Origin of the sequence: Dehalogenimonas formicexedens (assembly GCF_001953175.1) — a bacterium.
Classification (GTDB): domain Bacteria; phylum Chloroflexota; class Dehalococcoidia; order Dehalococcoidales; family Dehalococcoidaceae; genus Dehalogenimonas; species Dehalogenimonas formicexedens.
Genome location: NZ_CP018258.1, coordinates 1537070 through 1594740, shown reverse-complemented (window position 1 = coordinate 1594740; position 57671 = coordinate 1537070). Strand labels below are relative to the sequence as shown.

The following is a 57671-nucleotide window of genomic DNA, read 5'->3' as shown; positions in this document are numbered from 1 at the left end:
TCGTAGGCGATCCCCAAATCGATCAGCATGTCGGCGAAGCCCATGACCCCCAGGCCGATCTTGCGCGTCTGGCGGGTGCGCTCGGCGATCTGGGGCAAGGGGAACTTGTTGACGTCAATGACGTCGTCCAGGAAGCGGACTGCCGTGCGCACGGTGTAGCCCAGCTTGTCATAATCTATGGTCTTCTTGCCGTTGGACTTGACCATCTTGGACAGGTTGATCGAGCCCAGGTTGCAGGACTCGTAGGGCAGAAGCGGCTGCTCGCCGCAGGGGTTGGTGGACTCGATCTTGCCCAGCTGCGGCGTCGGGTTGCCGGCGTTGATGCGGTCGATGAACACCACACCGGGGTCGCCGGTCTTCCAGGCCAGGTTCACGATCTGGTCGAAGATGTCGCGGGCTTTCTTCTTCTCGACGACCTCGCCGTTGTGGGGATTTTTAAGTTCATATTCGCCGTTGTTGCGGACGGCTTCCATGAAGGCGTCGGTGACGGCGACTGAAAGATTGAAATTGGTCAGTACCCCGGCCGTCTGCTTGGCCTTGATGAAGCGCTCGATGTCCGGGTGGTCGACGGAGAGTATCGCCATGTTGGCGCCCCGGCGGGTGCCTCCCTGCTTGATGACGTCGGTGGCCACGTCGAAGGCGCGCATGAAGGACACCGGGCCGGAGGCGACGCCGCCGGTGGAGCCGACGCGGTCTTTTTCGGGGCGCAGGCGGGAGAAGGAGAAGCCGGTGCCGCCGCCGGACTTGTGGATCATCGCGGTGTGCTTCACGGCGTCGAAAATGCTCTCGATGGCGTCGTCGATCGGCAGCACGAAGCAGGCGGAAAGTTGTCCCAGCTCGCGGCCGGCGTTCATCAGGGTGGGGGAGTTGGGCAGGAACTCAAGGCGGGCCATCAGGCCGTAGAACTCGTCCTCGATGGACCGGACGTCGCACTTGGGGTCGTAGATTAGTTCGGCGGCGGCGATGGTCCGGGCGACGCGCCGTATCATGTCTTCCGGTTTCTCGATGGCCTTGCCAGCCTTGTCCTTTTTGAGATAGCGTTTCTCCAGCACCTGGAGGGCGTTATCCGAAAGCCCGATCTTCTCCGGGATGGGCTGTTTCTTCATTGCTTTGACGTTTTTGGTTTTGACTGCGATTACCACTTTATTCTCCTCTGTGACAGGTTTTGGTGTGTTGGCAACTGGCGCCGCTTGCAGCGGCGGCAACGGCGGCGTGGGCGGCTTTGGTATTTCATCTGTAGCTTCCGTTTGCCCTGCCCCGCCCCGATCGGAATCGTGGGAGCTTGTCGAAGGGTGAGCTTCGGCATCAGATTTCACCCCCTCGACCGCGTCCTTGACCATGTTCTCGATCTCGTTCTCAGTCACGGCTATCGGCAGCCTGGTCCCGGACGGCGGGGCAAAGGCCTCCATGCCGGGCAAAACGCTCGGCTTCTCCAGCTTCTCGATGATGCTTCTGGTCATCTCTTCGATCTTGCCGCGGTCGGCGATACCCATGGCGGACGCCTGGTTGAAGATGATCGAAGCGATGCGGTTTTTGTCTACCAGCGGTTTGCCGGATGGCTGTGGCGTCATAGGATATCCTTTACGTTATTGTGTCTTTGCGAGGGCCCGCGATGAAATCGGGGCCCGTGGCAATCTGATTGGAATTGTCCGCATTTCCGTAGGGGCGAGCGGCGCTTGCCCGCCCGTTCATCCCGTAGCGGCACGGTGTGCCGTGCCCGCCTACGTTGTTCCGTAAAGGCGACCGCCACGCCCAAACACTTCGTCTTTGTGAGGAGCGAAGCGACGCGGCAATCTGCGGTTGGCACCTTTCGTTCCCCCTTTACAAAAGGGGGACTGAGGGGGATTTCGGGGCAGTCCCTGATTCCGATCATCCCTTCACCTGCCCCTTCGCCGATACCAGGTGCCGCCCCGGCGTATTCCGTGCCTGTCCGTCGTTGTCTTCCAGGTCCAGCGGCAGTTGGGCCCGCATGTCGGGCTCACCGCGGTCGATAAGCTTGTCGATAATCTCCTTGAACTCGGTGACGTCGGTGAATTTGCGGTACACCGAGGCGAACCGTATATAGGCGATATTATCGACGCCCTTGAGCTTTTCCATCACCTTGTCGCCGATCAGGGCAGAAGCGATCTCGGCTTTGCCGGTCTCCACAAGTTCCGCTTCGATCTCGTCGGCCAGTCTGTCGACGGTACCCACCGGCAGGGGACGTTTCTCGCACGCCTTGTGCAATCCCCCCAGCAGCTTCTCCTTGTTGAACTCCTCGCGCCGGCCGTCGCGCTTGATGACGAACAGGGCGGCGGGCTGGATGCGCTCGTAAGTGGTGAAACGGAAGCCGCAGCCCAGGCATTCCCGGCGCCGGCGGATGCCGTCTTCGACCTCGCGCGAGTCGACGACTTTGAAATCAGTTTGATGGCAGTTTGGACAGTTCATGTTCTAATATCTACAACCTGTTGTGGGGCAGAAATAAGGTACCACTATGGGTAGTGCCTGTCAATAGAACGGAAGTAAGGGGTCAAAGCTAAAAACCGAGGCCTATGAAAATAATTCTTGTGATCTGACCATAGCATTAACGAATGTAATTTCTTCAAATCTACTTGGAGACTTCATCGTTTTTACATAAACCGGTGTTAGACTAGAATTAAGAAGTTGAGAGACTCTCTCGTCAAGGAGGACGGTATGTACTGGGGAATGCATGACTACGGATACGGAGGCTGGTTCTTTTTCATCATCGGGCTCATCATCATTGGCTTGCTGGTCTGAGGGATCATCGCCCTTACCCGGGGCGGCGGGCATCATATGGGGATGGGCATGGGAATGGGCCAGCCGAGGGGACAAGGTCCTCTCGATATCGCCAAAGAGCGTTACGCCAAAGGCGAGATCACTAAAGATCAATTCGAAGAGATCAAAAGAAACCTGCAGTAACACCCCTCGCCCGCGGCCTCGCGGGAGAGGGTAGGGTGAGGGCAAGATCAAGCATATTATCCGTTCGTGGTGAGCTAAGCCTGCCCTGAGTCTACCGAAGGGAATCCATGAACGGACTCCTTTCGTTTGTCATCCTGAACGAAGTGAAGGATCTCTATCTCCTTCCTCTCCCTCGATGGGAGAGGAAGTGAAGGAGAGGGTGAAAAGCCGCAAGACTTACTTACCGCACCATGCGAAGGCAGTTACCCCTTCGTCTTTGCGAGGAGCGCAGCGACGCGGCAATCTGCGGTTGGGTTTTAATCTCCTCGCCCGCGGCCTCGCGGGCGAGGGTAGGCTGAGGGCAGTTCAGTTTCGTTAATGAACTGACTGTCGAAGGACGGTGACTCCATTATCTTGTGAAAATCGCAGGGGCTACCCCCAGCTGTTGAGCCTCTGGAATGTAGCCTCGAAGTTCGCCTTCGACCCCTCCACCAGCCCTGACGCCTCACCGATAGGAATCTCGAACTTGTCTTCGGCGATGGCATTCAAAACTTCATCTGCCAATACCGCCGGATTCATACCACGCGCCGTTGCCGATTCTTGCCCTCCGAGTTCTGTCGCCACCATCGGCGGAATGATCTCGAAAACCAGTATCGGCGTGTTCCTGAACTGCCGCCTCTGGGACAGCGTGAAAGAGTGCAAGGCCGCCTTAGTGGCGCAGTAGATCGGCATGGATGCTATCGGGACAAATCCTAGCCCTGAAGTGACATTGATGATCGCCGCGGCATCTTTTTTCAGGAAACTCGGCGTGAACTGGGCAGACAGTTGTATCGGCGCCACGAGGTTTGTACCGATCTCGTTGACGTCGTGGGGTAAACCCTGCAATCCTTTTTTCAAATCGGCGAAACCCTGTACCCCGGCGTTATTAATAAGGATATTCAATCCAGGAAACTTGTCTTCAGTCCAGCGGAAAAGCGCCTGCCGGTCAGCTTTTTTGGTGACGTCGCAGGTGAAGGTGTGAACCCCACGCAGCTTGTTACGGGCGGCATCCAGCTTATTCTGCCGCCTCCCGCAGATGATGACCACATTGCCGGCTTTGAGAAAAGTCTCAGCCAGGGCAAATCCGATTCCCGTAGCGCCTCCGGTGATCAGGACGGTATTGCCTTTAATATTCATGGTTCTCCTTTTCTTGACCCTTCGGGCGGGCATCCGGCTTAATATGCTATTCCCTCTCCCACGGTTAGCAGTACGACCTAAGATAAGGGCAGGGTTAGGCCCCATACCCAAAATATTTCACCAAAAACGACACGAAGCGCTTGACACCCGTAACGTACACCAGTGCTATAATATCCTCCCTTGATATTAGCACATATGGCCAAAGAAAAATCACGGCTAGGTTGCCTGAAGCACGTTTTGGCCGTAGGGAGTCGTTTCAGTCGTTTTTAATGCACCCAGTCCAACTTCAACCCCGAATCTTATGGGACGCTCTAATATCATCCAGGGCACTTTCGGCGGCCACCGGCGCCTTAAGGTCAGCGACCGGCTCTTCGAGACTCTTGATTGCCGGGTCGAGGATCTCATTGAATGGGCTGGTGCCGCTGACCAAACCGGTCAGGAAATGGTGGGCTCCGTCGCGGAAGGGCAGTGATCCGCTGTTGCTGATCATGGCTTTAAGGACGGGCGTCAACGCCGGTTCGCCGATCTTGATTAGATTGTCGGCTGCGGTCCACCTGATGCCGTAATCGGCGTCGCCAAGGTGGCTGATAAGAGTCTGTATAGCATCGTGCCCGCCGATTGAGCCAAGGGCAGCGAGTGCCTCCCAGCGTTTCATGGGAAGTCCACTGGAGGCAGCGGCCGCAAGGGCGGGCACCGCTTCCTGCCCGATCTTGATCAACCGGCGACGGGCTTTACGGCATTGAATCGGGTCTTCGCAATCGAGAAGTGCCACCAGTTCGTCAACATTGTTTTTCTTTGTGCCTTCCATAATATGTCCTTTCACCGCATTATAGATTCATTATAAAAGGCTTTTCACTGAAGATATTAAAATATCATCTGAGCCGGCTGGTGGATTGGATTCGAAGGTGATCGAAGCAATCGCATCAACCGGACTTTTCTGGAGACTCCCTTGCATAATATACTGAGAGGGTTTTTCAAATCCCCGTTGAGACTGGATGAATACTTTGTGGATCTGGATCCAATTTGCGGCCTGTCTGGGGCTGATCATCCTGGCCGGCAGCCGGCTGGCCAAGTACGCGGACCTCTTCGGTGAACGAGCCGGTTTATCGAAGGTCTGGATAGGCGTCATCGCCCTTGCCACCGTGACCTCCCTGCCTGAATTGGCGACGGGCATAAGTTCCGTGACGATCATCGGTCAGCCCGATCTCACCTTCGGCGACATTTTCGGAGCCAACCTCATCAATCTTCTGGTCATCGCGGTAATAGACATCCTGTACCGGAAGGGTCATTTATTACCCTTATTGGGTTCAGGGGTGGTGTTGACCGCCGCCCTCGGCGTGACCATAACCGCGGCGGCCGCGGTCTTTATCTTCTTAGCTCAGGACAATATCGATTTAACCGTCTTCGGGCACGTAAGCTTGTATTCATTCTTGCTTCTGGGACTGTATATCCTGGCCCAGCTCATGATATTCCGGTATAAGCCTCCCGTTGGAGAGAACGCTGTCGATTTAAGGCCCGCGCCTCCCGCCCCCAGTATCTCGACCTCAAGGATCGTTGCATATTTCTTAGGCGCGGCCCTGGCAACAGTCATCGGCGGTATATGGCTGGGTTTTATCGGCAACCAGATAGTTGAAATAACGGGTCTCAGCAGTTCGTTGGTCGGTACTCTGTTTCTTGCCGTTTCTACTACGGCGCCGGAAATTGTCGTCTCGATTTCTGCGGTGCGGTTGTTTGCCCTGGATATGGCGGTGGGCAATCTGGTCGGCAGCGTCCTGTTCAATATTGGCGTGATTATATTTATCGACGACATATTCTACCGGGCCGGCTCAATATTGCAGCACGTCGACCCGATTCACGTTCTGACGGCTCTGTTTGCCATTCTGATGAGCACCATCGTCATTATCGGCATCTTATTTAAACCCCGCTTGTGGTTGAAGCCGTGGGCTGGACTGGACGTGGTGCTGCTGGCGGCGGTTTACATCGGCGCCATGCTTTCGCTATTCTTCCTGGCCAAACCTGCCTGAAGGGGTTTCGTTCAACTTCCTTTCCGCCACTTGCCTTTGGAAAAAAGGTCGGGGAAAAACTGTTTGCGAAGCTCTTCGATCACGAAGATGGACAGCCCTGCGCCCAGAATTATCAGCCAGTCCGTGAGCGAAGGCGGCGCGGTGTGAAAAGCCGCCTGCATGAATGGCAAATACACCGCCGCCAATTGGAGAAGAACGGCGATACCCAACGCCAACAAAAACCACCTGTTGGAAAAAAGACCGATCCTGAGGACCGGTTTATCATCGGTACGGGCAACAAAACCTTTGAAAAGTTCGAAGCTGACGATAGTGCAGAAAGCCAGCGTCCGGGCTTGTTCTATCGTCTCGTGTTGGAGCCCCCACCAGAAAATACCGAACACCGCCGTCCCCATGATCGCCGCGGTGTAACCGATACGCCAGGCCATGCCGGGATACAGCAGGCCGACATCGGGTGACCGGGGCGGCCCGTCGAGTTCGTCACCCCGTCGAGGTTCCAGGGCCAGGGGCACCGTCAGGGTGGCGTCGGTGACGACATTGACCCACAGGATCTGTACCGCAAGCAGCGGCGCCTCGCCGATGATGGCAATAGCCGCCGCCAGGGCCAGCAGTTCGCCGATATTAGACGCCAGCAGGTAATAAAATACCGAGCGCAGGCGGTTGAAAATACCGCGTCCTTCTTCGACTGCGGCAACTACTGAAGTGAAGTTGTCATCTGTCAGCACCATATCGGCGGCCTCGCGGGCGACATCGGTGCCGGATTTGCCCATGGCCACGCCGATGTCCGCCGCCTTGAGCGCGGGAGCGTCGTTGACGCCGTCGCCGGTGACCGCCACCACTTCGCCCCGGCTTTTCAAGGTTTTGACGATGCGCAATTTTTGAAGCGGCTCGATCCTGGCATAAACGGAGATTTTTTCGACAGAACGCGTGAAATCGGCTTCATCCATTGCCGAAAGCTCGGCTCCGGTAAGGGCTTGCTCCCCATCGATGCCAACCTGCTTGGCGATAGCTTTGGCCGTCGAGACATGGTCGCCGGTGATCATGATCACCCTGATGCCGGCTCCCTTTGCCAAAGCGACCGCATCTCTGGCCTCAGGCCGCGGTGGATCGGCAATCCCGACCAGTCCGATGAAAACCAGCCCGTCTTCGAATGAAAGGCCGCCAAAATCGGCGCCGGAATTATCCAGTTCCGCGGATGCCAGCGCCAGCACTCTCAGCCCGGAAGCTGCCATCGATTCGATTTCCTGAGTGACCTGGTTTCTGGCAGCAGCATCAAGTTTCACAGCCTTGCCGTCGCGCCAGATCAACTTGCACATGTCCAGGACTTTTTCCGCGGCGCCCTTCAGGTTTACCGTTCGGTGGTTATCGGCGCCGGCGTTGAGAGCGGCCATATACTGAAGTTCGGATGAAAAAGGCAGTTCGTCAAGGCGCGGCTCGGACTTTTCCAATTCGTTTTTTGTGATGCCGGCTTTGGCGGCGGCAACCAGCAAGGCCGCTTCGGTCGGGTCGCCAAAAATTTCGCAACACTCAGCTCCGGTAGTGATAGAGGCATCATTCGCTAGGACGCCCACGCGCAAGATCTTGATCAACGCTTCGTCTTTTGCTATCTCGACGGTTCTGCGGCCTTCTTTGAATTCCCCCTCGGGCCTGTAACCCTCGCCGGTGACTTCCAAAGAACGACCGTCCAAAAAAAGCTTCCGCAATGTCATCTGATTGATGGTAAGGGTGCCCGTTTTATCGGAGCAGATAACGGTGGCCGATCCCAGCGTCTCCACAGCGACAAGCCTCCGGATGATGGCATGCCGATTGGCCATGATCCTCATACCTATGGCAAGAACGACGGTGACCACCGCGGGCAGACCTTCCGGAATAGCGGACACAGCGGCGGCAACCGCGAACAGCACCATGTCGGTTAGCCCCAGTCCGCGGATCAAACCGGCGGCCAGGATCAAGGCGCAGACGCCGAGGAGAATGATTACCAGGGTGGTGGACAAACGGGCGATATTTTTCTGAAGCGGGGTCCTTTCCTGGGGGATTTCTTCCAGGCTGCCGGCAATCCGCCCGAGTTCTGTCGCCATGCCGGTGGCGACAACGACTGCTTCACCCTGGCCTTTGGTGACCGACGTTCCCTGGAAAATCAGGTTGGTGCGGTCGCCCAGAGTGGCGTCTGCGGAAAGTGGTGGCAGGCTTTTTTTCACCGTTTCGGACTCGCCGGTGAGGGCGGATTCATTGCTCTCCAGACCGTTCACCTGCATCAGCCGGGCGTCAGCCGGAACGCGGTCGCCAGCCGCAAGAATGATGATGTCACCCGGGACCAGTTCACGGGCTGGGATTACATGCAGACGCCCGTCACGCCTGACATTTGCCTGGGGCGCCGTCATTTCTTTGAGAGCGGCCATCGCCTTTTCAGCCCGGGTCTCCTGGATGTAACCGATTACGGCATTGACCAGGAGGACACCGAAGATGGTAAGCGTATCCACACCATGGCCGGTGAAAATCGAAATGGCGGCCGCGGCGAAAAGAACATAGACCAGGGGATTGGCGAACTGGGACAGGAAGACCAACCACAACGGTTTGCCCGGTTTTTCTGCGAGAGCATTCGGGCCGTATTGTTCCAGCCGTTTTTTCGCTTCAACCCTGCTCAAGCCGGAACTGGCGGTGTCCAGCTTTTTTAGGACTTCGTCGGGTGGGAGGGAATGCCAGTTGCTTTCAACCATGTTAATAGATTCTAGCATGAAGCTACCGAAAACCTTGAGCGGCAATCCAAAAACATATCGCTCCGCTGTCCCTGAAACGAAAGTACTATTTATTTTCGATTGCCACGAGGCTAATAATGTCGAGTATTCTCAAATAATGTCGATAACCAGATGAATTTGTTCTTCGATATCCATGTAATTCTGCCCCTTGCTGCTTTGGCCACCGGGGTGATCCTCTCGATCCAGGTTTGGAAATCCCGAAGGAAACCTTTGGTTACCAACTTTCTTATCCTGATGGCTTCGCTGATCGCCTGGTCATTTGCAGCCATCATGGAACAGGCGACACCGGATCTTGCGGGCAAGACCTTCTGGATATATTTTTCATATTTCGGAATTGTGCCGCTACCCATTGCCTGGTTATGTTTTTGTTTAAGGTACGCCAGCAAAGAAAAATGGATCACGCCTCGAAACATCGTGGCTATCAGCGTCTTGCCTGTTGTAACGTTGATCTTGGTCTGGACCAACAGCGCCCACCATCTTATGTGGAAAGATATCTGGCTCAATACCAGTGGAAACCACCCGGTCGATGAGGTAACCCACGGCGCCTGGTTCTGGGTGTTTGCCTCGTATTCTTATGTTCTGCTGGCGACGGGAACCTGGAACCTTTTCAATCTGATGCGGCATTCTACCGGGATCTACCGCAACCAGATCATGGTGATGTTCCTGGGCACGTTCGTACCCTGGCTTGGCAACGCTCTTTTTCTGATGGCTCCTTCAATGTTTTCCTCCGTGGATCCGACCCCCCTGGCGTTCGCCATCACCGGGGTGGTGTTTTACTTCGGACTTTCGAGGTTTCACCTGGTGGAAGTTGCTCCGGTGGCCCGGGACGCTATTTTTAACAGCATTCTCGACGGCGTCATTGTCCTCGATACCGCGAGGCTGGTGATCGACCTGAATTCCGCCGCCCGGGCAATGCTGGTGCCCGACCACGCCGACATCATAGGCAAGCCACTGGCCTCAATCTTGCCGCAATTGATGTACATCAATTTTGAAAAGTTGCCGGCAGGCGGGCAGCGGACCAGCGCTGTGACCACCCGGGCTGGCGAGCAGCGCATTCAAGACGTACTCATCACCGGGATCAAGACCCACAAGAGAGTGAGCGGTTATCTGGTCATTCTTCACGACAATACCGAGAGCTACAAGGCCGAAATAGCCCGGCGCGAAAAAATCGTCCTGGAAACGGAATTGGTAGAGCGGAAAAAAGCCGCCGAAATTGTGCAATACCGCTTGTACCTGGAGCAGACAATCGCCGGTATCTCTTCCCGCTTCGCGACCACCGCCGACCTTAACACCGCCATCGACGAATCGCTCTCCGATATCGGGTACTTGAGCGGCGCCAGCCGCGCCTACCTTTATCGGGCTTCGGAAGACGGAAGGTCGATGTCCAATACGAACGAATGGTGCGCCAGGGATGTCGATTCCCTGAAACATAATCTGCAGAACCTCCCGATTTCGAAGTTCTCCTGGTGGATTGAAAAACTGAATTCAGGCGAAACCATACTTGTGCGTGACGTCTCCCAGCTTCCCCCGGAAGCCGCCGCCGAAAAATCGCTCATGGACAACCAATCTATATCCTCGACTGTCGCCATGCCGCTCAGAGGTAAGGGAAAACTGCTCGGGTTCATGGGTATCGATAATATTTCCAATAGCAGCAGCTGGACTGAAAAAGACCTTTCGGTCTTGCGCGTATCCGCGGAAATCATAGGCAGCGCCATCGAACGCCATGACGCTGCTCTGGAGCTGACGAAGCTGAATAGGGCTTTGTTCAGGATGAATGCCCAGTTAGAAGCCAGGGTCGAGGAGCGCACACGGCAACTCGAGGAAACCGCGATCGAAGCCAATGCCGCGAATCAGGCCAAGAGTGATTTCCTCGCCAGCATGTCTCATGAACTCCGGACGCCGCTCAACGCCGTCATAGGATTCTCGCAGGTTCTGGAGGAGCAGATCTTCGGGTCGTTGAATGAAAAGCAAGCTGAGTACGTGACCAACATTTTGGGCAGCGGCCAGCACCTGCTCTGCCTGATTAACGATATCCTGGATCTTTCAAAAATCGAAGCCGGCAAAAGCCATTTGGAGCTTTCGGATATCAGTATCGGACCGCTCATCCAGGAGAGCCTCCTGATGATAAAGGAAAAAGCGGCTAAGAAACATGTCAAGTTGAAGACCAGTCTCAACCCCGGCGCCGCCGCCGATGAACTCCAGGCAGACGCGCGAAAGATAAAACAGGTCTTATTTAACCTGCTTTCGAACGCTATCAAGTTCACCCCTGATGACGGGAGGATAACAATTGAGGCCAATCGTATTGACGGTCATCTTCGGGTGAGTGTGTCAGACACCGGCATAGGGATACCGTCGGAGTCTCAAGGCAAAATGTTTACCGATTTCTATCAGGTGCAGGGCGGCCTTTTGTCCAAAACCCCGGGCACCGGGCTTGGGCTCGCCATCAGTAAACGGCTTGTGGAAATGCACGGCGGCAGTATCTGGGTGCAAAGTGAAGGCAGTAACAAAGGGGCAACATTTACCTTTGAAATACCGGTGCAACAAAAAGGAGCGGAAAATTGAAAACCATTCTGGCAGTCGACGACGATCCGATGGCGACCACTTTGATCAGGGATGTCCTGACCGCGGCCGGTTACCAGGTAGTGACGGCATCCAACGGCAAATCGGGAATTGAGTCGGCGGTAGCCAAAAAACCGAACTTGATCCTTTTAGACGTAATGATGCCAAAAATCGATGGCTACATGACGCTGTCCGAGCTTAAGAAAAACGAGGCTACCAAGCGGATACCGGTGGTCATGGTGACCGCCGTGGGTTATGAAATGAACAAGCACTTGGCGTTGAACATGGGCGCGGTGGATTATCTAACCAAGCCGGTGGATATCCGGGACCTGCGGACAATAGTAGCCCAATACGCCGGCACCTAGCTCTAAACCGGATACTTGCTACCATAGCCGGTTATTTTTGGACAGTCCGGGCTGCCGGTTTAACGTTGCCCGGACTGTATTCCCCCGGCTTAGGGTATAGTGCCTATCCGACCAGATAGCCACCATCGGCTACCACGACGCTGCCGGTAATATAATCCGCGGCGTCAGAAGCCAGGAATAGTGCCACCCGCCCTATATCGTCCGGAGTGCCCTGCCGGCCCATGGGTATGGTCGCCAGGAACGCCTTGGTGACCGCGTCGATCTGCTCCTGGCTCATTCCGGCAAGGCCGCCGGAAGCACCTGGGGTGACGATGGCGCCGGGAGCGATGGCGTTAACGTTGATCCCCTTCGGCGCCAGGTCCTTGGCCAGGGCTTTGGTAAGCATGATAACGCCGCCTTTGGAGGCATCATACGAAAGCAGGTTGCCGGTGGGGTGCAAGCCGTCCACCGAAGCGATGTTGACGATCTTGCCGCCGTGACCTTTGGCAGCCATAGCCCTGACAGCGGCCTGAGAGAAAAACATCAAACCCTTCAAATTGATGTTAAGGGTCTTGTCCCATGTGGCTTCGGTCATCGTTTCGGTTGAGGCAAACGGGTAAACTCCGGCGTTGTTCACCAGGATGTGCAGGTCTCCGAAATGTTTGACGGTCTCCTGTACGGTCCTTTCCGCCTCGGCTACCTTGCTGATGTCGGATTGCACCGCCACGGCTTTATAGCCCATTTTTTTCATCTCGCCGACGGTTGCCTGGGCTGATTCTAGATTGATATCAGAGACGGCGACGCTGGCTCCGGCTTCGGCCAGCCTCAAAGCGATTCCCTTGCCGATCCCCTGGGCTCCTCCGGTGACAATGGCGACTTTACCGGAAAGGTCGAATAGTTCCCTGATGGATTTGTCCATAACTCTCCTCCTGCCCGATTTCATTGGGTACTAAAACCGGTACTAATACCGAGTATATTCTGGCAAACCCTGCTTGTCAATACCTTCAAATAATATTGACAGGATATTGTATAATTGTAGTATATGACTCAAAAACTACAAAGTGGGCGAGGAAGGGGCGGCAAGCGGCAGGTCATCATCGAGACCACGGTAGACCTGTTCCGCAGGACCCACGACGTCCGCAAGGTTTCGGTGGAGGATATCGCCGCCGCCGCCAAAGTTTCCCCGACAACGATATATAACCAGTTTGGCAGCCGTGAAGCGCTGGTGCTGGCCGCCGCAAAATCGGTCATCGCCGAAATCGGGCGTATGGCCGAGGGTTTCATAAAATCCGACCTGCCCTTCGACCAAAAACTCGCCAGCATCGTGGCGGGCAAAATCACCATCGCCTCGGCGGCCTCCGATGAGGTCATCGCCAAGATGCTCAGCCAGGACCGGGACATCGCTCCGTTTATTGAAGAACTGTTCCGGAACGTAGCCTGGCCGATGTGGCGGGACTTCCTGGCTGAGGGGAAGGCCCAGGGATACATCAATGAATCCCTCGACGCGGAAGTTTTTCTTGAGTATCTGGATGTGTTGAGGGCAGGGTTCGCCGCCAAAAAAGAGCTGATCCAGAACTGGATGCAGAACATGGATAAGCTCAAGCAGATGACCCGGCTGGCGTTCTACGGATTCGTTAAAAAGGACATCGACCTTTTCGGAGAGGTCTCCAATACACCTTCAGGGAGTCGATAAGGAGCATTTGATGAGTGTCATCGAAGTCAACCACCTGACCAAGTATTACGGCAAGTCCCGCGGCATCAACGACGTATCGTTCAAGGTTGAGGAAGGCGAGATTTTCGGCTTCATCGGTCCCAACGGCGCCGGCAAGTCCACCACCATCCGCCTGCTGCTCGGTCTCATTTATCCCACCAGCGGCAGCGCCTCTATCTTTGGTAAGGACTGCATCGCGTTCGGTCCTGAGATCAGAAAAGACATCGGTTACCTGCCTTCGGAGGTTTTTTATTACGACCGGATGAAGGTCAAGGACCTTTTGAACTATTCGGCGAGCTTTTATCCCGGCGACCACAAAGCAAGGATGCATGAGCTTTCCGAACTTATGGGACTTGAATTGGAGCGGAAGATTGAGGATCTCTCATACGGCAATAGAAAGAAGGTCGGCATCGTCCAGGGCTTGCTTCACCGGCCGAAGCTGCTATTCCTCGATGAGCCGACCTCGGGCCTTGACCCTCTGATGCAGCGCAAATTCTTCGATCTCATCAGGGATGAGAACAGGCGCGGCGTGACGGTGTTCTTCTCGTCCCATATCCTGGGAGAAGTGCAGCGATTATGCAACCGGGTCGCCATTATCAAGGAGGGGCGCATCATCAAGATCGATGACATCCGCACCCTCCAGAAGGATAACTACAAGAAAGTTCAGGTGGCCGGCGAGATCGAAGCTTCCTGCTTCGATCTGCCGGGTGTCACCAATCTGGAACACTCGGACGGCCTGGTACGATTCCTGTATAACGGTGATATCAACGTGGTGATGCGCCGGATCGCCGAGAACACGGTGGCCGATGTCACCATCGAGGAGCCGTCCCTCGAAGAGATCTTCATGCACTACTACGAGTAGGTGAAATATGGTTGCGAATGTTTTTTTACATGAATTCCGGATGAAACTGAAATCGGCTCTCGGCTGGTCGGTAGCCGTCGCCGCCGTCGTCTTCGCCTTTTCGGCGATGTTCTCCACAATATCCAGCCAGATAGGATCGGTCAATGATTTCCTGAACAATTTCCCCAAGGAATTGCTCATCGCCTTCGGCCTAAATGGCGTGGACCTGTCGACCATCCTGGGCTTTTACAGCTTCATGTTCCTGTTCGCCCAGTTACTCCTGGCTATCCAGGCGGCAAGTTACGGCTTCGGACTGGTATCGGTGGAAGAAGCCGAATGGACCGCTGATTTTCTTTTGACCAAGCCGGTCAAGAGAGACCGGATACTCTCCAGCAAGCTTTTGGCGGCGTTCGCCGGCCTGACGATCACCAATGCCGCGACCTGGGTCGCCAGCTTGACCTTCCTTAATCTGTTCAAGGGCAGTCAGTCTTTTGATACCGGAACTCTCTTTCTGCTGCTGGCAAGCATCGTTGTCTTCCAGCTCTTTTTCCTCGGGGTGGGTTTAGGTGTCTCCCTTCTGGTGAAGAGAGTCCGGAGTGTTATCACCTACGCCCTGGCGCTCAGTTTCGGCATGTACGTGCTGGCTGCTTTCGGTAACTTGTTGGGCAGCAGCATCCTTGAAAAGATCAGCCCGTTCAAGCATTTCGACCCGGTGTATATCATCGGCCACAATTCGTACGATGCCCCATTGGTAGTGGTCAGTGTTTTGGTGATCGTCGTTTCGATCGCCGCCGGTTACATGTTGTATACCCGCCGCGACATTCCGGCGGTGGCCTAGGAGCCGAGATGAATATATTTTTACGGGAACTTAAAGCCAATTTCCGGTCTCTTTTGATCTGGGGAGGGGTCGTCATCCTGTTCGTCATCGTCGGTGTTTCCAAGTTTTCGGCTTACTATAACAACCCGGACCTTCTGGACACCCTGAACAGCCTGCCGCAGCAGGTGCTTACCATCTTGAACCTGCAGGCGTTCAACCTGACGACTGTCTCCGGTTTTTACGGCATCATGTTCCTGTATTTCGCCTTGCTTCTTTCGATCGCCGCCGCCATGTGGGGCGCCGACATCATCGCCAAGGAACAGCGGGATAAAACGGTCGAATTCTCGCTTACCCTGCCGGTTACCCGCAGCCGCGTCGTTATTTCGAAAACCCTGGCTGCGCTGGTCAACTGCGTCCTGCTATTGCTTATTACCTGGGGGATCTCGGTGGCTGCCACCACCAACTACCAGCCGGACAGCGCCTTTTACAAATTCCTGGCGCTGAGCATGGCGGCGCTATTCCTGTTACAACTTGTGTTTCTTTCGATCGGCGTTTTTATAGGTACCGCCCTCAAGCGTTACAAGATGGCCAGTTCCACCGCTTTGTTCGTGCTGCTGGGCACCTATTTCCTGTCCGTCGTGGTCACCCTCAACAGCAGCCTTGACTTCTTGAAATACCTGACGCCGTTTATGTATTTCGACCCGGCGGAACTGTTGCACCAGTCGCGCTTCGACCCGGTCTTCATCGGCCTGTCTTTGGTCATTGTCGCCGTGGCGGTAACGGGGGCTCGCATCGCCTACAACCGGCGGGACCTCTACATATAACCAGCCGATTGACTCCGGTTGGTAAGACAGACTAGCATTAGCTGATGTCTTTCCTGCCGAAAACCGCGCTCGGGAAATGGTCGGTGTGGCTGATCGTCGCCTTCTTCGCGCTCGTCGCCATCGGCCGGGCGCTGGTCGCCATCGAACAGGACGGGAGTGAAATCGCCTCGACATCGGCCTTACCCGTAATCGCTTCCGTCTCGGCTATGATCGCCGGTATCGCATCATTCATTACCGGCGTTCTAAGTATCGCCCGTTCCAGGGAACGCGCCCTGACTGTTTTCCTGGCGGCTGGCGCCGGTGGTCTTTTGATCCTGATGACCATCGTAATGTTTCTGGTATCCGGCTGGTTCCATTGACACCGGAGGCCGCCAGAGTTTAAGCTGATTTCATGCGTCTGGGATTGCTCGAAATCGTCCTGACCGTCATTGTCCTTTTGTCTGTCCTGGTTGTCTGGCGCTGGATGCGGCAGGGCGGCCCGGATTCGGGGGCGGGTGATGGAGGCCCCGTGTCTTCGTTTTTGCAGAAGATCGGGACCATCGGCATCCTGCTGGTGGTGGGCGGCCTGGGACTTATTCTGGTGGGCTACATCGTTCTCATCGGCCTCGCTAAGATGTTCATCTGGGCCGTCGCCATCCTTGTCCTTGGTCTGGCGTTCCTGGTCCTTTCCAGACGTTGAGGTTTGGCTTCGGCATTGCCTGGATTAGCATTTCCGTTCGATTTAAATATTTTTAAACTGTGAAACAAACAAGTAGAACCTATCGCTTATTGCCGAAATAACGATCCCTTTGGCTCTGATTTGCCCTCAATGACTTTGACGCCGGTTATACGGGTGTGAAATCATAGTAGCTGTCCCAGGTAACCAATGCAGTGGGAATCACCGTCAGGCAATGACCTGATCGGGCTACTGGAAGGAAAACTTAACAACCCCAAGGTTCGTCCTGGAAGAGTTTAAGAAAACCTTCGCAGACCCTGTTCAGAGAGTCTGAAGGATTTATCCCGGGGGCAAAGGCTACCTGGGATCCCTTTTTCTCCACTCCGCCACGCCTCCCTCCGTTCAATCATACCAATGGCCAAATAATACCAATACTACAAATTTCCAATAACGGCCTCACCTTACCTGTCGCGGAGGTTGTGCCCGGTCAGCGCTTTGGATTTTTATTGTCGGCCCGTTGGCCTGGTGCGAAAAATCATGGTCAACCGCCTAATCGCGAGGATTGAGGAGAAAACGGCGATCGGCGCAATACGACGAATAGCTGTATACTCCCCGATCCGGTTTTGACTTAAGCCTCGGTCTCATGCCATCATGTAAGTGTCCCAGGTAACCAATGCAATGGGAAGGTCTTCAGAGCATTGAACTGGCGGGGTACCTGAAAGGGAAACTTAATCAACCCAAGGTTCGTCCTGGGAGCGTTATTGAAAACTTTGCCGGTCCTGCCAGGGAGTTCTGAAGGGTCTGACCCGGGGGCAGAGGCTACCTGGGATCCCTATTTTTTACCAAATTCGAAATACGAATTTCGAAATCCGAAATACCGCTCCCATCCCCTTGGTTGCTTCTTTTTGATTATTCTTCCTTAATTTTGGTTTCGTGCTTCGTATTTAGTGCTTCGGATTTCTCCTTTTCCGGTCCCTTTATCTGCGGCACGACGATGAACGGCAGGTTACGGTATTCCTCGTGGTAATCCAGGCCGTAGCCGACCACGAACTCATCCGGGACGTTGAACCCGGTGTAATCCAGCTTGATGTTCACCAATCTCCGCGCCTCGCGGTCGAGGAGGGTGCAGACCGACAGGCTGGCCGGCTGTTTTTCCTGGAGATAATTCAGGATGTAATTCAGGGTGATGCCGGTGTCGACGATGTCCTCGACAAGCAGAATGTGACGCCCCGCCAGCGGCAGATCGGCCTCCTTGGTGATCTTTACCGCCGGTTCCTTGGCGCCGGAGTAGTAGGAGATGGCGATGAAGTCCAGGTCCATCGGCACGGTTATCTGGCGGATGAGGTCGGCCATGAAGCACAGAAAGCCCCGCTGCACCCCCAGCAGCACCGGGCGCCTGCCGGCGTAATCCGCGGATATTCTTGCGGCGATATCCTTGACCCGCTGGTCGATTTCCGCCGCCGAGTACAGGATCCGGCTGACCCCGTGAGCGCGCGACTCCGCCAACGGCCCGGTGCCGTATTTGGCCAGGAGTTTTTCGTAATCGTTCTTGTATAACAGCGTGATTTTGGTTTCCGGGTAAAGCGTTTTCAGAGCCTTGAGCTTGCGGTTTTTCTGGGTGACCAGGGATTGCTTCATCGTCGTCAGCTCGACGTAGAGGTCGAGGCTGGGAAGGTAGAAATCCGGGGTGAAGAGTTCGGGGGTGCCCTGCTTTTTTCGCCCGATGGGAAAAGACCGCGGCTCGTACATCCACGGCACGTTGTAGAAATCGAGGATGCGGGCAAATTCCTCCTCGCTGGCGTGGTTGAATTTGACCATTCCGGCCTGCTTGGCCGGCGCAGCGGGCACCTCCCCTTTTACTTCGATTGTCTGGCGGGACAGCACGATGCCGGCCAGTTGAGCCAGGGCTTTCACGAAGCTGGTGTCCTGGAAGGTGATAACCGGGGTTTTTTTGAAGTAGAGCCTCAAAACGCCGATCTGGTGCCCGTCCTGGGAAATCGGGGCGCCGAAGATGGACACGATCCCGGCTTTGACCGCCGCCGAAGAGTACTGAACCCGGCTGTCGGCGGCCACGTTCTCGATGAAAACAGGGGCGCCCGAGACCGTTTCGTTCAGGCTTTTGCCGACATCGATCAGCCCCTTCTGCACATAGGTCGGCGGCAGGCGCCAGTGGGCGGTCTGGATGAGGTGGCTGCCGGTGGCGTCGAGCAGGCTTATGGCGGCGCCGGTATCGAAGGTGCGTGAGACGATGCGCGTGATCGCCTCCAGCTTGTCTTTCAGGGGAGCAGCCGTCCCCGCGGCGGTTATCGCCTGGCGCAGCGCCTTGCAGTAGAGGTGGTCCTTGGTCTGAGGCATGGCATCTATATCATAGCCCAAATTGAAGTTTATCTTCGAGGGGCGGGGTAGCAACGATAGAAGGCATCAATAAATCCACTGGAGGGCGACCCGTAGGTCGCCCTCCATGTCCTGTGGGGGCGGGTTTTTAACCCGCCCCCACAGGACATAACAAAACATTCCACCAATAACGACACGAGACGCTTGACAAACCTGTGAACGCCCGTGCTATAATACCCGTGAACGAAACAGAACACTTGTATCGGACGGTTACTCTGACAAGCTCTCTATCTGGCGCATTGTGGTCCGCATGGAATAACGCGTATTACAATTCCCGACTATCCGGTTTGTTTCATTCGTTTTCACATTCTTCATCGGCAAGGGACTGGCAGGCGCCGGAATGCGGACCCGGGACGCGAGAACCAGGGACACGCGCGACGACAACCGCCCATCCGAATTGTTTCAATTGTTTTCGTGCGGGGCGTTGATAGATCGACTACTTCGGGTGTTTGCCGGTTGGTTTTCCTTCGTTTTTGGAATGGATCTCACGATTGGGCTAAAGCTGAAATCAGTGATTCGTTTCTTCATAAAACTTTTAGCGAAAAACGCGAAAAACGAATATTATCGGTGTTTATGATTTCGAAAATTGGAATTTGTTTGGCATTTAGAAATTGGGTTTTGGTGCTTATTCAATTTATCGGTAACAACGAAGGCGGTGGATTTTGTCCACCGCCTTCGCTATATCCAATAATGAGGAGGCTACCGGTAGGTGCTGCGGGTCGGGGGCCGGTTGGACCGGGACGGTTCGGGAGCCGGGGCGCGGTTCTGGGAGAACAGCGGGCGGCGCAGGAAGGAAGGAACGTCCAGTTCTTCCTCGTTCTTGATGCCGCGGAGCTTGGCGGTCAGTTCATCATCGGCTTCGCCTTCCTCCGTGGCAACGTTGAACCCGGTGGCAATGAGGGTGATATGGACGTCGTTGCCCATGTTGGTGTTGGAGCCGACGCCGAAGATGATGTTGGCGTCCGGATCGACAGCCTTGCGGATGACCTCGGCGGCTTCGTTGACTTCATACAGGGACAGGTCGGCTGGACCGACGACGTTGAACAGGACGCCCCGGGCGCCCGATACGGAAACATCCAGCAGGGGGGAGGCCAGGGCTTCGCGGGCGGCGTCGATGGCGCGGTTCTTGCCGGCGCCGCGGCCGATGCTCATCCAGGCGGGGCCGGCGTCCTTCATGATAGCCTTGACATCAGCGAAGTCCAGGTTGATGGTGCCGGGGACGGTGATGACCTCGGAGATAGCCCTGACGCCCTGCTGCAGGACGTTGTCAGCCATCTTGAAGGCGGTGTCGACGCCGGTCTTGGCATCGCAGAGTTCCAGCAGGCGGTCGTTGGGAATGATGATCAGGGTGTCGACCTTGCCCAGGAGCTTGGAGATGCCCTCTTTGGCGGTCTTCATGCGGTGCGAACCTTCGAACGAGAACGGCTTGGTGACTACGGCGATGGTCAGGGCGCCGCTCTTCTTGGCTTCCTCAGCCACGACGGGAGCGGAACCGGTGCCGGTGCCGCCGCCCATGCCGGCGGTGACGAAAACCATCTCGGAATTGGAAACCAGCTCGCGGATGTCGTCGCGGGACTCTTCAGCGGCTTTCTGGCCCATGGTATGGTCGCCGCCGGCGCCGAGGCCGCGGGTGACCCTCTCGCCGAGTTGGACGCGGACGGGGGCTTCGGTGATGGCCAGGGCCTGGGCATCGGTGTTCAGGGCGATGAATTCAACGCCCTGGATTTCTTCGCGGACCATGCGGGTGACCGCGTTGCAGCCGCCGCCGCCGCAGCCGAACACCTTGATTCTGGCGGGATTGGGCAGGTAACTCGTCTTAGCCATATTCTTTTTCTCCTCTTTATTTCCGTCTCTTTTATTTTTCAGGTATTGGTGGTATTTCTAGTGCCGCCGAAGTTGAACTTGGCGAGCAGCCCTTTCACGCGATCTAAGAATGCGAAGGGGTTCCAGCTTTTGGCTTTGGGCTGGTTCTTGGCGCCCCAGAGCAGCAGGCCGACGCCGGTGGCGTAGGCGGGATCCCTGAGGGCGTCGGTCAGGCCGTAGATGTTGCCCGGCATGCCCACTCTGACCGGCAGGCGGGACACGTCGCGGCCGAGGGTTTCCAGGCCGGCGACGTTGGAGGAACCGCCGGTGAAGACGATTCCGGCGGGTACGACGCTCTCGTAGTCCTGGCCGGGCAGTTCTAGGAGGATAAGCCGGGTGATCTCCTCGATCCGGGCGCGGAGGATGTCGCACAGGTCCTGGTAGCTGATGCCGTGGCCGTCCTCGGAGATGGGGTTCTGCTCCATGCGGCTCTCGTAGACCGGCATAACCGAACCGTAGCGCTTCTTCATCTCTTCGGCGACGTCGAACGGCAGCCCCAGGCCGATAGCCACGTCGCGGGTGAGCTGGTAGCCGGCGACCGGAAGGATGGCGGTGTGCCAGATGGAACCGTCCTTGAAGATGCAGACGTCGGTGGTGCCGCCGCCGATATCGGCCAGTACGACGCCGACCTGTTTCTCATCTTCGGTCAGGACGGCCTCGCTGGAGGCCAGGGGTTCCAGGACCAGGTCATCGATCTCGATGCCCAGGCCGCGGATGCACTTGACCAGGTTCTGCACCGAGGCGGAAGCGGCGGTGATGACATGGGTTTCGACATCGAGCCTGAAGCCATGCATGCCGACCGGGTTCCGGACGCCGACCTGGCCGTCGATAGCGTAATTGCGGGGGATGACGTGTAAGAGTTTGCGGTCGTTGGGGACCTTGATGGACTGGGCGCTGTTCAGGACGCGCTTGAGATCATCGGGACGGACCAGACGGTCGCCCCTGGTGATGGAAACGACGCCTTTGTTGTTGACCGAGCTTACGTGCCGTCCGGTGACGCCGACATAGGCGGACTCAACCTTGTAATTGGCAGCCTGTTCGGCCTTCCTGATGGACTCGCGGATGGATGCGGCGGCGTCGTTGATGTTGACCACCAGCCCCTTGTGCAAGCCGTGGGACGGGTTAATGCCAACCCCGATAACCTGGGTGGCGCCGCTTTCAGTGATTTCAGCGATGGCGGTACAGATCTTGGTAGTACCGACATCAATTGCCGTGACGACCCTACGTTTCATTGCCTCCTCCTTAGATTGTCTTACTCAAATTTACTTTGGGATGCCGTTCAATATCTCAGGCTATTCGCCTTTTTCACATCGCTGCCCTCCTTTTGTCAGGGCAGATTGACCCGGCGGTGAATCCGGGTGGTCCGCGGCGAAGAGTGGGGAGGCCCGCCTCAAGGCCATACCTGGCCACTCTTGTTCTTCTCTCTCTCAGAAAAAAATGGTCTTCAAGCGACACCCCCGGCTCCTCACGGCTGAGGATGCGCTCGGCAGCCCGCAGCTTGGCGCTGCGGCTCCTAGGATTGGTACGTAATTCGTCTTCAGACGGGGTAATGACCTTCTTATTCAAAATCCGCAGCCTGGCGGCATGGCCGCAGCGGCACTCCGGCAGATCGGCGGGGCAAATGCAGTCAGTCGATTCCTGCTGCATGAACTGCTTGACGATGCGGTCCTCCAGCGAGTGATAGCTGATGACCACCAGCCTGCCGCCGAAACCGAGCAGGCGCGTCGCCTGCTCAAGGGCGCTTTCAAGCCGGGGGAGCTCCTCGTTGACGGCGATGCGGAGCGCCTGGAAAGTGCGGGTGGCCGGATGGATGTCGCCGGACCGGCCGATGGTTTTGGCCACAAGGTTGGCAAGTTCGACGGTTGTCTTGAGCGTGCGCGACTCGACGATTCGCCGCGCGATCTTGCGGCTGAAGCGCTCCTCGCCGTAGCGCCACAGGATGTCGGCGATCTCTGCCTCGGCGTAGGAATTAACGATCTCGGCGGCGGTCAGTTTCTGCTCCGGCGAGAAACGCATGTCCAGGGGAGCGTCGTACTGGAATGAAAAGCCCCGGCCGGTTTCGGAGAGCTGCATCGACGCCAGGCCGAGGTCCAATAAAATGCCGTTTACCGGGTAAAAGTCATGAGCCCTGGCCGCCGTCTCCATGGTGGCAAAGTTCTGGTTGATCAAAAGGTAAGAACCTTCGAACCCGGCAAGGTTCCGCCGGGCGATTTCAAGGCTTCCGGGATCGGAGTCGAAGCCGAGGAGCTGACCGCCGGGGGAAGCCAGTTCCAGGATGGCGCGGGAATGACCCGCGGCGCCGACGGTGCCGTCGATATAACGCCCGCCCGGACCGACCGCCAGGGCCTGCAGCGTTTCATCGAGCATTACCGGCAGATGGGAGATCGGCATCTTAGCGCTTTTCCAGCCCTTCCATGATTTGCCAGACCTGGGCCTGGTCATCGGCTTTTTCCGAATCCCAGGCGGACTTGCTCCAGATTTCCAAGTGGTCGGAAACCCCGACAACCACGGCATCGGTCTTTATGCCGGCGTAAAAACGCAGGGGCTCGGGCAGTGAAATCCTTCCCTGGCCGTCGATCGAGGCCGGAAAAGCCTGGCCGAACATGGTGCGCTTGAGCTTGCGCAGCTTGGAGGGGCTGGTTGACGCGGCGGCGATACCCGAGGAAAATACTTCCCATTCCTTGTTGGAATAAGCGTCGATGCAGCCATCCAGGCCGGGTGCCAGGACGATGCCTTCTTGCAGGGGCGCGCGGAAATGGGGAGGCACCGGCAATCGGCCTTTTTCGTCTAACTTGTAATGGAATTCACCGAAAAACAACATTCGCTGGGAGCCCCCGCCTTCTCCCACAATTTACCACGTTTACCCATTTTATGGGCGGGGTAGGGCATTGTCAATACTTTTAACAAAAATATTTTAGAACGCGGCAAACATCGAAAATCGCCGGGTTTGAATGGTCTTTTGGCGGATTAAATTTGGAACAAAGAAAAGGCGGGTGATCACCCGCCTTTTGAGAACGCTTTTAGTTTGAAGGGCTTTACTTCTTGACCGACCAAACCAGGGCTAACATCCATCCAAAAAAAGTTAGCCCCAAAAACGCATCCGCGAAAAGTATGCCTCCGGTGATAGTCAAACCGAGCAAGATGTTGAAACCGCCGATAATCCAAAAATTCTTATGTCTCGCAAAAGCGATAATGGTTGGCAAGAAATAAATCAAGACAGTAAAGATAAAGGCAATAAATCCGGGAAAACTCCCGAAGAAAAAATCGAAAATGTTATCAATCATCCCTGAGCACTCTCAAAAATATCTATGATAGACTACCCCAAAACTGGGAAAGTGGCAAGATGTCTACCATTGGCTGATTGAAGTCCGCCGTTCGCACACGTACAATAGGAACAATGGTGAATATTCCCCGTTTGCTATACCAGTTGCAGGAAATCGATCTGGCATCGGATGCCGCCAGGGAAAAATCAACGCGCATTCAGAACGAGTTGGCGACCGACCCGCTGGCGGCGGAGCGTGCCGCGATCGGAAGATGGCAAACCGAGCTGAAGCGCCTGCAGCATGAACTCAGGGAAAACGACGCCCAGGTCGACGATTTCACCGACCGGATCAAAGGCTACGAGGAAAAGCTTTACAGCGGCCGGATCACCAGCCCAAAAGAGCTCACCACCCTGCAGAAAGATGTCGAACTGTTGAGGGGACACCGGGTTCCCTACGAAGATAAATCGCTGGAGTTGATGGAAGCGCTCGAAGCCACAGAGAAAACGATCTCAGACGCCGAGATAGCCCTGCAAAGGCATGTGGAAGCCTTGGCAGCCCATAATGGTGAACTTAAGGGCCAGTTGAATTCCGCCATGGCCGAACTTTTCGAGCTTGAGGCACGCCGGGCCGGGCTTCTTCCTGAGATACCGTCTGAAGTACAGGTCCAGTATCAGGCCCTCCGAAAACAGAAAGGCAAGGCCATCTCCAAGGTCGAGCAGGGTACCTGCAGAGGCTGCGGCATCGCGGTGAGCCCAGCGTGGCTGCATAGGGCGCGCGCTGGCGATGTAGTACGGTGCGCCAACTGCAACCGCATCATATATCTGGAGTGAACTATTGACCCAACTTATCGCTAACACCGACGGCGCCTGCCGCGGCAACCCGGGCGCTTCGGCTATCGGGGTCATCATCCGGACGCCTTCGGGGCAGGTGCTAAAGACGATTTGCCGCGCTATTGGCAACATGACCAACAACCAGGCGGAATACCATGCGGTTATCGCGGCGCTGGAGGAGGCTCTCAAACTGGGAGCGACGGATTTATCGCTCAATGCCGATTCCGAATTGACCGTCAAGCAACTCTCCGGCAAGTACCAGGTTAAGAATCCGGGTTTGGCGCTTCTGTACGCCAGGGCTAAGGCGCTTGAGTCCAGGTTCAAAAGCGTCAGGTATACCTATATTCCTCGTGAAAGAAACCGCGAAGCTGATGCCCTGGCTAACCAGGCTTTCAAGGGCTGATTCCAGTCAAAATCAAACCTTCTCCCGTTACTGCCGGTTTTGGGATGCCAAAATCCGATGCTACAATGAAAATGCAAACTGAAACGAGGAGGAAGAAATATGATGACACTGGACTTCACCCCCGAAGAACGCGACCTGGTACTGGACATCTTGAATAACTATAAATCCGATTTTCGAATGGAGATCACCGACACCAGCACACCGGAGTACCGGAAACAGCTGAAACAACAGGAAACGATGTTGAATTCGGTGATCGAGAAACTGGAAAAAGCAAAGTAAAATATCTCGCATGGGGCCTAAAGCTCGGCATCATGTGGTGCTGAGCTTTTGTTTTTCGGATTATTCGGTTTTTGCCCACGCAAGCCTGTACAGGCAGGAAGCCTGTACTACCGTCGAGTCCCAGTGATAGTTCGATGCATCGGACGGAATTGTTTTTCTTGACTATTACGTTACGTAATAGATTATACTGCTTTCTGTCGATCGATAAATCAGTATGTAAGGAGAAGACCTGTGGCCGTCGCCCGCAGTTACGCTACCGGGGAACTGGCAAAAGTCTCCGGCGTCAGCCCGCGAACCCTGCAGTTCTACGACAAGATCGGACTGTTGAAACCGGAGTCATATTCGGAGTCCGGTTATCGCCGTTATGACGATGCGGCTGCTTTACGCCTGCAACAGATCCTGTTCTTTCGTGAACTCGGCTTTGAATTGTCTGATATCAGAGCCATCATGGAAAAACCGGACTTTGACTTGCTGACCGCCCTTGAGTCGCATCGGGAGCTGCTTAGAGGAAAGGTGGCCAGGTTGGGCGAACTGCTGGGTACGGTGGACAGGACAATCCAGAAGTTGAAAGGAAATAAAAAAATGGAAATCAAGGACTATTATAAAGGTTTCTCCGAAAAAGAAGTGGAGGCTATACGCCGGGAAGCCCGTGAAAAATACGGCGAAAAAACCATCGCTGACTCAGAAGCCAAAGTGATGGCCATGGGCAAGCAGAAGTGGGACGCCCTCCAGGCGGAGTTCGGCGAAATCTACATGAATATCGTCGCCAACATGGGCAAGGGACCCGGGAGCAAAGAGGTCCAGGAGCAGATCGGCCGTTGGCGGCAGCTCATGGAGAACTTCAGTCATTATACCGACGAGATGATTCTGGGCCTGGGGCGGATGTACTCGGAAGATGAACGCTTCGCCGCCTTCTACCTGAAATTCCACCCCGATATGCCCAAATTCATGACCGCGGCTATCGAGCATTACACAGAGCAGCGGAAGAAGTAGCCGGAGGTCGTCGCAACCAAATGAGCAGGGCGCCACTTGGCGTCTTGCTCATTATCATTTATGAACCACACATTTCGAACTTCTTATTCCGTTTTCGGCATCGAGAGCCGAGCCTGTCCAAAGTGTGTGCATCGCTTATTCCAGCTTTGCAAGAACGGCTCTCGCAGCCACCACCCCACAGGCGCTTGCCTGCACCAGCCCGCGGCTGACCCCCGCCCCGTCGCCGATGGCGAAAAGCCCCGGCATCTCCGTCTCGAATCCGGCGGAAAGCTTCGGCCGCGAGGAATAGAATTTAACCTCTACGCCGTAAAGAAGCGTATGGTCGGAGGCGACTCCCGGTGACAGTTTGTCCATCGCCTCCAGCATTTCGAGCAACCCGGTGAGATGACGGTAGGGCAGGACAAAGGACAGGTCGCCGGGGGTGGCCGATTCCAACGTCGGTCGCACAAGACCGCGGTCTATGCGTTCCGGGGTTGAGCGACGGCCTTTCTTCAAATCCCCCAGCCGTTGTACAAGGACACCGCCCCCAAGAATGTTAGCCAACCTGGCGATATATTTGCCGTAAGCGATCGGCTCCTTAAAGGGCTCGGTGAATTGGGTGCTGACAAGTAGGGCGAAATTGGTGTTGGGGCTGTCATGAGAGGCGTAACTCTGGCCGTTGACGGTGACCACCGGGTCATCGCCGCCCGTGGTTTCGCGTACGACGGTACCCTGGGGGCACATGCAGAAGGTGCGGATGCGGTCGTCGAAACTCCTGGAGAGATATTCCAATTTGGCTTCGTAAAGGACGCTGGTGAGGTTGTCCAGGATGGCGTTGGGTAGTTCGACGCGAACGCCGACATCGACCGGATTGGTGGCCAGTGACAGTCCGAGAGCCCGGGACTGTTTCATCAGCCAGTCGGCTCCTTCGCGCCCCGGGGCGGCGATGACGTTGTTAGCCTCAATAATTTCACCGCCGGAAATTTCCACGCCAGTAAGTTTGCCCCCAGTTTCGACAATCCGGACTACCGGGGTATTCACCCGGATCTCAACGAGGTTCTTGAGGTGATCCCGGATAGCTCTCAGGACCGCGTGGCATCGTTCGGTGCCCAAATGCCGGACAGGCAGGGGCACCAGGTGCAACCCGGCCAGAGAAGCCCTCCGTTCAATCTCGGCAACTTCCGGGCCCGTTCCAAAGAGGTTGTCCGGGGCGCCGAAATCCAGCCAGACCTTATCGACGTGCTGAATCAGTTTTTCGGCTGCGATTTCACCGACGTACTCAGCCAAGTGGCCGCCTGCCTTGGGCGATAGGGTGAGTTTTCCGTCGGAAAAAGCACCGGCTCCGCCCAGGCCGCTGACGATATTGGTGCGGTCGTCGATGTCACGGCCTTTTTCCAGGAGCAGGATTTTCAGGTTTTTGTTCCTGGACAGTTCCAGGGCGCTGAATAGTCCGGCTGGACCTCCGCCAATAATAATGACATCGTAGCTGCTCATAAGACGATTTTATTCACGGTAAGACGCAGCGTCAAGGCAGGCCGACAAAGATCGACCGCCGAATTTGAGACGAGCCGAGATTCTAAGGATTAACCGGATTGCACCAGGTTGGTGAATATTTTGAAAGCCTCGGTTGCCACTGTCCCAGCCAGGCCGTGGAGCGGATTCAACTGATATACCTGATTCACCATGCCGGTAATCTGTTTCAGCTTATCGATCGAACCATCTTTCTCGATGGCCAGGAACATCAGAGCCGCTTGCGCAAGGTGAAATTGATAGAGCCCTTGATCTTCTTGAATCCTGGTTTCTATGGAACATTTGGCAAGAACCGCGATGTAATCCGCCAGAGCCTTTTTGACCTTATCCATAATTCTATTTGACCAGTTGATATGGAACCAGAACTACGGCGACATTGGGATGTTTCTCGAACACCCGGTACAGGCGGCGCGCAGTCCGGTTATGCAGGAATTGCTCCCACCAGTGCGCCGGTATGAATTCCGGGAAGACGATTGTCACGAGGGTGTCCGGAGACTGGCTGTGGATGGCGTTGATATAAGTTATCATCGGTTGGACGAACGATGAGGTCGGCGATTCGACGATAACAAGTTTGAAATCCGGGGCGAATTTCGCCATTTTTCGCTTGAGGCGTTCGGCTCGTTCGGGGTTGGTAGAGACATGGAGGACCAATGATTCTGATGAGATACTGCGAACGAAAGCCATCGCCCGGAGGGAAGCGCGATTAACGTCGTCAATGGGAAGGATGGTGATGTGTTCAAGCTTTGAAGGCAGTGGTTCCCCTTCGATAACTCGAAGCTGGGCGGCGACACGATCGTAGTGGTCGCGGGTTGCCAGGAGAAGCAAAACAATCAACGGAGCCATGACGATGACAATCCAACCGCCTTCGGTGAATTTGGTCGCTATTGCGATGACGAGGATTATCGCCGTCATTACCGCGGCAGTGCCGTTAACCACCATGTTTATCCGCCAACCCCGGGTTTTAGCGCGGAACCAGTGTATGACCATTCCGGAATTGGATAGACTGAACGCCAGAAAAACCCCGATGGCGTAGAGGTTGATCAGGCTGCCGATATTGCCCTGGAACAACACTACGAGTACTGAAGCGGCGACACCCAGGGCAAGGATCCCGGTTGAGAAGGCCAGCCGGTCGCCTTTGAAAAGAAACTGCCGGGGCATGAAACCATCGGCAGCCAGCACCGAAGCCAGGCGCGGGAAGCCCGAAAAAGCCGTGTTGGCGGCAACCACCAGGATGCCCATGGTGGCAATCTGGAAAATATAGTAGATGATGTTGGGACCGAAAACGGCTAGAGCAGTCTGGGAGATGATCGTCTCGGTTCCAGGGACCAGATGCATGTGATTAGCCAAAAAGCTGATGCCGAGGAAGAAAGCGGACAAACAAACAGCCATCAAAGTCATGGTTCTGGCCGCATTGCGTGATTCCGGAGGTTTGAACGACGGCACACCGTTGGATATGGCTTCAGTGCCTGTCATGGCCACGGCGCCTGAGGAAAAAGCGTGAAGGACCAGCCATAGGGTCACGGGAGCCAGAACCGGCAGTACCGGAGGGGGTGAAGCGGGCGCCAGAGTGCCGTTGATAGCTTTGAAGATGCCGATGGCAAGGACGGCGATCATGCCCATGATGAAGAGATATGTCGGGATTGAAAATACCGTGCCTGATTCCCGGACGCCCCGCAGGTTGATCAGGGTCATCAGGCCGATAAAAACCAGGCAAAGCACCACCGCCGGTTCAGCGACCCCGGGCAACTTATCGTTCAGGATCTGGATCCAATGCCCGTGACCCGAAACAATAAGCGCCGAAGTAATTGCCTGGACTCCGGCCACTATTGAGACGGCTACCGTCAGGATGTAATCGATAACCAGCGCCGCCGCGGCTATCAAACTGGGCATTTTGCCCAGGTTGGTCTTTGATACGTTGTAGGCGCCTCCACCCTGCGGGTAGGCGTACACGATCTGGCGGTAGGATAAAACAACGATGGCGAATACCACCGAAACAGCGACGGCGGTGTAAAGCGAGATGTGAAGCGCCGCACTGCCCGCCGTCATCAATATCAGCAGAGCGGCTTCTGTTGCGTATGCCGAGGATGAGATGGCATCGGAGCCGAATACTGCCAGGGCTTTGGCCACGCCCAGCCGTTCTTGAGACTCCTCAACCTTGGCCAAAGGCCGGCCGATGAAGATGCGCTTAATGGCAAGGAACAGCCTGTCAGCTCGGCCTTGAGGGATATGCGCTTCAGGCGTCGCCAGAAAGTGTCCCGGACCGACCTTCTGAAATCCCCTGGGTCGGTTAACCCTGACGAAAATATCGCCCGGACGGGACCCCTGGCGTTGTTCCCTGGAAATAAGGTCGGGGTTCAGCTTGCTTCCGTCGGGTTTTCTATCGACGGGCGGTTTTTGGCCGGGGCTGCCGGTGGATTCGCTATCGGGCATAGGAAATCTGACTTGCCAGATCCTCAGGCAGACAGGCGAGAAAGCTCAACGGGATGATAAAACAATTTATCATACATTTTATGATGAAACTGGACATAAAGCAATTTAACGACAAAATTCGAACCGGAACCCTGGCTGGACTATTCCAACACCCGGCGTCTCATCACAGCGGCGGCCATCAGAAAGAGCACAATTATGGCGGCGACAACTATCGCAAACGAAGCAAACGTCGAAACGCCGAACTCACCTGTTACCAGTGCTCTCATCAATCTGACCGAATGGGTCAGGGGCAAAAAGGGAGATATGCGGCCAACTGCCGCCGGGAGATTGTCCAGCGGGAAAAAGGCGCCCGAAAAGAAGGTCATCGGCGCGATGAACAACGTGAAGTAATAGTTGAAGCTATACACCGATGAAGCCACGGAAACAAAGATAATGGCCAGGCATGAAAAGAGGAATCCCACCAGGCCGGCGACGACCGGGATCAGTATGGCCCACCATGAATTGAGTAATCCGAAAAGTAATGCCACGATCATGATGATGGTGGCGGTAATGACCGAGCGGGTGGCGCCCCATAGTATCTCGCCGGTTACGATGTCCTCGATGTTGAGGGGCGTCGCCAGGATGGCGTCGTAGGTTCGGCGGTACTCCATCCGAAAATAGGCGCCGTAAGTCGCTTCGAAGGTGGCAGTGGTCATGGCGTGACTGGCCAGAATGCCGGGGACGATATAATTGATATATTCCTCTCCCTGGATGACCCCTATGTAGGCTCCGAATCCCAGGCCGATAGCCAGGAGGAGCAATACAGGTTCGATCATGAAGGCCGGCGCCAGAGACCACCAGAGCCTGACGAAAACATCACGGTTGCGCTGCCACATGTGGATTGCCCGGCGTGAAGGCAACTGGATCATTCCACCAGCCCCCGGCCAGTCAACTTGATGAATACGTCTTCCAGGGTTCCCAGCCGTTGCCACGCGTTGAACCCTAAGTTTCCCAGATCGGCGCACAACGCGTCGGTGGGTGAATGAAAAACCTGGAAAATGCTGTCCACCGCTTCAAATTCGACGCCCCGTTTATTCAGTTCATCCTGCAGCTCTGCGCGGCGCTGTTCATTTGGGAGAATTTCGACCACGCGATCGCCGACATATTTTTCAACCAACGCATTTGGCTTGTCTAGGGACAGGATTTTCCCTTGATGCATGATAGCCACGCGGTCGGACAACACCGCCGCCTCATCCATATTCTGGGTGGTCAGCAGCAACGTGACGCCTCGGCTTTTCAACCCCTTCAATTTTTGCCAGACGAGATATTTGGATTGGGGGTCCAAACCAACCGTCGGCTCGTCGAGGATGATGATGCGGGGTTTGTTAAGGAGGGCACGGGCAAGCAGAAGCCGACGCTTCATGCCTCCCGAAAGGTTTTTTATCTTGCCGCTGGCTTTATGTTCAAGCTTGAATAAGGAAAGCGCACCGGTCGCCCGGATCCTGGCCTCTTCCCTGGGGATGTCAAAATATCTGGCGAACGTGATCAGGTTCTCCATGACCGAGAGCTCGGGATCCAGGTTGTCGCCTTGAGGAACAACACCGTAGAGGGATTTGATCCTTCGCGGCTCCTTGTGGAGGTCCATACCCATGACGTTGATGGTACCGCCGGTCAGAGGGGACGTCGTGGTCAACATTTTTACCAGGGTGGTCTTACCGGCGCCGTTGGGACCGAGGAGACCGAAGCATTCACCTTCGAAAATATCGAGAGACAGGTTATCGACGGCGGTGACATCCTTGTATTGTTTGGTGAGGTTTCGGACCTCAACCGCGTGGGGTGTCATAGCTAATGATAACATCGAAGATAGCCGGGGTAAAAGGGAAAATGAAGTTGCCGGATGATTTGACCCGATGGTTAGCTAATGGCTATAATCGGTATCCTGTAAGCTGCTGATATGACTGAAAACGTTTCGATCGAAAACCTCAAGCAAAAAGCCCTGGCCGAACTAGCCGCTCTGATGACCGAAGAGGCGCTGGAAGCATGGCGCGTGGCTTACCTCGGTAAGAAAAGCGACCTGAACACCATCCTGCGCGGGCTGGCCAACCTTCCGGTTGAAGAGCGCAAGTCTGTCGGCGCGGGCGCCAATGTCGTCCGGGAAGAGCTTGAAACCGCGCTCAAAACCAGGGAACACGCCATCAATGAGGAGTCTTTGAAAGCAGTCTCAGGTATCGACATCAGCCTGCCGGGCCGCCCATGGCTTTCCGGCAAACTGCATCCGGTGACCCGTATTGTCAATGAAATCAGCGATATATTTTCCAGCCTCGGTTTTTCGGTCATCGAAGGTCCGGAAGTCGAACTGGACCGCTACAATTTCGACGCTCTGAATATCCCCAAAGAGCACCCGGCCAGAGATACAATGCAGACCTTCTGGGTGGACCAGGCCGACGCCAGCGGTGACCGGCACATTCTGCTGCGGACCCATACTTCGCCGATGCAGGTGCGGTTCATGGAGAAATATAAGGAACCGCCAATCCGTATCGTGGTGCCGGGTCGCGTTTTCAGATATGAGGCTACCGACGCTTCTCATATGCCTATGTTCCACCAGATCGAAGGTCTCATGGTCGACCGGAACGTATCGCTGGCGGACCTCAAGGGCACCTTATTTGAGTTTGCCCGTCGCTTCTTCGGGCCCGACCGCCGCGTCCGTTTCCGCTGCGACTTCTTCCCCTTTGTCGAACCCGGGGTTGAAATGGCGATAGAGTGCGCCGTCTGTAAAGGCGCCGGCTGCCGCCTCTGCGGCGATACCGGCTGGCTGGAAATCCTCGGCGCCGGAATGGTCCATCCAAAAGTGCTCGAAGGCGTCGGGATTGATCCCCAAACGTACACCGGATTTGCCTTCGGCATCGGCGTCGAACGGCTGCCGATGCTGCGATATGGCATCGACGATATCCGCTTGTTCTATGCTAACGATTTGCGTTTCCTGAGGCAGTTCTAAATGAAAGCCCCTATTTCCTGGCTTAAAGAATACGTTGACATAAACATCCCGGCTGAAGAAGTCGCTGAAAAGCTGACAGCCGCCGGGAACGAAGTATCCGGCATTTCTTCAACCGTTCCCGCCTGGGAAGGGGTAGTCGTGGCCGAAGTGCTGTCGGTGGAACCTCATCCCAATGCCGACAGGCTCAGGCTGGTTACCGTCAATACCGGCTCCGAGCAGCCGAAGGTCGTCTGCGGCGCGCCGAACGTCGCGGTCGGAAAGAAGGTAGCCTTTGCCGGCATCGGCACCAAGCTCGTTGACGGGCATACCGGGCAACCGATGGAACTCAAAGCCGCGGTTATCCGCGGTGTCGAATCCAAAGGGATGGTCCTTTCCGAACGGGAACTCGGTATCTCGGACCGGCACGAGGGCATTCTCGAACTGCCGTCTGAAGCTGTCATCGGTACCAAACTGGCTGACCTTCTCGGCGATCAAGTCCTGGAACTCGATATCACTCCCAACCGGGTGGACTGCATGTCCATAACCGGTATCGCCCGGGAAATATTTGCCGTCACCGTGTCCAAAGATATTCCGCAGATGGAAATCAAATCCATCACGATGCCGGATACGGCCTACGAGGAAAAGGGTCCGGACATCAGCTCCCTCCTGTCGGTCACCATCGATGCCCCCGATCTATGTCCCCGGTATACCGCGGCGGTCGTGAAAGACGTAAAGATTGCGGAATCGCCTGATTGGCTTAAAAAGCGGTTGACCGCGGTGGGCATGCGGCCGATCAACAACATTGTCGATATCACCAATTATGTGATGATGGAATACGGCCAGCCGATGCATGCCTTCGACATGTCGAAGATTGCTGGCGGTAAAATCAATGTACGGCGCGCCGCCGAGGGTGAAAAGTTCGTCACCCTGGACGGCGAGGAACGGATACTTTCGGGCGATACCCTGATGATCGCAGACGGCGAAAAGGCTGTGGCTATCGCCGGAGTCATGGGCGGCGCCAATTCAGAAGTGTCAGCTGAAACCAAGGATATCATCCTCGAATCCGCCAATTTCAATTCCACGGGCATCCACCACGCTTCCCATCGCTTGAAATTGGGTTCCGAAGCCTCCATGCGCTTCGAAAGGAATTTGAACCCGGAGTTGGCGATGCATGCCCTGAAGAGGGCTGTCCAATTGATTCTGCAAATCTGCGGCGGCCAGGCGGCCACTGGATTGATCAATATTTATCCCGGCAAGAAAACCAGGCTGGGTGTCCAGGTTCCGGCATCCAGATTTAGCCTGGTGCTTGGCGCCGACCTTGGCTATGACAAGATACTCAGGGCATTCAAGGCGCTGGGGATCGAATTCTACTGGGAAACGGTTGATGAAGCCGAATACGGCACCGGCGGCGAAACTCAATTCCTGCGCGTTTATTCCCCGTGGTGGCGGACTGACCTCAATATCCCCGAAGACATGATAGAAGAAGTCGCCCGGATCTACGGTTACGACAACCTGCCGGTCCGGCCGCTTTCCGGCGATATCCCCAAACGCGTTGGCCCGCCGATTTTGGCTTTCAAAAAACTATGGCGCATCGCTCTTGCCGGTTTCGGATTCCAGGAGATGATGTCCCTGTCGCTTTCCAGCTTCGATGCACTTGAGCGCACTACTTCAGACGGAAAGTTGACCGCCGAGCCTGTCAAATTACTGAACCCGATGACTTCCGAGCAGGAGTGCTTGCGCACCAACCTGCGGGCTCCTTTGCTGACCGCCGTGTCCTCCAATCGCCGCTTCGAAGAAGGCGGATTCAGGTTCTTCGAGGTCGGCCGGGCTTATCACTCAAAGCCCGGGAGTTTACCGGCGGAGCCGGAAATGGTCTGCGGCGTCATCGCCGGTGAAGCCGAACCAGCCGGTTGGCAGCAGGGCAAGCGCCCATTCGATTTCTACGATGCCAAGGGTCTGTTGGAAACTATCCTCGGTCGTATGAATTTGCCATACACGCTTGAACCGGGCAACGACTCGGGTCTACGTCCCGGTCACCAGGCGCAAATCTCTGTCGCCGGTGTTACGTTCGGCGTGTTCGGCGAAGTCCACCCGAAGGTACTAAAGAACTTCGATATCGAAGAGAAGGCCTTCCTGTTTGAGATCAACCTGACCAGCCTCATGCCCAAGGTGAGGCCTGGCCGCAGTTACCAACCGCTTCCCAAATATCCGGCGGTGATGCGGGATATCGCCCTGGTTTTGGACGAGTCGGTGACTCACAAGCAGGTTTCGGACATACTTGCCAATTTCTCGCTGCTCAAGGAAGTCAGGTTATTCGATGTTTATTCCGGTAAGCAGGTTCCGGATGGCAAGAAGTCGCTGGCATACCGGTTGAGCTTCCAATCCCCTGCGGCAACACTTACCGACAACGAAGTAGACAAGGTCATGGCCGAGATCGTGTCCACGTTGATGTCCCAGCTTGGCGCCACGCTACGGGCTTAAATCAACCAGCCGGGCGAGTCACTCCCGTAGTTCAGTTCCTACGTTAATTTCTCCGCACAAACTGTCCTGATTACCTTTCCAGGTGTCAGACAAACAGGAATACTACCGGTATAGCTACCGCCAGCAAACCCACGATCATCACAATATTGCGATAAAGGCCATAGCGCGCCTGGTAACCCTCAACTATGGTCGAATCGTAATATTTGTCCAAGCCTTCTTCCTGGTATAGCTTGACCAGACCCTGGGTCAGCTTGGCTCGCCGTTCGACGCCTTTGGAAAGCGCCTGAATCACAAGGATATTGAAGACGATCGTCACCACGAGCAAAATGACAAAAGCCGCTAGCAGGCCGACGTTTGTCTCAGGCGACGTGGTATAAGATCCGTCGGGACGATAATCATAGCGATTGGTGAAAGCGCCGCTCGCAAAGGCCATGTTAGCCAGCATGAAGACGATGTTCAACACGATGGCTACGATCACCGTCGTCTTGTCGGTTTTTGTAGTCTGGTCTAACTCTGACGATATTTCGCCGTGGAGCCTGTCTTTCATATTTATGCCCTCCCTTTAGACGAATACGAGGAACCATTCTTCGTGGCTGATTGCGCCCGATATTTGGTTATTTCGGTAATAAGGTCATAAGGGATCGGCTTATCCAGCGGCAGCTGAATTGTCCCTTTTGATATCTTATAGCCTCCGAGTTTGCCCTTGAAGGCCTCGACGCCTTCGCCGGTAGGGAACAGGCTGATATGGTCTTTGAACGCGGCGAACCAGACAAGCGTGTGATTGTTGAGCCTGAACCCTGGCATACCATAAGAGATGGTCTCATATGCTCCCGGAGCGGCTTCTTTGATTACCCGGCGGATATTCTCAAGGATGCCCTGGATGTCGGCGGGAAAACCTTTAATATATTCGTCGGTCGACTTTGGTTTCTCCATGGTGTCCTCCGAAAACTAGCTGCCAAGCTCCTTTGCCCGCCGCAAAGCCGCCTCGACCGCGCTATTGACCAGCCCTTTGAAATCACCGGCTTCGAAAACTTTGATCGCCTCTGCGGTGGTGCCGCCGGGGGAGGTGACCATCCGGCGCAATTCCATCAGGTCCCGGCCGGAAAGGCAGGCATACTCCGCGGAACCTGAGGCGGTCTGAAGAACCAGTTGGCGAGCGACTTCGGGATTGAAGCCCATTTTCACGCCGGCATCGACGAGGGCTTCCATGAACAGGAAGAAATAGGCCGGCCCGCTGCCCGAAAGAGCGGTGGCTTTATCAAGGTCGTTCTCGTCAGGGGTGAACAGTTCCTGTCCCATGGCGGTGAGAATTTGCCGCGCGGACTCTTTTTGCTTCGGACTCACCACCTCGGTGGCAGTCCAGACGCTCATGCCCCTGCCGATTTGGGCAGGCGTGTTGGGCATAACCCGGACCACCGCCCGGTGTTTCAACCCGTTCACCAGGGTGGAGATCTTCTTTCCGGCGATAATAGATAGGACCAACTGGCAGCTGTCGATCTGGCCTGCCAGGTCGGTGGTAATATCTTCCAGATTTTGCGGTTTAATCGCCAGAATGATCACTTCGGCATCTTTAATAGCGGCCAGGTTGGATCCCGTCGCAAAAACACCGAGGTCAAGAACAATTGCCTCACGGCTTTCTTCTTTGACGTCGGCGACAGTGATGTCTTCGGGCTCGGCTAACCCTTTATCGATGATGGCTGAGATCATGGCGCGGCCCATGTTGCCGCCGCCGATAAACGCAATTTTCATTTAGATCACCACCACATTGACCAATTTTCCTGGGACATAAACAACACTTTTCACCGTTTTACCTGTGGTGAACTCTTTTACCCTGTCGTTGGCCATGGCGACATCGGTAGCCTGGCACTCGGTAATATCTGCGGGCGCCTGGATCCGGGCGCGAACTTTGCCGTTGACCTGGACAACCAAGGTGATTTCTGGTTCCTTTGCGAGTTCGTTATCCCAGGTGGGGAACGATTGATTATGAATGCTGTATGGTTTTCCCAGGCGCTGCCAGATTTCCTCGGTTAAGTGAGGCGCCGTCGGAGCCAGCATCAGAGCCAGGCTTTCGATGGCCTTGTTCCAGGTTTCGACAGAGACCTTTCCCGATTCCTTGGCCGTCGCCAGGTAGTTGGTGAAATCCATCAGAGCGGCCAACATGGTGTTGAACTGGAGTTTGTCGATATCCAAATTGACTTTGCGAATCACCTGGTTCATTTTCCGAACAAGAGCGGCATCTTCAGCAGTATCGAAGGCAGTCGGTGAGTAATCTTCCAAAGCTAGCTTCCACACGCGGTTGAACCACCGTGACATGCCGCCGATGCCGGAATCGTTCCAATCGCCGCCCAGTTCCCACGGCCCGACAAACATGAGATAAGCGCGGACGGTGTCGGCACCCAGCTCGCCAACATACTTGTCCGGGTTAACCACGTTGCCCTTGCTCTTGGACATTTTCTGGTGCTGGCTGGTGATGACGCCCTGGTTGAACAGCCGTGTGAAAGGCTCGCCGAAGGGCAATCGCCCCATATCACGCAAGGCCATGGTGAAGAACCGCGAATAAAAGAGGTGCATCACCGCGTGGTCGGCGCCGCCGGTGTAGATATCCACCGGCATCCACTTTTTGGTTATCTCCGGGTCGAAGGCTGCCTCGGCATCGTGCGGCGAACAGTAGCGCAGGAAGTACCAACTGGAACACATGAAGGTGTCCATGGTGTCGGTTTCACGTTTGGCAGGTCCGCCGCACCTGGGGCAGGTAGTGTTGATGAAGCCATCAACGTATTTGAGAGGCGATTCTCCGGTGGGCCTGAATTCGGCCGCTTCCGGCAAAAGCACAGGCAGGTCTTTTTCAGGCACCGGCACGATGCCGCACGTGTCGCAATGGATCATCGGGATGGGAGCGCCCCAGTAGCGCTGGCGGGAGATGAGCCAGTCCCGGAGCTTGTAGCTGACGGCTTTTTTGCCGAAGCCCTGGGATTCCATCCAATCGATAATGCCATCGAACGCCTCAGAGTTCGGCTTGCCGTTGAACTGGGCGGAGTTGATCATCTTGCCTTCGCCGACGTAGGCCTCGGAGATGGGTCCGCCCTCATAACCGGGCGGGGCGATGACCACTCGGATGGGCAGCTTATACCTTTTGGCGAAGGCGAAGTCCCGCTCGTCGTGGGCGGGGACGGCCATGACCGCGCCGGTGCCGTAGCTCCAGATGACATAATCCGCGATCCATACCGGCACGGGCTCGCCGTTGAGTTGATTGATAACGTAAGCGCCTGTGAATACGCCGTCCTTCTCCCGCTCCGTGGACAGGCGGTCGATCTCGGTCAGGCGGCGGGCTTTATCCACATAGGCTTCGACCGCGGCTTTCTGCGGCGGCGTCGTGATTTTCTCGACCAGCGGATGCTCGGGGGCCAAAACCATGAAAGTCACCCCGTAAACGGTGTCGGGACGGGTGGTGAATACCTTGATCTTCTTCTCGGCGACGCCGGGGACATCGAGGCTAAACTCTATCTCGGCGCCCGTGGACTTGCCCACCCAATTGCGCTGCATGATCTTGATGCGCTCCGGCCAGTCCAGCCCTTCGTGCTGCATCAGCTCGTCGGCGTATTTGGTAATCTTGAAGAACCACTGCACCAGGTCCTTGCGGACGACCTGGGTCTCGCAGCGCCAGCATTCGCCGCCGCCGACGACCTGCTCGTTGGCCAGCACCGCCTGGCAGGAGGGGCACCAGTTGACGGGAGCTTTGGCACGGTAGGCCAGCCCGGCCTCGTACAGTTTCAGGAAGAACCATTCGGTCCATTTGTAATAGTCGGGGCGGGAAGTGACCACCTCGCGGTCCCAATCGTAGCAGCAGCCCATCGATTTAAGCTGCTTGCGCATGTTTTCGATGTTCTTTTCCGTCCAGACGCGGGGATGGATGCCGCGTTTGATGGCGGCGTTCTCCGCCGGGAAGCCGAAGGCGTCGAAGCCCATCGGGTGCAGGACATTGAATCCCATCATCCGCTTGTATCGGGCGTAAACGTCGGACGGGGCCATGGCGTACCAGTGGCCGATGTGGAGGTCGCCCGAAGTGTAGGGGAACATGGTGAGGGCATACCATTTTGGCTTGGGCGAATCGTCGGGGGTATGGTAAAGGTTATCGGCAGCCCATTTGGCCTGCCATTTTTTTTCTATTTCCTGGGGCTCGTATCTATCGATCATTCAAGGCAACTCCGTTTGGCGATATCCTGTAATCTTAACGCCTGCCCGTAGCTGGTTCAAGTTGTCAGTTTACAGTTCACAGTTAACAGTAGCCTTCAGCGGTCAGCTATCAGTTTTCAGCCGATGACCCTCCGTTTGTGCTTAAGGCAGTTTGTTTTATCGAATTTTCACTATTGATATATTTTTTGGGAAACGACTCGGATTTTACGTTCATTTTTCAGAAAAACGACTGTGCCATCCTTGAAACAATTCCCTTGATAAACATCGTATCGCCTGATCCATTCACCATGAGATTGCATGAGATTCATTGCCCGGCCAACACACTCAGATGACGATGGAACATTGAGATTCTTCGCTTCACTCAGAAAGACAAATGATGAAGGACCCTAATTGAAACGGGGTATTATAGCACGCACGTTCCTTGGGATTGTCAAGCGTTTCGTGTCGTTTTTGGCGGATTATTTTTTTCAGTAAACGCGATACGTTTCAAACCGGTTTGACCATGGTACTATCGGCATATTCCAAAGCCTTGCTTCAGGGTGTATCATGGATATCCGGACTCAATCGGGGAGATATCAACATGAAAAAATCTAAAATTATTTCGATACTGGCAGGCCTGGTATTGATCGCCATCGTCGCCTCAGCGTGCGGCGGCAACGAAACGGCTTCACGGGCTCCCACCTCCAATAACCCGGTGGCGACCACAACCTCGTCGACGACCAATCCACCGACGACAACACCACCCCCAACCCCGCCTTCACCGGATGCGTTGTTAAAGCTTATCAATTCCGCTTCGGCGGGCATGAATACCTATGAAGGAACTCTGTCGACAAATATGTCGATGAACCTGTTCGGCATGGATATGAAGATCGACATGAATGCCACAATGGCCGTCGACAAGCCGGGCCAGAAGTTGTTTACAAGCCTAGTAGGAACCACAAGCGTTTCCGGTCAATCAATGCCAATGAGCGGGCAGATATATCTGATAAACGGATACAATGTACGCGAAAGGTGAAACTGAACAGGCGGGACTTGACCCGAATCTCTGGTATAAGGAAGTCCTGCCATCCGAGGACATGGCCGCCTTGTGGACTACCCAGAATTTGGCAAGCCAGATTCAGATTCTCCTCGATTTGGCAATATTGCAGATCGTCCCCGGCACTGAAGTTATCAATGGGGTCCAGTGTTACAAGCTGAAAATCAACCCGAATATGACCAGTCTAATGGATTACCTATCCGCTATACCCACCGGCGGCGACCTTGCCGATATAGGCATCTGCAATGCCGCCCAGGCGTTCAAACAACTCGATGTGACGATCTGGGTGAGCACCGCCAATTACCTGCCCGCCAAGATGGACATGGCAATGTCTATCGCCATGGACAGCCAGGGCCAGTCGATGAACATCACCATGGCTCTGAGCCAAACGTTCAACAGGGTCAATCAGCCGGTGACGATCACCCTGCCGGCCGCCGCTCAAAATGCCGTGACCTTGCCTTCGTAGTCAGCCGTCCGATACCCGATTCAAATAGAGAGGGGGCGGGTCCAACACCCGCCCCCCAAACCGTTTTACCCAACCAAGCATATCCTCGGGCAGAGAGTTTGGTGCTTGACCGCAAGGTTGTTATATTTAGGTTATGCCTCAAAAAATCAAAACCAACCTTGATGGACACGAAATCGAACTGACTAACCTGGATAAGGTGTTCTTCCCGGACGGCACGACCAAAAGCGACCTTATCCGGTACTATTTGAAAATCGCGACGGTGATGCTGCCGCACCTGGAGGGAAGGCCGCTGTCATTCCAGCGGTTCCCGGACGGCGTCGATGCGGAGGGATTTTTCCAAAAACAGGCCCCCCGAAGTTATCCGGACTGGATCAAGCGGATCTCTCAGGGGCAAAAAGAGATTGTGGACTATGCGTCGGCGGACTCCGCGGCCGACCTGGTCTATTTCGCGCAGCAGGCAGTCATCGTCTTCCATACCGCCCTGGCCAGAGGCGACAAGGCGGATTATCCTGACCTGATGATTTTCGACCTTGATCCTCAGACCGATTCATTCGAACCAGTGCGTCAGACGGCTTTCGGATTAAAAGAATTGCTCGATGGCCTCGATCTGAAAAGCTACCTGAAGGTAACCGGCGGCCGCGGGTTGCATGTAACCGTGCCGCTGGACCGCGGCGATAATTTTGAAAACGTTCACGGCTTTGCCTTGAGGCTTGCCAGGTTTTACCAGACCCGGCACCCGGATGACACCACCACGGAGATGTCCAAAGCCAAGCGGGGCAGCCGGGTATTCATCGATGTCAACCGCAACCACTTTAGCCAGACGGCGGTGGCGCCATATTCGGTTCGTGCCAGGAAAACTCCGTCGATCGCTGCGCCGATTACCTGGGAGGAACTTGAGAGCCCCGATCTTAAACCGGACGGCTATACCATCGAGAATATTTTCAAGCTGCTGGAACGCAGGCCGGATCCCTGGAAGAATATCTATAAAAACGGGCAATCGATCAAAGGCGCGGCTGAGAAGCTGAAAAAGCTGGAATCCTGAAACCGTCTGTAAATCAGCTGCGCATGTTTCCTTCGATTTCACTCCCAGACTTGTCGGGGCAAGTCTGGACGGGGTTCGAGCCTGTCGAAGGGTGAAGCGATCCCGGCAGGCACCCGTCCGTTCATGGATTCGACATGCTCCCCGATGGAGTCGGGACAAGCACCACGAACGGACTGCAACTCACCTACGATAGGCTAGCTTACCACGAACGGACTAAGCCTCACTATGACAGGCTAGGCCACCACGAAGGACAATATGAATTATCCCGTTGGAAGTGTTTAGTGGTCGGGGATGATTTTTACAAGTATGTTTCTAACGCGGGGGCCGTCGAATTCCGCCAGGTAAACCGCCTGCCAGGTACCGAGTACCAACTTGCCGCCTTCGATGAACATGGATACCGAATGACCGGTAAGGCTGGCGGCCAGATGGGCCGGGGAGTTGCCTTCGGAATGCTCGAGATCGGGGTGCTGCGGAGCCAGTCTCTCAAACTGGCGTCTCAAGTCCGCCAAAACGGCGGGATCGGCGTTTTCGTTCAGGGTGACAGCCGCAGTAGTGTGAGGCACAAAGACGATGCAAGTTCCGCTGGCGATGTGGTTGTTGCCGATCAGTTGTCGAATGTCGGCGGTGATATCAAAGAACTCGATTTTGGCCGAAGAGCGAACCGAAAGCCGGTGCAGCACGGCTATTCCGCCGGTTTCGTCCCGGGTGAGGCGGCGGCGAGATGCCTGGAAACCGCTTCTTTGAGCTGATCCGGCGTAAAAGGCTTGGTAAGGTAGCCATCAGCGCCAAGGTTCTCCGCGAAACGACGGTTCAAGTCATAATCTATGATTGTCAACATCACGACAGGGATTTTCGATGTCGCCGGATCAGCTTTGATCTGGGTGCATACAGCCAGACCGTCCATGCCGGGCATGAGGATATCGGTAATGACAAGGTCAGGTTTTTCCTGCCGGATCATTCTCAGCGCATCGGTGCCGCTGGCGGCTTGAATTACCTGGTAATCCTTGCTGAGAATGGTGGTGATGAGATTCCGGATCGGCGCCTGGTCATCGGCTACAAGGATTTTTGCGGTCATGGTTGAGAGTATAAATCCCAGCGTTTAAATTCGCAAGATAAATTATTATGATTCTTTTGCGAGGGGGGGGGGTAGCTAAAAGCGGATTCTGCCCTTGCTGAGAAGATAGCCGAAAACCATTCCGGTCAAGAGGCCGCCGAGGTGGGCCTGCCAGGCCACGTTGGGAATGAACGACAGAATCAAAGCACCGCCGATGACGGCCACCCATAACGGCAAAGGAACTGGAATCGGAAAGACGAACACCTTGGTCTGGGGCCGAAGGACCGCCAAAGCTCCGCCAAGAGCGAAAATGGCGCCGGAGGCGCCAATCGCCGCCCCATATGTTGGGCCTAAAAGGAAAAAGAACAAGCCACCGATTATCCCGCCGATAAAATAGATGGCAAGCATCATACGTTCACCGACAATCTGGATGAGGTAGCTGCCAAAGAAGTAGAGAGCGATCATATTGAAAAGAATGTGCGTGAAATCCGAGGTGCTATGGACAAACATACTGGTGATAATGGTCCAGGGATGTCTGATAAATTCGGGATTGTAAAGAGCTAAATTGTCAGCGAGGCCGCGGATGGAGAGTGACAACACCCACATCACCACGTTGACGGCGATGAGGATGAACAGGGGTTCTTGCCACATGGGGCGGTTATAACGGTACATAATCCGACATGATAAAGGTTGAGACCGACATTTGGCAAATCGAGTCAAATTCCAAGAAACAAGAAACAATAACCAAAAATGCTCCAATAACCAAACACCAATCACCAAACATTCGATTATTTGATCATTGGAATTTGAGAATTATTTGGAATTTGTATCTTGGTTATTGGTTATTGCCGTGAGGTCACCGCAGGCTCTATACTGGGGCAGATGGCTAAAATCGCCTTAATAGAAGACGACCGGACCCTCTCCGACCTCCTGAGATACAACCTGAACCGGGAAGGGTTTTCGGTGGTGGCCACCGCCGACGGCAACTTGGCGCTTGAACTCATCCGCCGGGAAAAGCCGGATGCCGTTGTCATGGACGTGATGCTGCCGGGGATGGACGGTTTCGAGGTCACCCGGGCGTTGCGCCGGGAATCACCTGTACCCGTGCTAATGCTGACCGCCAGGAGCGACGAGATAGACAAGGTACTTGGGCTTGAACTCGGCGCCGACGATTACCTGACCAAACCTTTTTCGATGCGGGAGCTTTTGGCCAGGGTCAAGGTGATGCTCCGCCGCGGGGAGACCGCAAAGCGGGAGCCCGGCCCCGCCGAGGGCTCAATCAGATCCGGGGAGATCGAGCTCGACCCCGCGAGGCATGTTCTATTGGTTTCCGGCGCCGCCGTCGAAGCCACTCCTAAGGAGTTCGACCTGTTACAGTTCCTGATGAACAACCGGGGGCAGGTGTTTTCCCGTGAAGGGCTGCTTGACCGGGTATGGGGATACGACTTCCCCGGCGACAGCCGCACTGTCGACGTCCATGTCCGCTGGCTGCGGCAAAAAATAGAGGCCGATCCTTCTCGACCGAAGCACCTTCAGACGGTTCGAGGCGTCGGCTACAAGTTCGAGGGTTGATTTGAGTAGTAATGCTATACGCAGCGTCATACTCTTTACGGTGATCGCCATCGCCGTCGTTTTGACGGTGGTAGGTTTTATCCGCGGTTTCAACCTGGAATTACTGCTGGCCTGGATCGCTTCATCAGCCGCCGCCGCGGTTGCTATCTATTTTTTCGTCCCGTCGATAACCGAAGACGAACTAGAGCTTGATGTGGCGATGAAGAAGTTGGGAGGCGGCGAGCCCCCGGATAAATTGAGACTTGTCGCCATCGGCGAGCTGGCTGACCTGAAACATTCCTTCAATGAGATGACGAAACAGGTCGGCGACCGTCTCAGATCACTGGAACGGGAAAATGGCAAGCTCGAGTTGATGATGGATAATGTGGCGGATGCCATTTTCGTGGTCAACCGCTACAGCGAAATCACCATGGTGAACAACACCGCGCTGCGAATGTTTAACCTGGAGCCAAGTGTAGTGGGAAGGACTTTTATCGATGCGGTCCGGGACCATGAATTCGATGCCCTGGTCAAGACTTGCCTGGCTTCAGGGTCTCGCCAGCACGGCTCGATAGAAATCCGGCCCGACCGCAGATTCTTTGAGGTGACGGTGACGCCGCCGAAAAACGAACCAGGCGCGGTGGTCGTCGCCCGCGACCTGACGGAGATCAAACGGCTCGAAAGGGTGCGGCGTGATTTTGTGGCCAACATTTCCCATGAACTGAGGACGCCGCTGGCCTCGCTGAAATTATTGGCCGAAACGCTGAGAGGCGGCGCTATCGATGACCCCGCGGTAGCGGCAGACTTCTTGAACAGGATCGAGGTGGAGACTGACAAATTAACCCAGATGGTCAGGGAGCTTGGAGAATTGTCCCGTATCGAGAGCGGCGAAGCTCCGCTATCCAAAAAGCCGATGGACCTCGGGTCATTTATCAATAAGGTCGCCGAACGGATGAGACCCCAGTCCGACAGGGCTGAACTGGCGCTTTCGGTTGAGGTGGCTCCCGGCTTGAGGCCGGTCCCCGCCGACGCAGACCGCATCGAGCAGGTGCTGGTCAATCTGCTCCACAATGCCATAAAGTTCACGTCGCCCGGCGGGCGGATTATCGTGTCGGCCAATCCTAAAAACGGAAACGCCGTCGAAATAGCCGTCAAGGACACCGGAATGGGGATTTCCGCCGAGGACTTGCCGCGTATCTTCGAGAGATTCTACAAGGCGGATAAAGCGCGCGGCGGAGGCGGCACCGGCCTGGGGCTGGCGATTGCCAAGCACATCGTCAAGGCTCACGGCGGCGACATCCGCGCCGAGAGCGTCCCGGGCCAGGGGTCGACGTTCTATTTCACCCTGCCGCGATAGTTCAAAATCGTTTTTGAGTCAAACGGCCTCGATCATCGAGGCCGTTTTTCTTTTCGTCCGACCCGCAAAATTTAACAAATCTTTAACATTGCCTTAAAGGCGCTTTAAAGTCGGCGGTTTATACTGAAGCCGTATGATAAAAAACAGTATAGACAACACCACGGAAAACAGAATATCGCCCATTACCCTGGCGCTCATTGCCCACGACAACAAAAAAGAGGAGATGCTCTCCCTGGTCGAAGACCATCGTGATTCGCTCTCGCAGCTGTCACTGGTGGCCACGCGCTCGACGGGGATGCTGATCCAGTCGCGTACCGGACTACAGGTAACCCTGATGCAAAGCGGTCCGATGGGCGGCGACCAGCAGATCGGTTCCCTGGTCGCTTCCGGAATGGTGAAAGCGGTCATCTTCCTCCGCGACCCGCTGACTGTCCAACCTCACGAGCCGGACGTCTCGGCTCTCCTCAGGCTCTGCGATGTGCACAATGTCCCCCTGGCCACCAACCTGACCACCGCGGAAGCGGTGCTGCACCTGATTTTCGAACACGGCGAAATCATCGACGAACTGACGGTGAGGTCGAGATTTTTAACCGGGGTCGTTTCGGCCCTGTAGAGATAAAACTTGAAAGAGGAGAAGTTATTGAAAATCCGAAGGTTTCTGAAATGGTTTGCCCTCCCGACGATTCTGGTTGTCTCCTTGCTTGGCGGCATGATCGGCTGCGGCGACAACTCCAATACGACCACTCCCCCCGGTTCAACGACCACCAACCCTCCCGGCTCCAACTCAGCCCTGGCGCCCTTCCCGGCAACCCCGGTCGCGCTGAACGGCGCCGGCGCCACATTCCCGGCGGTCCTCTACCAGAAATGGTTCGATGTTTTCAACCAGCAGTACAAGGTCCCGATCAACTACCAGGCGGTCGGTTCCGGCAGCGGAATCAGCGCCATTACCGGTCTCACCGTTGACTTCGGCGCCTCCGACGGCATCATGACCGACGCCCAGGTTGCGGCGGCGACGGCGGCGGGCGGCCCGATCCTGCATATACCGATGACCTCCGGCGCGGTGGTCCTGACCTATAACCTGCCGGGCATCAAGTCCGGCGATCTCAAGCTTTCCGGCGATGTCCTGGCCAACATCTTCCTCACCAACATCAAGAAATGGAACGACCCGGCAATAGTCGCCCTTAACCCCACGCTGACCCTTCCCAACGCCGACATCACCGTCGTCCACCGTTCCGACGGCTCCGGCACCACCAACATCTTCACCAACTACCTTTCCAAGGTCAGCAGTGAATGGTCCACCAGGGTCGGCAGCGCCAACTCGGTCAACTGGCCGGGCGGCGTCGGCGGCTCGGGTAACGCCGGTGTGGCCGGCCAGGTGCAGCAGATACCTAACTCTATCGGCTACGTCGAACTGATCTACGCCCTGCAGAACAACATGGCCTTCGCCCAACTCAAGAATAAGTCAGGCAACTTCATCACCCCGTCGCTGGAATCGACGACGGCGGCAGCCCAGGGCATCACCCTGCCGGACGACATGAAGATCATGATCACCGATTCGGCTAACGCAAACGCCTACCCTATCGCCGGATTCACCTGGATACTGGTCTACCAGAACCAGACCAACAAGGACAAGGGAACGGAACTGGTGAACTTCCTGTGGTGGGCGCTGCATGACGGAACTTCGTACGAGGCAGGGCTGCAGTTTGCCGCCATTCCGGCCGACGCGGTCAAAAAGGCAGAAGTCCTGATCAAGTCCATCAAATACCAGGGGCAACCGATACTACCCTAATATTCATCGAGGCAGGCACGAGGTACGGGGATAAGGTCCCCGTACCTTAGCCTTTAGAAATAGCCGAGGCAAGTTGAATTGAACTTAGACCGTGAATTGAAGATCAAAGCCGATACCAAATTAGTCCGCCGAAGCATCGGCGACGTTCTGTTTTCCGGGCTCACCGGCATCTTCACGCTGCTTACCGGCGCCATTCTCGTTGCGCTCGCGACCGTCCTTGCCATCCAGGCATGGCCTTCGATCGAAAAGTTTGGCGTTTCATTTTTCACCAGCTCCGTCTGGGACCCGGTCAAGGAAGTATTCGGCGCGATGCCCGCGGTATTCGGCACCCTGGCCAGTTCGGTGCTGGCCCTTGTCATCGCCGTGCCGATAAGCCTGGGCACCGCGATCTTTTTAAGCGAACTGGCGCCTAAATGGCTGCGGGGGCCGGGCTCGTTCGTCATCGAGATGCTGGCGGCTATCCCGAGTGTCATCATCGGTCTCTGGGGCATTTTCGTCATGGTGCCGGCACTGAGACCGGTACAGGTCTGGCTTGGCGCACACCTGGGTTCCCTGCCATTCTTTACCGGGAATCCTTATATCGGATTCGACATGCTGGCAGCCGCCCTGATCCTGGCCATAATGATCATTCCGATCATCACCACGGTCAGCCGCGACGCCATCAGGGCGGTACCCGTCGCCCAAAAAGAATCGATGCTGGCATTGGGAGCGACGCGTTGGGAGACTCTTTCCCGGGTGGTGCTGCCGTACTGCCGTTCCAGCCTTATTGGGGCAACCATCCTGGGGCTGGGGCGGGCGCTGGGTGAAACGATGGCGGTCACCATGGTTATCGGCAACGCCGACAACATCAGCCTGTCCCTGTTTTCATCAGCCACGACCATCGCCAGCAAGATCGCCTCCCAGTTCGGCGAAGCCAGCGGTTTGGGCTTAAGCAGCCTGATCGAGCTGGCGCTGATACTGCTGGCTGTCAGCCTGATAGTCAACGTTATCGCCAGACTCCTGGTCTGGAAACTCACGTCGGTCAAGGCGGGGAGGGTCTGACATGGCTAACTTTATGACCCGGCGCCGCCTCACCAACCGCCTGATGATCGGGCTTTCCGGGGTTGCCGCGCTCATCGGCATGACCCTGCTGGCGCTTATCCTGGGGTACACGCTGATCCACGGCCTCAGCTATATTAACCTCGATTTTTTGACCAACGCCTATAAGCCTGTAGGAGAGGCCGGCGGCGGTATGCGTAACGAGATCATCGGAACCCTGATACTGGTCGGCCTGGGTTCACTGATAGCCATCCCGATCGGGCTGATGACCGGTCTGTTCCTGGCCGATTTCGGCAGCCCGAGGATGGCGTCGGCCTTTCGATTCGTGGCCGATGTCCTGTCAGGCGTGCCGTCGATAGTCGTCGGAGTTTTCGCCTTCGCGATCGTGGTCAAACCGATGCATTCCTATTCGGCTTTCTCCGGCGGCATAGCCCTTGCCATCATCATGATTCCGATCATCGCCCGGACCGCTGAAGAAGCGCTGCGGCTGGTGCCCATTTCCCAGCGGGAGGCGGCCCTGGCCCTGGGCATCACGAGGTGGCGGTCGGTGCTGGGGGTGGTGATACCGGGCGCGATGACGGGCATTATTACCGGCATTATGCTGGGGGTGGCCCGTATAGCCGGAGAAACGGCGCCCCTGCTTTTCACAGCGCTGGGAAACAATTTTGGCTTTAACGGCTTGCTTAAACCTATTGGGGCTTTGCCACTGCAGATCTATCACTTCGCGCTCTCTCCGTTTAAGGACCAGCAGCAGCAGGCGTGGGCCGGCGCGTTTCTTCTCATCGTGCTGGTGCTAGTGGTAAGCATCATCGTCCGCTGGCTCAGCCGCGGCAAGAAATATTAACCAGGAGTCTGAGAATATGGTTATAAGTGAAGAAAACCGGATACGGAGTTCGGACACGTTCGAACAGACAGGCGCGCTTGAAGTTGAAAACCTGAGCGCGTGGTACGGTAAGACGCTGGCGGTCAACAATGTCAACATGAGGATCAAGACCGGGGCAATAACTGCCATCATCGGCCCTTCCGGGTGCGGCAAATCGACTCTCATCCGGTGTTTGAACCGGATGCACGAAAATTCCAATAACGGGCGGGTCACCGGCAGCGTCAAGCTTGACGGAAAGGACATCTACGACTCTTCGGTCGATCCCGTAGCTATCAGGCGGCGCATCGGCATGGTCTTTCAGAAGCCCACACCCTTTCCCACCATGTCTATTTTCGACAACGTCGCCTCGGGAATACGGCTGACCCGTCTCTGGAGCCGCCGCGGCCAACTGGCAGAGGTGGTCGAAAAAAGCCTGCGGCATGCCGCCCTCTGGGACGAAGTCAAGGACAAGCTGGACCAGTCCGGGGCTTCGCTTTCGGGCGGCCAGCAGCAGCGGCTGTGCATCGCCAGGGCGCTCGCTGTCGAACCTGAGATCATCCTACTCGATGAACCGTGCAGCGCCCTGGACCCCATTGCCACGCTCAAGATAGAAGACCTGATGAAGATCCTGGCGGTGGACTACACCATCGTCATCGTCACCCACAACATGCAGCAGGCGGCGCGGGTATCCGACATGGCGGCCTTCATGATGATAGACGACAAGTGCGCCGGGACGCTGGTAGAATACGACGAAACGTCCAAAATATTTACCAATCCGCGCGATAAAAGGACGGAAGACTACATCACCGGGCGGTTCGGCTAAGATGTCGCGCCAGGAGTGAAGGAGACAACATGGAACACTACAAGCTGATTCTACCGGAACATCTCAACCACGATGGCTTCCTGTTCGGCGGTAACATGCTTAAGTGGATCGACGAGTTTGCCTACATCACCGCCAATCACCAATTCCCGGGGAACCATTTCGTCACCATTGCCCTCGACAACGTGACTTTTCACCACCCGGTGGCTAGCGGTGAGATCATCCGCTTCGATTGCGACCGTTCCCGGCTGGGAAGAACTTCGGTCCAGTACCAGGTGAGGGTTTTCGGCACCAGGAGGCATGCCTGCCCGGAGACAATCCTGTTCGAGACGCACATCACATTCGTGAATGTGGGCGGCGACGGTTTGAAACAACCAATCCTTTTGCCGCCAGATTCCTGTCATCCGGCCGCCTGAAATGTTTATAACAATAGGAGCCTAATGAGAACTGATTACGAACGCAATTTGAAACAGCTCCAGGACAAGGTCCTGGCCATGGGGAGCATGGTCGAAAAAGCCATTATCCTCTCAATGGACTCGATGAAGAACCGGGACGCCGCCCTGGCGAACAAGATTATCGAAGACGATGCGATGATCAACGCCAAGCGGTTTGAAATCGAAGAGGAATGCGTCCATCTTATCGCCACCCAGGCGCCGATGGCGCGCGACCTGAGGATCATTGTCGCCGTCCTCAATATCATCATCGACCTCGAACGCATCGGGGACCATGCCGCCGGCAATGCCAAAATCACGATAATGCTCGGCGACGAGCCGCCGCTCAAACCGCTGATCGATCTGCCCCGGATGACCGAAAAAACCGCCGATATGCTTCACCGGGCGCTCGACGCTTTTGTCAGGCGGGACGCTGAACTCGCCAGGGCGATCACCAAAGAGGACGACGAGGTTGACGCGCTTTATGACCAGATCTTCCGCGAACTGCTCTTTTTCATGGCCCAGGACCCCAAGACCGTCGGGCGGGCAACGAGACTCATCTGGGCGGCGCACAACATGGAGCGGTCGGCGGACAGGGTGACCAACATCTGCGAACGGGTGGTGTTCGTCGTCACCGGCAGGCAGGAAGAAATTGCCGGAAAATACTAGCTCGAAACCGAAAAGAGTTCTTTTCGTCTGCGTCCACAATTCCGGACGCTCCAAGATGGCTGAGGCGTTTTTCAACCGGTATGCCCACGGTGAGGCGGTGGCGGAGTCGGCGGGCACCGAACCCGGCGATGCGGTGAACCCGGTTGTGGTGGCGGCGATGAAAGAACTCGGATTCGATCTCTCTCAGAGTCTGCTCCAGGCATTGACCGCCGAGATGACCAGAGACGTTGCCAGGACAGTGACAATGGGGTGCCTGGACGACGCTTGCCCGCTGGTGAGCGGTCCCCAGGAAGATTGGGCTTTGCCTGATCCCAAGGGCAAAGACTTGGCTGCAGTCCGTAAAATCCGGGATGACATAAAGAACAGGGTATTGGCTCTTATTGAGGATTTAGGCATTAAGTCTGGTATTTGAAACTGTTTTTCAAGCCTTGAAGATTTCCCGGTAATGTTCAAGGTACAGCTGTTTTGGGATAAACCGCAAGGCTACGAATATCAGGCCGGGGATGATTATGGCGTCATCAAGGTGTCCGATGACGGGGATGAAATCCGGGATAAAGTCGATGGGCATAAAAAAGTAGCCGATAGCCAGCCATAGGAAAATTTTCGCCATTTTCGGCGTGCGCTTGTCGCGGTAGAGCGCCTGGTAAAGACGGATGTGTTTTTTCAGGTTGTCCCGGATCTGTCTGAATTTCATGTTCCGGATGTTAGCTGGTGGAGAGTTTGTCGAAAAATGATCCCTTGAAGAGCTTGAGGACGTTTTTGGCGATCAGCGGGTAGAACAACCAGGCGGTGGCGTGGCCCGATGGCAGCCAGAGGTGGGGCGGGCAGCCGCAAGCCTCCAGGAACTCACCGGCCGCTTCACGGGGGAAATATTCATCCCATAGGGCGTTAGTCAGAAAGACCCGTTTCCTTCTGATCTTCGAGGCAAACGTATAGGGATCAAACGAATAGCTGGATTTTGGCGGAACCACCTGTTCCAGGCCCAATTTGTCCACCTCATCGATGTAATCAAGATACGATTTCTGGGATGCCCGGTAAAACTCCCGGCTTACATCCCATCGAGGGATGCGGCGGGTGGAACGGGTAAAACCCACCTTTTCCAAATTGCCGCAGGCCAACAGCATGGCGCCTGATTTAAGCCGGTCGTCGACTCCCAACGCGATACCGGTGACGTAACCTCCGAAGCTTATGCCCGCGACACCCATTCGCGATGAATCTATGTCGGCACGGGTTTCGGCCCAGTCGAGGGCTTGCCGGATGTTTATCACCGAAACACGGTAAAGTTCGAACCATTCTTCGATCGTAAGTTGATAGAACCGTTCTTTCATGCCCGCGGGTAACCGCCGGGAGTGGATCGGCAGGTAGATCACGAAGCTGGCGATGCCGGCGCGGACGAGCGACCTGGCCAGACCATGGCAGGGCACAGTGCTGGAATCACCGACACCATGCACCAGGACGACAAGGGGCGATCTACCCGGGGATTTGGGCAGGTAGCAAACGCCGGTCACGTCTCCCATGGGCGAGCCGTTTCCGGCAGCGGACGGGAAGGCAACCGCTAGTTTTGAAAAACCTGGCGGACTTTGGATAGGGACTTCCGAGCATCGGGACACGCGCTCATAAACATACGGATCCGTAATGCCCATGCTTCGATTGTACCCGCCAGGCTGCCAAACAGGCAAGGCGTTAAGGGATCGTAATCGTAGCAAATCCAATTTCAGAGTGGTGGGAGGTGATGGCGTCGGTGGGGCCTATAGCCCAGGTGATCGTATTGTTGCCCTTGACGAAGGGGAGGTCTTGCGTGTCGCCGGTTACCAGCTTGCGCGTAAATTCCAGGGTGGTGATGCCGTTTATCTCGCTGCCGCCGACCGTGGTCACATCGTTGGTGCCCCCGGTGTTGATGTCCAGTTGATGCAATCCGGCTTTGCTGGCGTGGTTGGTGTCGTCTATGGTTACCTGCCCGTCAGCTACCCATCCGATGATCACGTCGGAATCCCCGTGAGCGGTGCCGAGAGCGATGGCGACCCAACCCGCCGTCCTGGCCTTGAGCCCTATCTTGATGGTGTCGCCCTGGACCGTGTAGGCGATGGTGATCGAGTTACTGTATGTCTGAACGCTGGAGTAGGCGCCAGCGGGAAAATCAAGTTCCGGGGGAGTGGTGGAAGTAGGTTGGGTGGTTTGCTGAGAAGTCCCGCAGCCGGCAATCAAAACAATGACACCAACGCAGATTACCCCAAGAAATCTTGGCAAAAAACCGCGAAACATATTCGCCTGTATCTCCGTAATCGTAACTTCGTCAAGCGGACGACGCCTGTATCGACAATCTGATTATATCCGCTTGGCGGGTGAACTCTAAATCGAAAAGAGGGGCCGGCGGTTAATTACGTAAACAGGGGCTGCTGAGGAATCACCCCGGTATTATCGCAAGATAGCCCTTTTTAAACTAGTGCCCCGAGTTCAGCTGGATCTCAAACGTCGCTATCCCAAGGACGGAGTGCTCCTGAAACATATCGTCTGCAGGTCCGATAGCCCACATGACGATATTTGAACCAGCGACAAGGGGCAGGTCATTTTTGTCCCCGGTATCCAGTTTCCGTTTGAATTCGATGGTAGTGATTCCGTTGGCCTCACTCCCGGTAACATTGGTGAGATCATTTGTACCGCCCGAGGATCCCGTATCCAGCGGGTGTGATCCGCTGTAACTTGCGTTATAGGTGTCCAGGAGCGTGACCTGACCGGAACTAACGTAACCGATCCAGACATCTGATTGTCCGTGCGGGTTGCCGATGGCAATCGCGACCCAACCGGTGGTCCGAGCCTTGATGCCGATCGAGATTATGCCGTCACTGGCCACCGTATAGGCGAGCCTGAATTGATCACTGTAAAGCGTATCGCTTTGATATTTGCCGGAAGGGAAATCCATGGTACCGGCAGGAGTAGTCGGTGGCTGAGAAGTAGGAGGATTGGTAGTTGCGGTGGGACCACCGCCGCAGGCGGTCATGGCGGAGAGGGCGATAATAAAAGGAACGATCATCGCCAGCAGAGATATCGAATTTTTCAAATTTCTTAATTTCATTCTATCCCCGGCAAATTTTTTGCGTTTATTGTAACACTTTGGGTAAGGATTACAAATTAATATAAGCAACCATTACGTTTCATCAGGGGTTAACAACCGTATCCATTATGGAGAGATTATGTGGACACGTCGCCAACACCCAGAGTTACACCAGTTCAAACTTCTTGATGTCAAGATATGATATGGGGCCGGCGGTTATTTTATCACTTTCCGTTATCTCCAGCCGCTTCTTGAATATCGGACCGTCGACCACGAAGGTGTGATAGTAGATCCGAGCGCTCTCATCAGGAAGGTTCTCATATCTTTCCTTGAACTGGTCCAGGATGTCGTGGGTTAAAACTTTTCCCAGCATCGATGGCCCCATCTCCGTATCGGCTACGATAATCATCGGTTTGAAACCAAGATCAAGTGTATTTCTGAGCATCTCCTCGCGGTCCTGGTCCCACAGCGGACGGTAAGGTTTTATTCCGACCGGGCGGCAGAAATCTTCGACCCGGTTCCAGTGCATCTGCGCGAATTTATTACCGCGGCTGACATCGCCGAAAACACCGCCGGTAATTCCTTTGTCCTTCAATTGCCGTAACATCTCAGAGTATTTGACGTCATAATCATTTAAACGCACATCATGGGAAATATCTTTGGGTATCTCTATCCACTGTTCAAAAAGAGGAATTCCAATCGCCGCCGCCTGGCCTCTCAAAACGTCAACGGTAACATAATGGGGAAACAAACGCCCGGTATTTTTTGTCAGCATCGACGCAAGATAGCAGACATCCAGCCCGGATTCTTTCGCCCTGTAGCAGGCCAGACTGGAATCTTTGCCGCCGCTCCAGGAAACAAAAACTTTTTCAGGGACAGTAGGGTTCTCATTATTTGTCATGAGATGGATAATCGCCTTTCGGGAAAGAATAAGGGAATAAATTTTTCATTCAGGGATTGATCTCACAGTATTGGCCAACCAGGCACAAACCGAACTCGCCGGTGCACTGGGGTTGAAGTTCACGGGAGCCGTCTCGGTAGATGGTAATCCCTTTAAGCCCGGATTCATGGGCTAAAAAGAATACCCTGGCTATCTCATCCCGGGTAGCGCTGTTTGGAAAGTTCACCGTCTTCGAAACCGCGGCATCGATGTTCTTTTGGAAGGCGGACTGGATACGGACGTGCCATTCCGGCGATACCTGGTGCGCCGTTACGAAAATATTGCGAATGGATTCCGGAACATCCGCCTGCTCGTGCAGATGATTACAACGAACCAGCCGTTCCAACAAATCGGCTGTCCAGGCGTCGCTTTCCCTGACGGCTTTCTCGAAGTACGGGTTGACTTCCAGCAGCCGCTCACCGTCGAGCATGTGCCGGACGAAGGCTACCGAAAAAAGAGGCTCGATGCCGCAGGAACACCCCGCGATAATCGAAAGCGTCCCGGTTGGCGCGACGGTGGTACAGGCGGCGTTGCGCCTCGGGGGGGCGCCCGGGAAGTCAAAAACGCTGCCTGTGAATCCCGGGAATGAGCCTCGTTTTTGCGCTAATCGATGGGAGGCTTCATGAGCCTGCTTTTGAATGAATCCCATGATATCAGTGGCAATTGTTTCAGCAGACTCAGAGTTGTATGGGTTGCCCAGCTGGAAGAGCAGGTCGGCAAACCCCATGACGCCCAATCCGATGCGCCGCGTGCGTTTTGTCGCCTTTTCGATGATCGGATCAGGGTAAGAGGATGCGTCTATCACGTTATCCAGGAACCGCACTCCAAGTTCTACCATTCGCTGAATCTTATCGTAGTCGATGCTGAGAGTTCCGCGCTCGTTCTTCAGCATTCTGGAAAGGTTGATCGACCCCAGCGGGCAAGATTCGTACGGCAACAGGGCTTGTTCGCCGCAACCGGTGATCATGTCGATGGTGCCAAGTTGCGGAGTGGGGTTATCGCGATTTATCCTGTCAAGAAAGATGAAGCCCGGGTCACCCGTATGCCACGCCTGGTCGACGATCCGTTCAAAAACCTTTTTGGCGTTGAGGGTTCCGACAGCCTGGCCGTTCCTGGGATTGATCAGCGAATAGTCGGCTCCGGCCTTGACTCTGGCCATAAAGTCGTCGCTGACTGCCACCGAAATGTAAAAATTAGTCAGGGCGTTGGGATCATTTTTAGCTTTTATAAATTCAAGGATGTCCGGGTGATCGACATTCAGCACCACCGAATTGCAACCCCGCCTCACCCCACCCTGGCGGATGTAATCGGCTGCCGTCGCGATAACATCGATCAGGCCAACCGGCCCGGCGGATACACCAAGCCTGCCG

59 protein-coding genes (2 of these 59 running past the window's edge) are annotated in these 57671 nt (G+C 55.4%); 29 read left to right on the top strand and 30 right to left on the bottom strand.

Features of this window, described 5'->3' with window-relative positions:
- Positions 1–1571, bottom strand: partial view of a vitamin B12-dependent ribonucleotide reductase gene (locus Dform_RS08275; protein WP_083635421.1) — the 5' portion only. 1198 nt of this gene lie to the left of the window's left edge; the window shows 1571 of its 2769 coding nt (coding positions 1–1571); its start codon is at positions 1569–1571; its stop codon lies beyond the left edge, outside the window.
- A 298-nt stretch (positions 1572–1869) separates the two neighbouring features.
- Positions 1870–2427, bottom strand: a complete 558-nt coding sequence (nrdR, locus tag Dform_RS08270; protein WP_083635420.1) for a transcriptional regulator NrdR — start codon at positions 2425–2427, stop codon at positions 1870–1872.
- A gap of 378 nt (positions 2428–2805) precedes the next feature.
- Between nrdR and Dform_RS11620 the strand changes: the two genes are divergently transcribed.
- Positions 2806–2919: an SHOCT domain-containing protein gene (locus tag Dform_RS11620; RefSeq protein WP_225973668.1), complete on the top strand. Its 114-nt coding sequence runs from the start codon at positions 2806–2808 to the stop codon at positions 2917–2919.
- Positions 2920–3330: 411 nt separating this feature from the next.
- Here the strand turns inward: Dform_RS11620 and Dform_RS08260 are convergent, their stop codons facing one another.
- Both Dform_RS08260 and Dform_RS08255 read right to left on the bottom strand, forming a co-directional pair.
- On the bottom strand, positions 3331–4074 hold the full coding sequence (locus Dform_RS08260) for an SDR family oxidoreductase (protein WP_076004587.1): 744 nt from the start codon (positions 4072–4074) through the stop codon (positions 3331–3333).
- Between the two features lie 286 nt (positions 4075–4360).
- Positions 4361–4882 (bottom strand): HEAT repeat domain-containing protein, encoded by a 522-nt coding sequence (locus Dform_RS08255; RefSeq protein ID WP_076004586.1) that lies wholly within the window; start codon positions 4880–4882, stop codon positions 4361–4363.
- Between the two features lie 187 nt (positions 4883–5069).
- Here Dform_RS08255 and Dform_RS08250 point away from each other — a divergent pair, with 187 nt between their 5' ends.
- Positions 5070–6098: a sodium:calcium antiporter gene (locus Dform_RS08250; RefSeq protein ID WP_076004585.1), complete on the top strand. Its 1029-nt coding sequence runs from the start codon at positions 5070–5072 to the stop codon at positions 6096–6098.
- Between the two features lie 11 nt (positions 6099–6109).
- Here Dform_RS08250 and Dform_RS08245 read toward each other — a convergent pair whose 3' ends face one another.
- The gene (locus Dform_RS08245) at positions 6110–8830 is read right to left on the bottom strand and encodes a cation-translocating P-type ATPase (RefSeq protein ID WP_145925557.1); all 2721 of its coding nucleotides are present in this window, start codon (positions 8828–8830) and stop codon (positions 6110–6112) included.
- Between the two features lie 132 nt (positions 8831–8962).
- Between Dform_RS08245 and Dform_RS08240 the strand changes: the two genes are divergently transcribed.
- Together Dform_RS08240 and Dform_RS08235 are read left to right on the top strand one after the other, a co-directional pair.
- Complete coding sequence (locus tag Dform_RS08240; protein ID WP_076004584.1) at positions 8963–11413, top strand: sensor histidine kinase; 2451 nt, start codon at positions 8963–8965, stop codon at positions 11411–11413.
- Positions 11410–11775: a response regulator gene (locus Dform_RS08235; RefSeq protein WP_083635417.1), complete on the top strand. Its 366-nt coding sequence runs from the start codon at positions 11410–11412 to the stop codon at positions 11773–11775. Before Dform_RS08240 ends, Dform_RS08235 begins: the two co-directional genes overlap by 4 nt.
- 103 nt (positions 11776–11878) lie before the next feature.
- On the opposite strand, the gene Dform_RS08230 is transcribed toward Dform_RS08235, so the two are convergent.
- Positions 11879–12673: an SDR family NAD(P)-dependent oxidoreductase gene (locus tag Dform_RS08230; protein WP_076004583.1), complete on the bottom strand. Its 795-nt coding sequence runs from the start codon at positions 12671–12673 to the stop codon at positions 11879–11881.
- Between the two features lie 123 nt (positions 12674–12796).
- On the opposite strand from Dform_RS08230, the gene Dform_RS08225 reads away from it, so the two are divergent.
- Genes Dform_RS08225 through Dform_RS08200 form a run of 6 tightly spaced genes read left to right on the top strand, consistent with a single transcriptional unit; the run spans position 12797 to position 16626 of the window.
- Entirely contained in the window at positions 12797–13447 is a 651-nt protein-coding gene (locus Dform_RS08225) for a TetR/AcrR family transcriptional regulator (RefSeq protein ID WP_076004582.1), read from the top strand.
- 10 nt (positions 13448–13457) lie between these two features.
- Entirely contained in the window at positions 13458–14327 is an 870-nt protein-coding gene (locus Dform_RS08220; protein WP_076004581.1) for an ABC transporter ATP-binding protein, read from the top strand.
- 7 nt (positions 14328–14334) lie between these two features.
- The gene (locus Dform_RS08215) at positions 14335–15144 is read left to right on the top strand and encodes an ABC transporter permease (protein ID WP_076004580.1); all 810 of its coding nucleotides are present in this window, start codon (positions 14335–14337) and stop codon (positions 15142–15144) included.
- Between the two features lie 8 nt (positions 15145–15152).
- The gene (locus Dform_RS08210) at positions 15153–15947 is read left to right on the top strand and encodes an ABC transporter permease subunit (protein WP_076004579.1); all 795 of its coding nucleotides are present in this window, start codon (positions 15153–15155) and stop codon (positions 15945–15947) included.
- Positions 15948–15991: 44 nt separating this feature from the next.
- Positions 15992–16306 carry a hypothetical protein gene (locus Dform_RS08205; protein WP_076004578.1) on the top strand — a complete coding sequence of 105 codons (315 nt, stop codon included), beginning with the start codon at positions 15992–15994 and terminating at the stop codon, positions 16304–16306.
- A 32-nt stretch (positions 16307–16338) separates the two neighbouring features.
- On the top strand, positions 16339–16626 hold the full coding sequence (locus Dform_RS08200) for a hypothetical protein (protein ID WP_076004577.1): 288 nt from the start codon (positions 16339–16341) through the stop codon (positions 16624–16626).
- 885 nt (positions 16627–17511) lie between these two features.
- Here the strand turns inward: Dform_RS08200 and hpt are convergent.
- The 6 genes from hpt to Dform_RS08165 all read right to left on the bottom strand — a co-directional run bounded on the left by hpt (position 17512) and on the right by Dform_RS08165 (position 24143).
- A complete protein-coding gene (gene hpt, locus Dform_RS08195) occupies positions 17512–18957 on the bottom strand; it encodes a hypoxanthine phosphoribosyltransferase (protein WP_076004576.1) in 1446 nt (481 codons plus the stop codon).
- A 738-nt stretch (positions 18958–19695) separates the two neighbouring features.
- Positions 19696–20820 carry a cell division protein FtsZ gene (gene ftsZ, locus Dform_RS08185; RefSeq protein ID WP_076004574.1) on the bottom strand — a complete coding sequence of 375 codons (1125 nt, stop codon included), beginning with the start codon at positions 20818–20820 and terminating at the stop codon, positions 19696–19698.
- Between the two features lie 38 nt (positions 20821–20858).
- Positions 20859–22091, bottom strand: a complete 1233-nt coding sequence (gene ftsA / locus Dform_RS08180) for a cell division protein FtsA (RefSeq protein WP_076004573.1) — start codon at positions 22089–22091, stop codon at positions 20859–20861.
- Positions 22092–22164: 73 nt separating this feature from the next.
- Positions 22165–23250: a 16S rRNA (cytosine(1402)-N(4))-methyltransferase RsmH gene (gene rsmH / locus Dform_RS08175; RefSeq protein WP_076004572.1), complete on the bottom strand. Its 1086-nt coding sequence runs from the start codon at positions 23248–23250 to the stop codon at positions 22165–22167.
- Between the two features lies 1 nt (position 23251).
- A complete protein-coding gene (gene mraZ / locus Dform_RS08170) occupies positions 23252–23707 on the bottom strand; it encodes a division/cell wall cluster transcriptional repressor MraZ (RefSeq protein WP_225973667.1) in 456 nt (151 codons plus the stop codon).
- A 187-nt stretch (positions 23708–23894) separates the two neighbouring features.
- Positions 23895–24143 carry a superinfection immunity protein gene (locus Dform_RS08165; protein WP_225973666.1) on the bottom strand — a complete coding sequence of 83 codons (249 nt, stop codon included), beginning with the start codon at positions 24141–24143 and terminating at the stop codon, positions 23895–23897.
- A 116-nt stretch (positions 24144–24259) separates the two neighbouring features.
- On the opposite strand from Dform_RS08165, the gene Dform_RS08160 reads away from it, so the two are divergent.
- From Dform_RS08160 to Dform_RS08145, 4 genes are all read left to right on the top strand, one after another.
- The gene (locus tag Dform_RS08160) at positions 24260–24952 is read left to right on the top strand and encodes a zinc ribbon domain-containing protein (RefSeq protein WP_158513484.1); all 693 of its coding nucleotides are present in this window, start codon (positions 24260–24262) and stop codon (positions 24950–24952) included.
- A gap of 4 nt (positions 24953–24956) precedes the next feature.
- The gene (locus Dform_RS08155; RefSeq protein ID WP_076004570.1) at positions 24957–25355 is read left to right on the top strand and encodes a ribonuclease HI family protein; all 399 of its coding nucleotides are present in this window, start codon (positions 24957–24959) and stop codon (positions 25353–25355) included.
- A gap of 99 nt (positions 25356–25454) precedes the next feature.
- The gene (locus tag Dform_RS08150) at positions 25455–25634 is read left to right on the top strand and encodes a hypothetical protein (RefSeq protein ID WP_076004569.1); all 180 of its coding nucleotides are present in this window, start codon (positions 25455–25457) and stop codon (positions 25632–25634) included.
- 231 nt (positions 25635–25865) lie between these two features.
- A complete protein-coding gene (locus Dform_RS08145) occupies positions 25866–26627 on the top strand; it encodes a MerR family transcriptional regulator (protein ID WP_076004568.1) in 762 nt (253 codons plus the stop codon).
- A 135-nt stretch (positions 26628–26762) separates the two neighbouring features.
- Here the strand turns inward: Dform_RS08145 and Dform_RS08140 are convergent, their stop codons facing one another.
- The 5 genes from Dform_RS08140 to Dform_RS08120 form a co-directional block, all read right to left on the bottom strand.
- Positions 26763–28100, bottom strand: a complete 1338-nt coding sequence (locus tag Dform_RS08140; protein ID WP_076004567.1) for an NAD(P)/FAD-dependent oxidoreductase — start codon at positions 28098–28100, stop codon at positions 26763–26765.
- Positions 28101–28189: 89 nt separating this feature from the next.
- Positions 28190–28468, bottom strand: a complete 279-nt coding sequence (locus Dform_RS08135; protein ID WP_076004566.1) for a hypothetical protein — start codon at positions 28466–28468, stop codon at positions 28190–28192.
- Positions 28469–28472: 4 nt separating this feature from the next.
- Complete coding sequence (locus tag Dform_RS08130; RefSeq protein WP_083635415.1) at positions 28473–30566, bottom strand: APC family permease; 2094 nt, start codon at positions 30564–30566, stop codon at positions 28473–28475.
- Positions 30567–30706: 140 nt separating this feature from the next.
- Positions 30707–31474 (bottom strand): ABC transporter permease, encoded by a 768-nt coding sequence (locus Dform_RS08125; protein WP_076004565.1) that lies wholly within the window; start codon positions 31472–31474, stop codon positions 30707–30709.
- The gene (locus tag Dform_RS08120) at positions 31471–32403 is read right to left on the bottom strand and encodes an ABC transporter ATP-binding protein (protein WP_225973665.1); all 933 of its coding nucleotides are present in this window, start codon (positions 32401–32403) and stop codon (positions 31471–31473) included. Before Dform_RS08120 ends, Dform_RS08125 begins: the two co-directional genes overlap by 4 nt.
- Positions 32404–32499: 96 nt before the next feature.
- Between Dform_RS08120 and pheS the strand changes: the two genes are divergently transcribed.
- Positions 32500–33540 (top strand): phenylalanine--tRNA ligase subunit alpha, encoded by a 1041-nt coding sequence (pheS, locus tag Dform_RS08115; protein WP_076004563.1) that lies wholly within the window; start codon positions 32500–32502, stop codon positions 33538–33540.
- A complete protein-coding gene (gene pheT, locus Dform_RS08110; RefSeq protein WP_076004562.1) occupies positions 33541–36000 on the top strand; it encodes a phenylalanine--tRNA ligase subunit beta in 2460 nt (819 codons plus the stop codon). It begins immediately after the preceding gene.
- Positions 36001–36085: 85 nt separating this feature from the next.
- Here the strand turns inward: pheT and Dform_RS08105 are convergent, their stop codons facing one another.
- Genes Dform_RS08105 through leuS form a run of 4 tightly spaced genes read right to left on the bottom strand, consistent with a single transcriptional unit; the run spans position 36086 to position 40194 of the window.
- Entirely contained in the window at positions 36086–36547 is a 462-nt protein-coding gene (locus Dform_RS08105) for a hypothetical protein (protein ID WP_076004561.1), read from the bottom strand.
- A 2-nt stretch (positions 36548–36549) separates the two neighbouring features.
- Positions 36550–36933 carry an iron chaperone gene (locus tag Dform_RS08100; protein ID WP_076004560.1) on the bottom strand — a complete coding sequence of 128 codons (384 nt, stop codon included), beginning with the start codon at positions 36931–36933 and terminating at the stop codon, positions 36550–36552.
- A gap of 15 nt (positions 36934–36948) precedes the next feature.
- Positions 36949–37749: a pyrroline-5-carboxylate reductase gene (proC, locus tag Dform_RS08095; RefSeq protein WP_076004559.1), complete on the bottom strand. Its 801-nt coding sequence runs from the start codon at positions 37747–37749 to the stop codon at positions 36949–36951.
- Positions 37750–40194, bottom strand: a complete 2445-nt coding sequence (gene leuS, locus Dform_RS08090) for a leucine--tRNA ligase (protein ID WP_076004558.1) — start codon at positions 40192–40194, stop codon at positions 37750–37752.
- A gap of 580 nt (positions 40195–40774) precedes the next feature.
- Between leuS and Dform_RS11265 the strand changes: the two genes are divergently transcribed.
- The 3 genes from Dform_RS11265 (at position 40775) to ligD (ending at position 42738) form a co-directional block, all read left to right on the top strand.
- On the top strand, positions 40775–41209 hold the full coding sequence (locus tag Dform_RS11265; RefSeq protein WP_145925556.1) for a hypothetical protein: 435 nt from the start codon (positions 40775–40777) through the stop codon (positions 41207–41209).
- Complete coding sequence (locus Dform_RS08075) at positions 41193–41696, top strand: DUF6612 family protein (RefSeq protein WP_076004555.1); 504 nt, start codon at positions 41193–41195, stop codon at positions 41694–41696. Before Dform_RS11265 ends, Dform_RS08075 begins: the two co-directional genes overlap by 17 nt.
- Before the next feature lie 133 nt (positions 41697–41829).
- A complete protein-coding gene (gene ligD / locus Dform_RS08070; protein ID WP_076004554.1) occupies positions 41830–42738 on the top strand; it encodes a non-homologous end-joining DNA ligase in 909 nt (302 codons plus the stop codon).
- A 278-nt stretch (positions 42739–43016) separates the two neighbouring features.
- On the opposite strand, the gene Dform_RS08065 is transcribed toward ligD, so the two are convergent.
- The 3 genes from Dform_RS08065 to Dform_RS08055 form a co-directional block, all read right to left on the bottom strand.
- On the bottom strand, positions 43017–43418 hold the full coding sequence (locus tag Dform_RS08065; RefSeq protein ID WP_076004553.1) for a secondary thiamine-phosphate synthase enzyme YjbQ: 402 nt from the start codon (positions 43416–43418) through the stop codon (positions 43017–43019).
- 2 nt (positions 43419–43420) lie between these two features.
- Positions 43421–43813 (bottom strand): response regulator, encoded by a 393-nt coding sequence (locus tag Dform_RS08060; protein ID WP_076004552.1) that lies wholly within the window; start codon positions 43811–43813, stop codon positions 43421–43423.
- A 75-nt stretch (positions 43814–43888) separates the two neighbouring features.
- On the bottom strand, positions 43889–44464 hold the full coding sequence (locus Dform_RS08055; protein WP_076004551.1) for a rhomboid family intramembrane serine protease: 576 nt from the start codon (positions 44462–44464) through the stop codon (positions 43889–43891).
- Positions 44465–44674: 210 nt separating this feature from the next.
- On the opposite strand from Dform_RS08055, the gene Dform_RS08050 reads away from it, so the two are divergent.
- The 10 genes from Dform_RS08050 (at position 44675) to Dform_RS08005 (ending at position 52721) form a co-directional block, all read left to right on the top strand.
- The gene (locus tag Dform_RS08050; protein ID WP_076005123.1) at positions 44675–45364 is read left to right on the top strand and encodes a response regulator transcription factor; all 690 of its coding nucleotides are present in this window, start codon (positions 44675–44677) and stop codon (positions 45362–45364) included.
- Position 45365: 1 nt separating this feature from the next.
- Complete coding sequence (locus Dform_RS08045; RefSeq protein ID WP_076004550.1) at positions 45366–46700, top strand: sensor histidine kinase; 1335 nt, start codon at positions 45366–45368, stop codon at positions 46698–46700.
- 172 nt (positions 46701–46872) lie between these two features.
- A complete protein-coding gene (locus Dform_RS08040; RefSeq protein WP_099092375.1) occupies positions 46873–47313 on the top strand; it encodes a methylglyoxal synthase in 441 nt (146 codons plus the stop codon).
- Between the two features lie 27 nt (positions 47314–47340).
- Positions 47341–48489 (top strand): phosphate ABC transporter substrate-binding protein PstS, encoded by a 1149-nt coding sequence (pstS, locus tag Dform_RS08035; protein ID WP_076004548.1) that lies wholly within the window; start codon positions 47341–47343, stop codon positions 48487–48489.
- Positions 48490–48567: 78 nt separating this feature from the next.
- A complete protein-coding gene (pstC, locus tag Dform_RS08030; protein ID WP_076004547.1) occupies positions 48568–49530 on the top strand; it encodes a phosphate ABC transporter permease subunit PstC in 963 nt (320 codons plus the stop codon).
- Between the two features lies 1 nt (position 49531).
- On the top strand, positions 49532–50371 hold the full coding sequence (gene pstA / locus Dform_RS08025; RefSeq protein ID WP_076004546.1) for a phosphate ABC transporter permease PstA: 840 nt from the start codon (positions 49532–49534) through the stop codon (positions 50369–50371).
- A 16-nt stretch (positions 50372–50387) separates the two neighbouring features.
- The gene (gene pstB / locus Dform_RS08020; RefSeq protein ID WP_076004545.1) at positions 50388–51212 is read left to right on the top strand and encodes a phosphate ABC transporter ATP-binding protein PstB; all 825 of its coding nucleotides are present in this window, start codon (positions 50388–50390) and stop codon (positions 51210–51212) included.
- 29 nt (positions 51213–51241) lie between these two features.
- Positions 51242–51625 carry an acyl-CoA thioesterase gene (locus Dform_RS08015; protein ID WP_076004544.1) on the top strand — a complete coding sequence of 128 codons (384 nt, stop codon included), beginning with the start codon at positions 51242–51244 and terminating at the stop codon, positions 51623–51625.
- Between the two features lie 24 nt (positions 51626–51649).
- Positions 51650–52309, top strand: coding sequence for a phosphate signaling complex protein PhoU (gene phoU / locus Dform_RS08010; RefSeq protein ID WP_076004543.1), 660 nt, complete (start codon positions 51650–51652; stop codon positions 52307–52309).
- Complete coding sequence (locus tag Dform_RS08005; RefSeq protein ID WP_076004542.1) at positions 52293–52721, top strand: arsenate reductase ArsC; 429 nt, start codon at positions 52293–52295, stop codon at positions 52719–52721. Before phoU ends, Dform_RS08005 begins: the two co-directional genes overlap by 17 nt.
- Before the next feature lie 9 nt (positions 52722–52730).
- Here Dform_RS08005 and Dform_RS08000 read toward each other — a convergent pair whose 3' ends face one another.
- From Dform_RS08000 to Dform_RS07975, 6 genes are all read right to left on the bottom strand, one after another.
- Positions 52731–53003 carry a YkvA family protein gene (locus tag Dform_RS08000; protein ID WP_076004541.1) on the bottom strand — a complete coding sequence of 91 codons (273 nt, stop codon included), beginning with the start codon at positions 53001–53003 and terminating at the stop codon, positions 52731–52733.
- Between the two features lie 10 nt (positions 53004–53013).
- The gene (locus Dform_RS07995) at positions 53014–53952 is read right to left on the bottom strand and encodes an alpha/beta hydrolase family protein (RefSeq protein ID WP_145925555.1); all 939 of its coding nucleotides are present in this window, start codon (positions 53950–53952) and stop codon (positions 53014–53016) included.
- A gap of 40 nt (positions 53953–53992) precedes the next feature.
- The gene (locus Dform_RS07990; protein WP_076004539.1) at positions 53993–54571 is read right to left on the bottom strand and encodes a DOMON domain-containing protein; all 579 of its coding nucleotides are present in this window, start codon (positions 54569–54571) and stop codon (positions 53993–53995) included.
- A gap of 178 nt (positions 54572–54749) precedes the next feature.
- Positions 54750–55382 (bottom strand): DOMON domain-containing protein, encoded by a 633-nt coding sequence (locus tag Dform_RS07985; RefSeq protein ID WP_076004538.1) that lies wholly within the window; start codon positions 55380–55382, stop codon positions 54750–54752.
- A 145-nt stretch (positions 55383–55527) separates the two neighbouring features.
- A complete protein-coding gene (locus Dform_RS07980; protein ID WP_076004537.1) occupies positions 55528–56262 on the bottom strand; it encodes a Dph6-related ATP pyrophosphatase in 735 nt (244 codons plus the stop codon).
- 49 nt (positions 56263–56311) lie between these two features.
- On the bottom strand, positions 56312–57671 hold the 3' portion of the coding sequence (locus Dform_RS07975) for an adenosylcobalamin-dependent ribonucleoside-diphosphate reductase (RefSeq protein ID WP_225973664.1). 416 nt of this gene lie beyond the right edge of the window; only the last 1360 of its 1776 coding nucleotides appear in the window; its start codon lies off the right edge, out of view — the gene reads right to left on this strand; it ends in the stop codon at positions 56312–56314.

Coding starts and splice junctions, on each gene's coding strand:
- nrdR (WP_083635420.1), bottom strand. CDS start 2,427: ATGAACTGTCCAAACTGCCATCAAACTGATTTCAAAGTCGTCGACTCG.
- Dform_RS11620 (WP_225973668.1), top strand. CDS start 2,806: ATGGGAATGGGCCAGCCGAGGGGACAAGGTCCTCTCGATATCGCCAAA.
- Dform_RS08260 (WP_076004587.1), bottom strand. CDS start 4,074: ATGAATATTAAAGGCAATACCGTCCTGATCACCGGAGGCGCTACGGGA.
- Dform_RS08255 (WP_076004586.1), bottom strand. CDS start 4,882: ATGGAAGGCACAAAGAAAAACAATGTTGACGAACTGGTGGCACTTCTC.
- Dform_RS08250 (WP_076004585.1), top strand. CDS start 5,070: ATGAATACTTTGTGGATCTGGATCCAATTTGCGGCCTGTCTGGGGCTG.
- Dform_RS08245 (WP_145925557.1), bottom strand. CDS start 8,830: ATGCTAGAATCTATTAACATGGTTGAAAGCAACTGGCATTCCCTCCCA.
- Dform_RS08240 (WP_076004584.1), top strand. CDS start 8,963: ATGAATTTGTTCTTCGATATCCATGTAATTCTGCCCCTTGCTGCTTTG.
- Dform_RS08230 (WP_076004583.1), bottom strand. CDS start 12,673: ATGGACAAATCCATCAGGGAACTATTCGACCTTTCCGGTAAAGTCGCC.
- Dform_RS08225 (WP_076004582.1), top strand. CDS start 12,797: ATGACTCAAAAACTACAAAGTGGGCGAGGAAGGGGCGGCAAGCGGCAG.
- Dform_RS08220 (WP_076004581.1), top strand. CDS start 13,458: ATGAGTGTCATCGAAGTCAACCACCTGACCAAGTATTACGGCAAGTCC.
- Dform_RS08215 (WP_076004580.1), top strand. CDS start 14,335: ATGGTTGCGAATGTTTTTTTACATGAATTCCGGATGAAACTGAAATCG.
- Dform_RS08210 (WP_076004579.1), top strand. CDS start 15,153: ATGAATATATTTTTACGGGAACTTAAAGCCAATTTCCGGTCTCTTTTG.
- Dform_RS08205 (WP_076004578.1), top strand. CDS start 15,992: ATGTCTTTCCTGCCGAAAACCGCGCTCGGGAAATGGTCGGTGTGGCTG.
- Dform_RS08200 (WP_076004577.1), top strand. CDS start 16,339: ATGCGTCTGGGATTGCTCGAAATCGTCCTGACCGTCATTGTCCTTTTG.
- hpt (WP_076004576.1), bottom strand. CDS start 18,957: ATGCCTCAGACCAAGGACCACCTCTACTGCAAGGCGCTGCGCCAGGCG.
- ftsZ (WP_076004574.1), bottom strand. CDS start 20,820: ATGGCTAAGACGAGTTACCTGCCCAATCCCGCCAGAATCAAGGTGTTC.
- ftsA (WP_076004573.1), bottom strand. CDS start 22,091: ATGAAACGTAGGGTCGTCACGGCAATTGATGTCGGTACTACCAAGATC.
- rsmH (WP_076004572.1), bottom strand. CDS start 23,250: ATGCCGATCTCCCATCTGCCGGTAATGCTCGATGAAACGCTGCAGGCC.
- Dform_RS08165 (WP_225973666.1), bottom strand. CDS start 24,143: ATGATTGATAACATTTTCGATTTTTTCTTCGGGAGTTTTCCCGGATTT.
- Dform_RS08150 (WP_076004569.1), top strand. CDS start 25,455: ATGATGACACTGGACTTCACCCCCGAAGAACGCGACCTGGTACTGGAC.
- Dform_RS08140 (WP_076004567.1), bottom strand. CDS start 28,100: ATGAGCAGCTACGATGTCATTATTATTGGCGGAGGTCCAGCCGGACTA.
- Dform_RS08135 (WP_076004566.1), bottom strand. CDS start 28,468: ATGGATAAGGTCAAAAAGGCTCTGGCGGATTACATCGCGGTTCTTGCC.
- Dform_RS08130 (WP_083635415.1), bottom strand. CDS start 30,566: ATGCCCGATAGCGAATCCACCGGCAGCCCCGGCCAAAAACCGCCCGTC.
- Dform_RS08125 (WP_076004565.1), bottom strand. CDS start 31,474: ATGATCCAGTTGCCTTCACGCCGGGCAATCCACATGTGGCAGCGCAAC.
- Dform_RS08120 (WP_225973665.1), bottom strand. CDS start 32,403: ATGTTATCATTAGCTATGACACCCCACGCGGTTGAGGTCCGAAACCTC.
- pheS (WP_076004563.1), top strand. CDS start 32,500: ATGACTGAAAACGTTTCGATCGAAAACCTCAAGCAAAAAGCCCTGGCC.
- pheT (WP_076004562.1), top strand. CDS start 33,541: ATGAAAGCCCCTATTTCCTGGCTTAAAGAATACGTTGACATAAACATC.
- Dform_RS08105 (WP_076004561.1), bottom strand. CDS start 36,547: ATGAAAGACAGGCTCCACGGCGAAATATCGTCAGAGTTAGACCAGACT.
- Dform_RS08100 (WP_076004560.1), bottom strand. CDS start 36,933: ATGGAGAAACCAAAGTCGACCGACGAATATATTAAAGGTTTTCCCGCC.
- proC (WP_076004559.1), bottom strand. CDS start 37,749: ATGAAAATTGCGTTTATCGGCGGCGGCAACATGGGCCGCGCCATGATC.
- leuS (WP_076004558.1), bottom strand. CDS start 40,194: ATGATCGATAGATACGAGCCCCAGGAAATAGAAAAAAAATGGCAGGCC.
- Dform_RS11265 (WP_145925556.1), top strand. CDS start 40,775: ATGAAAAAATCTAAAATTATTTCGATACTGGCAGGCCTGGTATTGATC.
- Dform_RS08075 (WP_076004555.1), top strand. CDS start 41,193: ATGTACGCGAAAGGTGAAACTGAACAGGCGGGACTTGACCCGAATCTC.
- ligD (WP_076004554.1), top strand. CDS start 41,830: ATGCCTCAAAAAATCAAAACCAACCTTGATGGACACGAAATCGAACTG.
- Dform_RS08060 (WP_076004552.1), bottom strand. CDS start 43,813: ATGACCGCAAAAATCCTTGTAGCCGATGACCAGGCGCCGATCCGGAAT.
- Dform_RS08055 (WP_076004551.1), bottom strand. CDS start 44,464: ATGTACCGTTATAACCGCCCCATGTGGCAAGAACCCCTGTTCATCCTC.
- Dform_RS08050 (WP_076005123.1), top strand. CDS start 44,675: ATGGCTAAAATCGCCTTAATAGAAGACGACCGGACCCTCTCCGACCTC.
- pstA (WP_076004546.1), top strand. CDS start 49,532: ATGGCTAACTTTATGACCCGGCGCCGCCTCACCAACCGCCTGATGATC.
- pstB (WP_076004545.1), top strand. CDS start 50,388: ATGGTTATAAGTGAAGAAAACCGGATACGGAGTTCGGACACGTTCGAA.
- Dform_RS08015 (WP_076004544.1), top strand. CDS start 51,242: ATGGAACACTACAAGCTGATTCTACCGGAACATCTCAACCACGATGGC.
- phoU (WP_076004543.1), top strand. CDS start 51,650: ATGAGAACTGATTACGAACGCAATTTGAAACAGCTCCAGGACAAGGTC.
- Dform_RS08000 (WP_076004541.1), bottom strand. CDS start 53,003: ATGAAATTCAGACAGATCCGGGACAACCTGAAAAAACACATCCGTCTT.
- Dform_RS07995 (WP_145925555.1), bottom strand. CDS start 53,952: ATGGGCATTACGGATCCGTATGTTTATGAGCGCGTGTCCCGATGCTCG.
- Dform_RS07990 (WP_076004539.1), bottom strand. CDS start 54,571: ATGTTTCGCGGTTTTTTGCCAAGATTTCTTGGGGTAATCTGCGTTGGT.
- Dform_RS07985 (WP_076004538.1), bottom strand. CDS start 55,382: ATGAAATTAAGAAATTTGAAAAATTCGATATCTCTGCTGGCGATGATC.
- Dform_RS07980 (WP_076004537.1), bottom strand. CDS start 56,262: ATGACAAATAATGAGAACCCTACTGTCCCTGAAAAAGTTTTTGTTTCC.